The sequence below is a fragment of the Wohlfahrtiimonas populi genome (assembly GCF_002006795.1).
Classification (GTDB): Bacteria; Pseudomonadota; Gammaproteobacteria; order Cardiobacteriales; family Wohlfahrtiimonadaceae; genus Wohlfahrtiimonas; species Wohlfahrtiimonas populi.
In genome coordinates this window covers 115,343-160,480 of record NZ_MVDN01000006.1, presented here as the reverse complement: position 1 = coordinate 160,480, position 45,138 = coordinate 115,343, and the positions used below count along the sequence as shown (strand labels likewise).

Here is a 45,138-nt window from a genome sequence, read left to right as displayed (position 1 = left end):
GCTTTTTGTTGTTTCAATTATTTAGTTAATATTTTAGTTGACATTATTTGATATTAATAGTAATTTACAGTTCTTATTGTTTTTTAATAAAATATGTATTGAATAGAAAATAAGTGGTTTTATTTGTATATAATGAAAAGCATATTTTATATGCAGTAATTATTATTTATGAATATAATATATTAAGTATTATATAATACTTTAGAGTCAACGAAAATGTGAATGGGTAGTTTATGAAAATTGATTATAAGAAATATTCTTTATCTCAACTAGAAGTTTTAATGATTGAAATTAGTCATGAAATCGAAGAGAGAAAGAAAGTAGAAGCAGAGAGCATCCGCCAAAAGATTGAAAACTTATTGCAAGCATCAGGCTTGAGTTTAGATGATATTTACACTGAGAAAGATATTGGTGTGAGGACTAACAAAGTTCCTATGAAATATCGTCATCCATCTGATGAAACCATCGAATGGAGTGGTCGTGGCAAGATGCCAATCTGGATGAAGGAATTAATTGAACAGGGTGCACAGAAAGAAGATTTTCTTATTCACCATGACTAATTAGTTTTTTATATCTTTGTAGGGGTAATGGCTACAACATTCAATTTCTAGCCATTCCCTGACGGATAACTCTAATTTTTGTCCATTGAACGTATATAAATTAGGTTTGCTATTTTTATTCGGCAAGTAGCACACAAAACTTTCATCGCGTGAAGTTTTATCAATATATAAAGAGCCTTGTTGTAGTGTTCCATGTGCTATATGCTGATTCATATTTAATTCTAATGATGAAAGACCAGATAGTCCTGTGCCAGTTGCTTTTAAATAGGCTTCTTTAGATGACCATAATGTGAAGAATGCTTCTAGATAATTGGGTTGTTGTTTTAGCCAATTTTGCTCTTCTGCATATAATACTCTTTCTTCTAATCCCTGAAAATTCTTTCTAGTCTTAATTGTTTCTATATCAATACCTACAGGTGCAGCATTAGCAACGATAATCGCCATAGTTGTGTCTGTATGTGTAATATTGAAAGCAATCTCAGGATGATGAATGAAATTTGGCTTGCCATGTTCTAAATAAGCAATATCTGGCAATTTTGGAATATCAAAATATTGTTGCAAAATATATTCCAATAATGATCTGCTCAATAAGAGATAATTATTTCTTTTATAAGAATATTCTGTCTGGATTAAATGTGGGGATGCACAACGAGCCCATTTTAAAGTTGTTGTATGAATGGGCATTTGTACGATGATGTGATTGAAGCCCATCAGTTGAGATCTTTATTCCATAAAATTTCTTGACCTTGTGTTGCACGTGCAATAGTACGAGAAATCACAAAGAAATAGTCTGATAAACGATTAATATATTGCAAAAGTACTGAATTTAATGCTTCTTCTTGGTGTAATGTAATTGCTTCGCGCTCTAATCTTCTTGTGATGGTACGACAAATGTGCGCGTGACAAGTTGGAATTGAACCACTTGGCAGGATGAATTCTTTAAGATATGGTAATGTTTCATTGTAATGAACAATGCGATCTTCTAAAAATTCTACCATCGCTTCTGTCATAAAAGGATGTTCTGGCATCACAAGTTCACCACCTAAATTAAATAGATGGTGTTGAATTTTAAAAAATTCTTCTTTAATAGAATCTAACTCAGTTGGCATATGAGCCATTAATAAGCCAAGATTGGAGTTTAACTCATCTGCTGTACCTACAGCTTGAATTCTAGGATGATTTTTAGGGACACGAGTTTGGCCGGCTAATCCTGTTTCGCCATGATCGCCTGTTTTTGTCACAATTTTAGATAAACGGTTGCCCATAAAATGGCTCCTTAAAAAGAATATTCAATTACAAGTCCAATGAAGATCGCAGCACCGACCCAATTATTATGTAGGAATGCTTTGAAACATTTTAAACGATCATGATCTTTAATGAGCTGAACATGATAGATAAATAATGCAATCACAATCAAGAGCGTTATGCCCCAAATAATGGAAGAATAATGAGCATAAATGCCTAGTGTGATTAAACAAGTCACCACGATTGTTTGTAAACCAATAATGATCCAATAATCTTTAGCACCCAACAAGCTTTCAAATAATAAAGCACTAGATTTAATATTAATGAATTTATCATCTTCGCGATCACTCATTGCATATTCTGTGTCATACACTAATGTCCAGCATATATTCGTCACAAAAATCAAATAGGCTTCTAAAGGCAATTCACCTGTAATTTCCATGAATGCCATAGGAATGCCAAATGAGAAAGCAATGCCCAAATGTGCTTGTGGCAAAGAGTGAAAGCGTTTAGCAAATGGATATGAAAGTGCAATGACTAACGCAGGAATGGATAATAAAACTGTTTTCCAACTAAGAAACAGTGCCAGAATAAATGCTATGCCAATAAACAACAAGAGTACGCCATAAGCTTCTCTTAATGTAATACTTTTCGCTGCTAATGGTCGATCTTTGGTACGTTCAACATGTGGGTCAAAGTCTTTATCTGCAATATCATTCATTACACAGCCTGCAGAACGCATAATGAATACACCTAATGTGAATATGATGATCAAACTAATCTTTGGCATACCAGAGCTTGCGATCCATAGTGCCCACAGCGTTGGCCACAATAATAAAAGTGTGCCAATCGGTTTATCAAAACGGATTAATTTTAAGTAATCTGGGATGTGTTTGATGGTTAGCATGACTATATCGATAAATGGAAATTGCTCTATTATAAATGAATTCAACAAATAATGACTGATTGGAAAATAGTTAATATATATCATATATTTCCATTGAGTTGTAAAGATTTACCAAACCGCTTAGAATGGCAGTCCTATTTTTTGGTAGATTTTTTAGGAGAATATTATAATGACAATGCCAAATTGCCCGAAATGTAACTCAGAATACACTTACGTTGATGGTGAAATGTTTGTTTGTCCAGAATGTGCCAATGAATGGTCAGCAAATGATGTTGATTCCGCAGAAGATGTATTAACGGCTAAAGATGCACATGGTAATACGTTGGTGGATGGTGATTCAGTGACTGTGATTAAGGATTTAAAAGTGCGTGGTTCATCTATGGTGGTGAAGCAAGGCACAATGATCAAAGGTATTCGTATCGTTGAAGGCGATCACAATTTAGATTGTAAAGTGAATGGCACAAGCTTACAGTTGAAATCAGAGTTTATGAAGAAAGCGTAATTGATTTTATGTTTTAATATCTCGCCCTTTGGGCAAGGTATAATTTAAACTAGATACTAGTACAATTACATATCAGCATAGGAGAGATGTTATGAAAGGTTTATTTTTTGGTGAGGTCGATACAGCACATCTCTCTATGCCATATTCAGATAAAGAATTTACAATTTCTTCAGCACACTTAGTGCGCCTTGTGGAGCAATGTCATTATCGTTTAACAGGTGATATTGTACTATTTGGTATTCGTGCAGGTAAATCTCTATCTGAGAAAGGTAAATGGCTAACAGAGATTAGGATTGCTGAAAATGAATTGGATTATTTACATCTCAATTGTTTATTAGGCATTTGGGATCGTAAAAATCATAAAATTGCAGTTTTCCAAGGTTCAACTGTGCCACTTGCTGCCAACTTGATCAAGCAGCGTGAAAACCCTGATAAGCGAATCAGTAACCAATTGGCACAAGGTTTATATCAATATTATGTGGGGGCGCATGAGCCGGATAATCGTCCAAAAGAAGAAGGTGCTTTTCGTTTAACTCGACATATTTCAACACCAGTTTGGCGTGATTATGGTAATGATCATCTAGCTTTGGATGCTTGTGCTCCGAATGATCATATTCATGCCGCAGGTACTATTGATACCGATTATAAATCTGCAGGTTGCCAAGTAATCTCAGGATTTCATGATGAATTGATGCCAAGCGGGGAATATCAACAGTTCCGCGTATTGGCGGGCCAACCAGCGTTGCCTTCAGAATTAGATCTACATTTACCCTATCAATATCTATTAACACACACGCGCTATTTATACGCAATACAGCAAGGTTTTTCAGCTGAGCGTTTAATGCAAGGTTCGGAAGGGTATTTAGTAAGAGAGTTACAAGAGAAACTAATCTCAGAAAATTTCTTATTTGAGCCAAAAATTGATAAAGGCTTGATGGATGGAGAAACTGTGAAAGCAGTTTACGAATGGCAGAAGGCTAGCAATTACAATGCTGATGGCATTTATCGTATTGAATAATTTAAATTATAAAATATTCTCATAAATAAACTACTTGCAAATAGTAATAATTATCACTATGATCTTGTTGAGTTCGAAGTAAGAGGTTGTGTATGTATATTTGTATTTGTAATGGCATTACTGATAAAGAGATCAAGGAAGCAGTTGCGAATGGAGCAACACAGCTGTCTGATCTTCAAATGAATTTAGGTGTTGCGACTTGCTGTGGCAAGTGTGCTGACGCAGCTTGTTCTTTTTTACCAAATCCTGAACCTATTCCTTTGGTTGCCAATAACCAAGTTCAGATTTTAAAGAGCAAATAAAAAAGGAATTTCATAAAAATGCCGCTTTGATTAGCGGCATTTTTATTCGGATATTATGTATTGAAACTATCTAAGAAAGATAAATATTCTTCTTTGCTCATAATTGGCTGATAGTTATCTAATAACTCTGTGGCTGCTGATGCATCATCATAAAGTAGATCAATGATTGTCATTGCCATCATTTGTGCAGGATGAATGTATGCCATATCATCAGCGAAGACAAAATAATCATTACCATGCAATGAGCCTCTGATTGAACCAATCCAAGGATGGCTCACAGGCATAATGTGAGAAAGATCACCTGTATCTGTACTGCCTGTCATGTGAGGTGCTTCCCAAACATTTTCTGAGCCAATCAATGTGCCAGCATTGCTTTCTAATAAATCATTGAGTGTTTGATTATTATAAAGTGGTAAGTAACCTGGTAAATCCTGAACTTCCACTTTAGCACCAACTGCCATTGCACCAGCTCTTAAAGCTTGAGTAATGCGCTCATTGGCATCAACCATTGCGGGAACATTGGATGCGCGAACATAGCTTTCCATTTTTACATCACTTGGGACAACATTTACTAAATCACCACCTTGAGTAATGATAGGATGGAAACGAACGTAATCTTTTTCTCTGAAAGTATCGCGAATCGCATTGACTCCCATTAATCCCATCATAGCAGCATTCAATGCATTTACACCTAAATGTGGCGCAGCTGCAGCATGTGCAGGTTTGCCTTTATAATTGATCAGTTTACCGATGAATCCATTGGTTGTTGTGGAGATTTCGATGAAGCCATTAGGTCGATCTTGTTTAACGCCTGTTAAATGGATTTGTAGTGCCATATCGATATCATCAAATTCGCCACGAGAGATCAACTCAGGCTTACCACCAATGTATTTGATTTTGCCATCTTTGATGAGTTTATTACGATATGTAATCTCCACATATTCTTCAGCAGGCACGGCAAATGGTACAACATCACCTGCTAAGTATTCCATAGCACCTGAATCAACTAAGCCCATTGTAACGGCCATCATGTTAGCGATCTGAGCATTATGCCCACAGCAATGTGCTGCACCAGAAATAGGATCAGCATCGGGATGATCTGCACAAATGATGGCATCTAATTCACCAATCACGCAAATACTATGTTTACTGCCTTTTCCACCTTTTAAACGTGCTTTCACACCTGTTAATGCTAATTGGTTTTTATAAGGCACGTTTAAGGCTGTAAAAGCTGCTTCAACTTTAGCGGCAGTTTTTACTTCTTTATAGCCTAATTCAGGCTCGCGCCAAATATCAACAGCTAATGCTTTGATATCTTCTTTACGGTTAGCAATTGCTTCACAAACACGTTTTTTGAGCTCTTCTTTTGTCATCATAATTCATTCCTATATGAACGTTTGATTATGGAATAACGCCTTCCCATCTTAAAGTGACTTGTGCGATGAGTGCAGCGAAAACGAATGTTCCTGTGAAAACAGCGAGAGAAACAGGAATAATTCTCCAAGAAATTGTTTTAAATTGAGCAAGATCTTTGCCTAATGCCAAACCTGCAAATGCTAAAACTGGCGTGCAAATCACTAATAGAGAGACTTTATTGGTAACTTGTACTAATACTTCACTGTAAGGAAAATACGGTGATGATAGGTAAGCTGCAACAATTGAAGCCCATAGAATGACAGGTAATTTGTTAAACTTTGGTAATAGGCCAATTAAGTAACCTACTAAAGAAATACCAGCTAAAATAGACATAGCAGCTAAGCTATCTGTTAGTAATGTCATGAAAGAGGCAGAGCCTGCACCATAAATGGATAAGCTTACTGCATTACCAAGAGCTGTGAAAATACTTAATAGAATTAAGACAGAGATAGTTTCAAAAATTTTGTGTGTCATAAATTATCCCTTGACGCCTTTAATTTTATTGTATAAGAAAGATGCGAATGGTAATGAGAAGAATATATAAATATAAATACCAACAACGCTGGACATTAAGTTAGCAGATGCAGCATAAGCTTGAATATTATCAGCTTGTTCGGGATAGAGCTCTACAATAGGGGCAACCGATGCTGCCATCATGCTGCCACTACCAACACCAGCGCCCATTGCAAGTGCAAGTGGATGAAGAATATCCATACGAGCAACAAGGCCAGATAAAATAGACATCCAGATTGCACCAAAAAGTGTGCCACAGATGTAAATTGCCATAACACCACGGCCTTCTGGTGAATCTAAACCATATTTAGATTCAATGATGGCTATATTCGGCTCGCGACCGACAGAATATGTAGCACCAACAGCTTCACGTCCCATACCTAAAGCAATGGCTAATGGCAAGCCTAATAAAATTGTACCTGCAAAGTGACCAATTTCTTGGAAGATTAGAGCACCTTTTGCAGCCATAATTTTAGGTATATTGGGTCCTACAGACATGCCTAACTTTACTACCAAAATCACTAATGCAACACCCATCACTGTCGATGCATGCTTCATATTTTTTTCATTGAGAATTTTAAATTTAGGCACACTAATAATGCCGCCCACAATCATTGCATATAGCATAGGGAAAACAAGAACTATCCCTATTTCTCTTTTACCAATAGCTTCGCAGAGTGCAATAATTGCAATCCCTAGCGATTGTAGTTTCCAATCTTTTAATATATCCATACTTATTTCTTTAACTTAAATAAAGTTAATTAAAATAGCGGATTTATTGTGAAGATGAAAGATGCTTTTGTCAGAATTTAGTTATCACAATGATTTATGATAAAAAAGCCCCAGATATTTGGTCTGGGGTATTTTATTAACGTAAGTTATTTAAGAATTTATTGAGATCATCAGGCAATGGTGCGCTGAATGCATAATCATACGGTGGCATATCTATCATTAAGCTACTCGCATGTAAGAAAATTCTGCCTAAACCTTTTGATTTAAATGCTTTGTTTACTTCAGGATCACCATAACGTTCATCACCCAATAATGGGAACCCCATACTCGCAGCATGTACACGAATTTGATGAGTACGGCCAGTGAATAATTTTGCTTCTAATAGTGACGCTTTAGGGTAATGTTCGATGATATCAAAGCGGGTATGTGCTTCTTTACCATTCGGAGAAACCACAACATGACGTTCACCATGTTCACGGTTTTCTATGTCTAATTTAGCATGTTGATCAAAGCGACCTTTATCCCAATAGCCTTTTACTAAACATAAATAACGTTTGTTCATGGATGCTTTTTGTAAATCACGCAAAATTTTGCCTGATTTTGCTAGAACTAAGCAGCCACTTGTATCTTTATCTAAGCGATGTACTAATTCTAAGAATTCTAATTCTGGGCGAGCTGCACGCAATATTTCAATTACACCATAAGGTAAACCACTGCCTTTATGCACAGCGATGCCCGCTGGCTTATTGATTACTAATAAGCGTTCATCTTCATGTACGATATTTTTGATTAAACGTTCTTTCCAGAAAATAGGAATTTCATTTTCAGCGCCAGGTGTTAATGAAACTGGTGGAATTCGAACAATATCACCTTCATCTATACGAGTTTCAGGCTTTACTCGGCCTTTATTAACACGAACTTCACCCTTACGAATCATTTGATAGATACGGCTTTTCGGTAATGTGCGGAATTGTGCCATGAGAAAGTTATCAACACGTTGTCCTGATTGATGCTCATTAACAGTGACGAAACGGACTTCTGTACGGGTTTCTGTAGGATTTGACATAAAATTTGAATATAGAAATAAAAAAGCCACCATGGCGGTGGCTCAATTATAGATGAGATTTAGTTTTCAGTCTCATCTAGTTGAAAATCTTCATCATCAGGCGCGCCTAATAAGATGTTTTCAACAGGTTGAGAAAGGAAGTATTCACGAACTTGTTGTTCGATCTCTTCAGCCAATTCAGGATTATCCTTCAAGAATTGCTTAACATTTTCTTTACCTTGGCCAATACGTTTATCACCATGGCTGTACCAAGAACCAGATTTCTCAATGATGTTTGCTTTAACTGCAAGATCAATGATTTCACCTGTACGAGAAATACCTTCACCATACATGATGTCAAATTCAGTTTGTTTGAATGGAGGAGAAACTTTGTTTTTTACAACTTTAACGCGTGTTTCTGCACCGATAACTTCATCACCTTTTTTGATAGCGCCAATGCGGCGAATATCCAAGCGAACAGATGCATAGAATTTTAATGCATTACCACCCGTTGTTGTTTCAGGGTTGCCAAACATTACACCAATCTTCATACGAATTTGGTTAATGAAAATAACCAAAGTATTAGATTTTTTAATGTTCGCAGTTAATTTACGTAATGCTTGGCTCATTAAACGAGCTTGTAAGCCCATATGTGAATCACCCATATCGCCTTCAATTTCAGCTTTAGGTGTTAATGCAGCAACTGAGTCGATAACAACAATATCAACAGCACCAGAGCGAACTAAAGTATCTGCAATTTCTAATGCTTGTTCGCCATTATCTGGCTGTGAGATATAAAGATTAGGGACATCTACACCTAATTTTGCTGCATAAACTGGATCCAAAGCATGTTCAGCATCGATAAAAGCGGCTGTACCGCCAGCTTTTTGTGCTTCAGCAATAGCATGTAAAGTTAAAGTTGTTTTACCTGATGATTCAGGACCATAAATTTCAATGATACGACCACGAGGTAAGCCACCAATGCCTAAAGCAATATCTAAGCCTAAAGAGCCAGTTGATACAGGGATAATATCTGTGTCTTCATTTTTATCACCAAAGCGCATAACAGAACCTTTACCGAACTGTTTATCAATTTGGCCAAGCGCAGCTTGGAGTGCTTTGCGTTTATTCTCATCCATTGAAATTCACCTTAGTCTAAATAAATATTTAACAGAACTATAACATAATTATAACAATAAGTAATATTTTTTATTACTTATTGTTATGTGAAATTTTTTCAATCGCTTTAGTTGTGGAATAACCATCAACAAAACTTAGTAATTTGACAGCACCGCCATTATCTAATACAGCTTGTGCACCTGCAATTTGTTCAAGAGTATAATCACTGCCTTTGACTAAAATATCGGGCAATAGCTCTGTAATGACAGATTCTGGCGTATCATCATCAAACATAATAACCCAATCAACCGCGCTTAAAGATGCTAAAACTGTTGCACGGCTAGATTCATCCATAATTGGGCGATTTTCACCTTTTAAACGCTTCACTGACGCATCTGAATTAAGCGCGACAATTAAGCGATCTCCTAGTTTTCTTGCTTCATTAAGATAAGTGACATGGCCTTTATGCAATAAATCAAAACAGCCATTTGTCATCACAACAGTTTCATTATTGGCACGAGCATTTTTGAGTTCATCTTTAAGCTCATCTAAAGTTAAAACTAAGTGGTGCGCGCGTTCTTGTATGCTAATGGCACGATTTAATTCTTGGATAGAAACTTGCGATGCACCAAGTTTACCAACAACAATGGATGCTGCAATATTAGCAATTGTTGTAGCTTCGGTCAGTGGTTTACCTTCTGCCATCATTGCAACCAAAGTTGCAATAACCGTATCACCAGCACCGGTCACATCATATACATCTTGGGCTTTTGCAGGAATCGTAAATGGAGGCTCATTTTTTTGAATGAGTGTCATTCCTTCTTCACTGCGAGTGATTAGTAATGCATCTAAATTCAGATCATGGCGCAATTGTTCTGCTTTGATTAGTAAATCATCTTCTGATGAAGTTACACCAACGATTGCTTCAAATTCAGAGCGATTAGGTGTCAATAACGTTGCACCACGATATTTTGTAAAGTCATTGCCCTTAGGATCAACCACAACAGGGATATTATGTGCTCGAGCATGTGTGATGAATTGTTGGGGATTAGCTAAAAAACCTTTTTGATAGTCAGATAAAATTACAATGCTAGATTTTTCAATCAATTCTAGTAATTGCTGAATATATTGAGCATCTAAATCTATGGATGTATGCGATTGTTCAAAGTCGCAACGCAACATATGTTGTTGGCGACTGATGATTCTGAGCTTTGTGATCGTTTGGAAGCTATCTTGAATTAATACGTTGCTCTGAATATTATTCTGTTGGCAAAGTTCTGTGAAACGTTTACCTTCCAAATCATTGCCGATCAAACCTGCTAAAACGACTTCTTTCTCAAGTGAGCGAAGGTTTAATGCAACGTTAGCTGCACCTCCTAAGCGATCTTCGTTATTTTGTACATTGATGACAGGAATGGGAGCTTCAGGAGATATTCTCTTTGCAGAGCCAAACCAATAGCGATCCAACATAAGATCGCCTAATACTGTAATCAGAGCCTTGGACATGATTATGAATCCAGATTAACTTTAAAAAGGGTTTTAAAATTTTGGGTAGTGATCTCAGCCATTTTATCAAAGCTGATTTCTTTCAAGTCTGCCAATTTCTCCGCAACATGTTGAACACGTGCAGGATAATTTAATTTACCACGATAAGGTACAGGCGTTAAATAAGGCGAATCAGTTTCCACTAATAAACGATCTAACGGCACTTGTTTGGCAACATCACGTAAGCTTTGTGCATTATTGAATGTCACAATGCCAGAAAACGAGATGTAAAAGCCTAAATCTAAAGCAGCTTTTGCCATTTCCCAATTTTCAGTGAAGCAATGCATCATGCCGCCACATTTTTCAGCTTCATGTTCTTTGAGAATCGCAATAGTATCTTCACGAGCATCTCGCGTGTGAATGATTAAAGGCTTTTGATAGAGTTTTGCCACTTCAATTTGGCGAGCAAAAATTTCCTTTTGAAGATTATGATCTTCGCCATAATGATAGTCTAAACCTGTTTCACCAATTGCAATGACACGAGGATCTTGCATATAGGGATCAAAATGACGAATCGTGAAATCAATATCTTTAGCTTTAATGTCGCCAGGATGAATCCCAAAAGATAAGAAAACGTTAGAATAGGGCGCTGTTATATCTGCCATATTTTGCCAATCATCAGGATGCACAGAAACACAAAGCATATGTGAAATATGTGCTTTGTGGTTTTCTTGCATAAGATTGTCAAAATTATGGTCAAACGAGGTAAGATCGATGCGATCTAAATGGCAATGTGAATCTATTAACATATCACTACATGGTTAGGGCAAAAGTTGATTTTTTCTGTGCAGAGCCAACGCAACGCTTTAAACGTTCGTTTAATGGTCCTGCATTCATACCCGTTAATTGTACACCAATTCCTGGTTTTCCTTTCAGTGAGTTTTCAGGATTAATCCATACAACTTTAGTTGCCGCAGGATGACGTTTACCTGGTTCATCTGGCAAAATTAAAGCAATGAATATTTCATCGCCTAAACTAAAATCTACTTTAGCCATTGGGATGAAAAAGCCACCACCAACAATAAAATCCATATAGACATTAGCAACTTGATCAAAGTCTTTAAACTCCAGTTGCATTTGTTTACCGACACTCATACAAGCTCCTTATCTTGTTGCAATTAATCTTCTTTGTGCAAAAGCTTTTTAATTGTCTGTAAAATTTGTTCTTCCTGATATGGCTTACCACAATACTCATTGGCGCCAATTTCAAAGGCACGATTACGATGTTTCTCACCTGATCGCGATGTTACCATCATCACAGGTGTTTGCATAAATCTTTCTGTGCTACGAAGATACGTTAGAACTTCAAAGCCATCCATGCGTGGCATTTCAATGTCTAGCATGATCAAATCAGGTTGTAATGATTCTAAAGTTTCAATCGCATCTAAACCATCTTTTGCTGTTGTAACTTTATAACCTGCACGTTCTAACATGCGTTGGCTGACACGGCGCATAGTAATAGAGTCATCTACAACTAATATTGTTGGGCTATCAGCCGCTGTATCTGTTGTTGGTTTAACTTTCTTCACAACCTCTACTTCAGGTTTCTGAGAAGCAGTCATCATGCTTTGTGAGAATGCTGCGATATCAACAGTGAAAATTGTTTCACCATCTGGGGTGACTGCACTACCTGTTAAGCCTGGAATATGTGCAATTTGAGGATTCAGTGGATACATCAGTACTTCAAGCTGTGACATGATAGATTCAGCGCCCACAGCAATTGATTTACCATTCACTTCGAATAATAGATAAATGTAGCTCTGTTCTTGTAAATCAACATCCACACCAGAGTAAATTTTAGCTAAGTCATAAGCTTCATAAATGTGATTATGGTATGAGAATTGCGTGCGTTTGCCATCAAAGATGACATCTTTTTCTTGTGTTACGCCAATGATATTATCAATTGGGATTGCATAGTTTTGGCCACCAGCATTCACAATTAGAGATTGAACAATCATCAAGGTTGCAGGGATCGAGATTTTAAATGTTACACCTGCATTTGGCACAAAGGATAAACCTGCTGTACCTTTCAAGATTGCCATTGCTTTGGCTAATACATCGAGGCCAACTCCACGGCCAGCATCTTGTGATAATTGAGCTGCGGTGGAGAATCCTGGTAACATGATTAAGTTAACCAATTCATTATCATCAATGACTGTATCTTGATCAACCAAGCCTTTTTCAACTGCTTTAGTGCGAATCTGTTCAATGTTAAAGCCTTTACCATCATCGGCTAATTCAATCACCAAATCAGAACCACGTTTAGATACTTTCAAGGTAATCGTGCCATTCTCTGGTTTACCAGCTTTGATTCGATCTTCAGGCGCTTCAATACCATGGACAATAGAGTTACGAATCATGTGATCAAATGCTGCGGTCATTTGTTCTAAAACAACTCTTTCCACTTGTGTATCAACACCAATGGCAACTAATTCTACCTGTTTATTATTGGCTTTACTGACTTGGCGAACAATGCGGCGAAGTCTTGGTAAAATATGATTGAAACTGACTGTACCAATGTCTGTCAGTGTGTCAGAAATTAAGTTCTGATTGCCTGAGAATTTAGATAAAGAGGCATTCATATTTTCCATATAATCACTGATGTGCTTATGGAAAGTATTGAGATCTTCAATGGACTCAGAAACGGAACGTGCCAAATGTTGTAATTCAGAGAATTGATCGAGCTCTAAAGGATCAAATTCTTCCTTGTTTTGCGATGCTTTAGCATGACGCGAAACCATTTGTGCTTCTGTTTCAATTTCAATATTACGAGCAGTCATATTGATGTGCTGAGTTGTGCGTGCAATTTCAGCCAATATACTCGCGATGCTAGACATTGAATTATTATACTGAGTTGTGAGGATATTGTTTTCTGATACTTTTTCACTAATTCTATTGAGCTGAACAGGAGAGATTTTCAATGAGCTCAGTTCTGACTGAGCAGCTGTTGCTGTTTTATCTGTCACTTCTGTGGTTGTAGATTGACCAGAAACAGTACCTTCTTTTGTTAATTCAGGTGGATTCTCATTGCCCAATAATAGATGCAATGCAGATAATAAGTTAAAGCCTTCATGATCTAACTGCTTATTTGAGCTTTCTAACAATACTTGTAAATGGTCGAGTGCACGCTGTAATACTTCAAAACGCTTAGGATCTGAGTCAAATAACGTAATATAGTTAGGATCCAATAGTGATTCCAAAGCATGGCTCAACTGTCCCAAGCCTTCTTTGCCCACCATTCGCGCGCCACCTTTTAATGTGTGCATTTGGCGGCGTAATTCTGAAATTTTATCAGATTTTGGGTTGTAGTTTTCTTCTTGCCATTGTTGAATGAGTTCATCAGCTTGTTCTAAAACTTCGTGAGCTTCTTCAACGAATGCCTGCATTAATTCAGGATCAATCTCTTCTTGTGCTTCAGCAGTTGCTGTGGTTTTAACTTCTTTATGCTCAACTTCTAAAATAGGCTTTTGAAGTTCTTCAATGTATTCGTAAGCCACAGATTCATTGATCTGATTAGTTTTGATGATTGCTAAAACAGCTGTTAACACTTTACCCCATAAGATTAAACGGACATCTTGTGGTGTTAAGCCATGCGCACGGAATAATAATAGATGCTTATGATAAGCACTGATTAAAAGGTGGTGCAATGGATGTTCAGCAGAGAAGTTAGGGTGCAATAAGCACAGCCCAATATCTTGACTATAACGTTTCAGAGCAGAATAAGTTCTACTTTCACATTTTGTAAAACCAGTAATTAATCTTTGGCTTAATTCTTCATCTGTAAGATCTAGTGTTTCNTTCAGAGCAGAATAAGTTCTACTTTCACATTTTGTAAAACCAGTAATTAATCTTTGGCTTAATTCTTCATCTGTAAGATCTAGTGTTTCATCAGAGAGTTTTTGATCAAGTGTACTTAATTCACTTTGCTCGATAACATTCTGGATGTTCTCAAACATTGCCTGACGACGTTCAGATAGAATATCTTCAACACTAGGTTGTGCAGGTGCTACAGGCACAGGTTCTGCAATGACAGCTTGAGGCATTGTTGCGGTAGTTAATAAAGCAGAAACATCGCCTTTATGCTCTTTGAGCATATTGCCTTGATACAATAAACGGCTACGCTCTTCTTCAGAAACTGGGATTTGATTGAGATATTTTTTTAAACTAAGATAAACATCAGCAATGTGCGATGTGATCGCAGGAGAAAGCTTGTATCGTCCAGCTAAGATAGCATCTAAAATCGTTTCAATTGTACCTGCAATTTCACCTAATGCATTTAAGCCAATCATTAAGGCGTTGCCTTTTAATGTATGGAATACACGGCGAGCACGTTCTAAATCAGAATGTGATGCAGAATCACTCAATAAATTGGATGAAATTTGATTGAGCTCTGGCAATAATTCACGCTTAGCTTCATCAAACATACTGTTTCTTAATTCAGCAACCAAGTCTTCATCCAAAGAGGCAATTTCAGATTCAACAGGTGCTGCAGAACCTTGCAATTGATAACGTGATGAATAACCATCCGTCATTTCTTCAAATGATTGATAGCTTACTGTATTTTCTATAGCAATTTCTTGAACAGGCTCTGATGTGCTTTGTGTTGCCTCTACAGTCGCATCTTCCGGCTCAATAATACCCTTGTGATCAATTAGGTATTGTGCTTGATATGTTAAGCGTTGCAACTCATTGTCTTGAAGATCAGGATTGCTTAAACCGGCTTTAGCTGCATCGTAACCATCTAATGCATGATATAAAATAGCATCACTGAAAGGATAATGATTGTCTCTCACGCCATTGATAACGCGTTCAACTTGCCAGCCAATTTCACCAATAACTGGCATAGATGCAGTGTATCCACTACCTTTTAATGTGTGATAAGCACGACGCAAATCTAATATATCAGATTCTTGATAAGGTTTATTTTTCAGAATTGCAGATGCAGATTCGATCAATGGGAAAATTTCATCTTCTGCTTCTTCTCGGAAGCTTTCTTTGAGCTCTTGAATCAGATCGTCATCATATTGTGGTGATTCTTTCATGGTAGGCTCTAAACTGCCTTCCAAATAATATGGATGTTTCTTGTTGCTCGCAATGGCTGTTGGTGCGACTGAAATCTCTGGAGCAACAACAGTAATTTCTTTTGTTTCTGCAATTGCATTGGGTTCAATCACAACTTCAGAGCGAACTTGAATGATATCTAATGCTGTGAGCTCTGTATGAATCTGATTGAGGATAACAATGGCATTATCCATTGTTTGTTGTTCAGTAAATGTTGCTAGTTGTGCTTTGAGTGTTTCGCTTGGCACAAATAAAAGCTGTGATTTCGCTGCATTGGCAATATCATTGACATCTTTTAAATATTTAGCATCATTTTTCGGTGAATTTTTTAGGCGTTCAACAGCATCATGGAAATTTTTCTGCGTTAATAGCATGTAGCGTGTTTTAAGCGCAGATTCAAAGCTATCAGAAATTGCAAAATTATTTGTTTGGCTAGAAATCACAAAGAAGTCAGTGATTTTAATTAAAGCAATAATTTTGTCATTATCAGATATTGCTTGAGTAAAATTAGGCGCATCTTGATAGAGCGATTGTAATGCTGCTGCAAACGGCTGAATGATTTTCCCAGCATCGGCTGGCAATGTACTGTTCGCATTAATATCTAAAACTAATTTCTGTAGAACATCCGTTGGTAGAACAGTGTAATCAATGTTGCTCAGCTGAATGTGCTCTTCAGCAATCGATTCAGCAGTTTCAGTTATTTCCGCAACTTCTTCAATGATTGGTGTATGTGCTACAATTAATTGTTGTAGATCCGAATCAGAGATAGCTTGTAGTTTTAATTCTTTAAATGCTTCTGTGATTAAATCTAATTGGATAGATTGACCATCTTCCACATCTTTCAAATGGCGAATCAATGCATAGATGCTTTTTTGTTCATTGTGATTGAAATATCTTTGCTCTTTTTGTAGATAAAAAGATGCAAAATGTTTCCAGATCTCAACATTTTCAGAGTCATCTTGAATTAGTTTTAGTAAAAAGCTCGCATCGAAAGCATCGGCCACTTGAGCATTCTTTTCTACTGATGCGGTACTCCAAATCTTACGAATTAGGAAAGCACGTAAACTTTGAACTGCAATTATTAACTCATCATGCAATGCTGCCATTGATTCGTTCCTATATCTATTTTAGTCAATAGCGCATAGAAACTATGCGCCTAATCTATATTTGATTGTATTATTTGATTTTGAAACCACTGATGGATTCACGTAATTCATTCGCTAATTCGTTAATTTTCTCAACAGAGCGATTTGTAATTTGTGTACTTGTTACGTTTTGTTCAGTTAATTTCTTGATAGAGTCGATACTATCTTTCATCTTATTACCCAACGTTGATACTTCACGTGATGATTTCGAAACGTTTTGAATCATGGATGCCAATTGTGTAGAAACTGATTCAATTTCATTCAATGATTCACCCGCACGTTCAGCCAAGTTCGCACCATTCACCACTTCACTTGTACTTTTTTCCATCGCGAAGATTGCTTCGTTTGTATCTGTTTGGATAGCTTTAACGATGTTTTCAACACGGCGTGTTGCGTTACCTGTTCTTTCCGCCAAACGCTGGATTTCGTCAGCAACTACGGCGAAGCCTCGGCCTGCATCACCTGCGGCAGCAGCCTGAATTGATGCGTTCAATGCCAAGATGTGTGTCTGATCGGCGATGTCGTTGATCAATTCTACGATGTCACCGATTTCTTGTGAGGATTCACCCAAGCGTTTAATACGTTTTGATGTTTCTTGAATGTGATCTCGGATCTGATCCATGCCTGAAATTGTTGAACGTACACGTTCAGAACCAGAGCGGGCAGCTTCAGTTGAACTCATCGCGATATCAACAGCGGATGATGTTTGATCAGATACGTCAATCATTGCTTCCGTTACGTGAATAACTGTATTCGATGCTTCAGAAATTCTGCGAGCCTGTTCTGTAGATGCTTTTAACAATACTTCTGCAACTGTGGATGAATCACCAACAGCTTCTGATAATTTCTTAGTGGATTGGTTAACCATAGAAACAAGGTTTCTCAATTCCTCAACTGAGAAGTTGAATGAGTCAGCCAATGTTCCTGTGATGTCATCAGATACTTGAGCTTGTACAGTTAAATCACCTTCAGACAATGCTTGAATCACTTCTAAGAACTCCAACAATGCTTGTTGCGTATGTTGTTGTGATTGTAAAGATTGAGAATCTTCAACAGATAATGTCGTGCTTGATTTATACATGAAGATAATCAACAACAATAAACTTAATGCTGCTAAACCCCAGAAAACATATAGAACAATGCTTGGTACAACGATACCAAAAATTGAATAAGCACCTGATTGTGTTTCTAAGTTAGAAGATGTCACTGCAAGGTTTTGGTTTTGTGCGCTTAAGCTTTTTTGTAGCGATGTTAATAGTTTTTCAGCTTCATCAGTGTTATTGGCTTTAAATGCATTTGCTAATTTTGTTGCATTGATAGAGTTGATGCTACTAGAAGACATCTGATTGTTGAGCAAGTTCGTTTGATCTTGCGATGTCGCATTATGTGCATTATAAACCATAGTCATTGCTAGCGTTGTAAACACAACAAGCGCAATAGTGCAGAGTATATGGGGAATATGCGTGGATACGAATTTCTTAAGTTTAGGTAGCATGGTTCTTTGCCTCTATAAAATAAATATTATCTCTATAATTCTGGATGCATAAATGCATTATTCTGGATGAGTTTTGATAGGTTTATATTATATAAATAGCCTTCATCAATCTCATACATGCCTTTTACTAATTCAGGTAATCCTTCAAATTCAGGCGGGAAGTGAGTTGCTGCTTTTTCTTCTGCTTGAATTACACGAATCCCCATTAACTTATTAACCTTTATACCATATTGCCAATCAGCATCTTGAATGATTAGTATATTATTTTTATGTTGTTCTAGAGAGCGATTGGTAATTGAAGGGTTGGAAAGTTTCAATATATCGGTAACAGGCACAATGCTTCCACGTAACTGAATCGTGCCCACCAACCAATCTTTTGTTAAAGGAATTGGTGTTGGTGTAATGCCTTGCACAACTTCAGAGATCGTATCGATCTGTGTAATGCACAGTATGTTATCGATTGTATAAACAATTCCTCTGATACTCATAATGTTAAAGCCTTTATTGAATTAATTTTAGAGAGGTTAACATGTTCGTGAGCAGATCTACCTTACAAGGTTTATTTAAAAATCCTGCTGCCCCAAGTGTTTCTGCTCGAATTTTATCACAGATTCCTTCTTTCCCTGAAAGAATAATCACAGGAATATTTTTGGTGGCATCATGCTGTTTTAATATAGATAAAATCTCTGTGCCATCTAATACAGGCATGGATAAATCCAATAATATGACATCAGGTTTTACAGCTAAAACGCGATCTAATGCGTCTAATCCATTATTTGCAGTATGTGCTGCATAGCCAAGGTTTTGTAACATATTTTTAATACCTATTCTGGCTGTTGCACTGTCATCTATAATTAATGCTATTTTATTCATTATTTACTCGCAACTCATAAGATCAATGGGATATTATACTTAATTTTAATGTGATTGCTAAAGACCACCTTTAGGTGAATCTCAATCTCTATTATAGAATATTAACTGTTTATATTATACTGAGCAATCACTAGAAAAAGCGATGATTAAAATGTTGGATCCTTGTATTACTGTTCAAAATGTCACGATGAGCTATCAACGCCATCCCGTGGTGCACCACGTTAGCGTGGACTTTCCATGTGGTTTTACAAATGCAATTATTGGACCCAATGGCGCAGGAAAAAGTACACTTTTGAAGATCATGATGGGGATGTTATCGCCAGATGAAGGTAGTGTCTGTTTTAATCATAAAGAAACAGTGAGTTACTTGCCTCAACAATCTGATATCGATCGTTCCTTGCCAATTACGGTGGAGGATCTCGTAGCAACCGGATTCTTAGCAACTGGATCAATTTTTAGCAAAATACCTGAAGATACTATGACGAAAGTCAAGGAAGCACTCGCTACCGTTGGTTTGACTGGCTTTGAAAATCGAACAATTGATAATTTATCCAATGGACAATTTCAGCGCGCACTGTTTGCACGAATCATAGTACAAGATGCTGATGTGATTCTATTGGATGAGCCTTTCAATGCTGTGGATGCTAAAACAAATTTAGATCTATGCAGAGTGATTACCAATTGGCGAGAGCAAGGTAAAACAGTGATTGCTGTGATTCATGATTTTCACGTGGCGAAAGAACACTTTGATTATACTTTAATGATGGCATGTGAAACGGTTGCATTTGGTAAAACAAAAGATGTATTAACCGAACAAAATTTTGAGAAAGCCTATTCAGCCTCATTATATTGGGATGATAGTGCTGAAATCTGTTCAGTACCTGAATAAGGAAAAATAAGTCAATTATGTGGGATTTTTTTGTTACACCATTTATAACATTTCCTTTTATGCAAAGGGCATTGTTGGCATCTTTTATGGTGGCGGTTTCTTCTGGCGTTGTGGGCAGTTTTTTGGTGATGCGCCGTATGAGCTTGGTGGGTGATGCATTGAGCCATGGTATTTTGCCTGGCATTGCTTTGGGCTTTATGTTTTATGGTTTTAATCTCATTGCAATGGGCATTGGTGGCATTATTGCAGGAATTGCCATCGCGCTTTTGGCATTTTTAGTATCCCGTTATACCAAGCTCAATGAAGATGCGAGCTTTGCAGCATTTTATTTGATTTCACTATCCATCGGTGTGATCATTATTTCTAAAATTGGCTCACAGGTGGATTTGTTACACATCTTATTTGGCTCAGTGTTAACTATAGATAACAACATGTTGATTTTTTTATGGGCGATTATGTGTTTTACATTGATCACTATTGCGATCATCTATCGACCATTGGTTTTGTTTGTGATTGATCCCATCTTTTTACAATCCATGAAAATTAAAGGTGTGAATTACTACGGAATTTTCTTATTGGTTGTTGTGGTGAACCTTATTGCAGGATTCCAAGCGTTAGGTTCATTGATGGCAGTAGGTTTATTGATGTTGCCTGTGATTATTGGGCAGTTGTGGGTTCGTTCCATTGAAGGTTTATTTGTTGTCATTGTTCTATTGGGATTCTTAATTGCATATTTTGGATTGTTAACATCTTTTTATTTGGATGTGCCAAGTGGGCCAGCAATCATTGGTGTTGCCGGGATAATCTACTTTTTCTCTCTGCTCTTTGGTAGATCAGGGGGGATATTGATTCGCTTTTTTAGATTGAAACATAAAGCGGCATAGGAGATGTGATGATTACCATTCAATATTTTGGTGTGTTGAAAGATCGTGTTGGGATTGCGCAAGAAGAAATGGCTTGGGAATCAGGTAATACTGAAACCTTATTGGCAGAATTAAAAGCACGCAATGAAACTTGGGCGGATGCATTGGCACCAGAAAGAGTGTTTCGTGTCGTGATCAATGATGAAATTATGTATGAAATTGCACCGATTCAAAAAGGCGATCGTGTTGCTATTTTGCCACCAGTGACAGGAGGTTAAATGTTCTCTGTTGTTGTGCAGACTGATATTTTTAAACATGATGATGAAGTCAATCAACTTTTAGAAAATAGCCACAATGTTGGTGCATCTAGTAGTTTTGTGGGTTATGTTCGTGGGCATGATCATACTAAAAATCTAAAAGCACTGTTTTTAGAGCATTATGGGGGATTAACTGAGCGTGAAATTATGCGTATCATTGATATTGCAAAAGAGCGTTGGGCGATTACAGGTTGTAGGGTTGTGCATCGTGTTGGTGAAATTCTTGTTGGTGAACCGATTGTATTGGTTGCGACAACTTCATCGCATCGTGAAGCTGCATTTCATGCAACAGAATTCATTATGGATTATTTGAAAGCTGATGCACCTTTTTGGAAAAAAGAAGTGTTTGTGGATTCAACAGATCATTGGGTAGAAGCAAAATCGAGTGATCAAGATCGAAAGCAGCGCTGGCATGAGTAAGATTATCGGTTTGATTCTATCAGGTGGTGCAGGCAGTCGCTTGGGTGGAATTAACAAAGGCTTGGTAGTGATTGAAGGTAAGCCATTAGCTCAGTGGGTTTATGATGCTTTATTGCCACAAGTGGATCAGATTTATATTTCTGCGAATGAAGATCTTGCGGAATATCAGAAAATTTCATCACATATTTTGAAGGATGATGAGCGATTTTATCGTGATGGTCCGCTTGCAGGGATTTATTCAATTAAGAGTTTTGTAGAGCCAGAAGATATTATTCAAGTTGTCACTTGTGATTTACCTTTGTTGCCTAAAGATTTAGTGATAAAACAGCTATCTAAATTACAAAAAGAAAACTTAGATGCTGTTTATCCAAAAGATCATGAAAGAGAGCATTATGGTCTATTGATATTTAAGGCTAAATATTTGGATGAAATCGAATCATTGCTTTTGCAAGGTCAGCGCAGAATACGAGATTTCTTAGTGAAAATGAAAAATGATTCATTGTTATTTGAAGATTCAACGGCATTTATCAATGGTAATGATTGGGATGCTGTGAATCAAATTACTGAAATATTGAAGGAAAGAGCATGTTAGATTTTCATGTTGCATTAGAGCAATTAAGCGAAGCAGTTCAACTACCTCAAAAAGTTTGCAAGGTTTCTTTGATTGAAAGCTTGGGTAAGCATTTAAGTGAGGATCTATTCGCTGTTTATGATACGCCAATGTTCGATAACAGCGCGATGGATGGTTATGCGGTTTGTGATCCTGATGAGAATCTAACTGAATTTAAAGTTGTGGGTCGAATTGCAGCAGGCGATTTGGCAGAAGTTGTATTGAATAAAGGTGAAGCGGTTCGTATTTTTACAGGTGCAGCCACACCAAAAGGCTCAACTTCCGTAGTGATGCAAGAGCATGTTGAGCGTAGTGAAGATGTGATTCGCTTACAGCGTGAACCTAAAAATGGCATGAATATTCGTTATTTGGGTGAAGAAGCTAAGAAGGGTGATTTGTTATTAGCTAAAAATAGAGAAATGACAGCAGCAACAATCGCTTTGTGTGCATCGCAAGGTTACAGCGAAGTTTCTGTATTTGATGGATTGTCCATTGCTGTAGTTTCAACAGGTAGTGAATTGATTCCTCAATCAGAGCCATTGGCACCAGGTAAAATTTATGATGCGAATCGTTTCATGTTACAAGCTTGGTTGAAAAAAAATCATCATGTGCATGATGCTGGCATTGTGAAAGATAACTATGAAGCAACAAAAACACAGTTATTAGCATTGGCAGAAACTCAGGATGTTATTTTGCTGAGCGGCGGCGCTTCTGTGGGTGAAGAAGATCATGTGGGTAAAGCCATTGAAGAAGTTGGTCAGTTAAATGGCTGGAAGATTGCCATTAAACCAGGCAAACCATTTGGTTGGGGTAAAATTGGCAATGCACATGTGTTTATGTTGCCGGGCAACCCTGTTTCTGCGTATGTTACGTTCTATCTCTTTGTTTATCCATTTTTGCAAAAAAGCATTGGTGCAATGAATGCGACTTTTATGAAAGGTGCAGCAAGATTTACGAGTGAAAAGTTAGAGCCAAGAAGAGAGTTTTTGCGTGGCATGTATGTAAAGAATCCAGAAGGTGGATTTGATTTGACAATTGCAAAAGGGCAGGGCTCAGCGATGTTGTCAGGATTGGCTATTGCAAATTGCTTGATTGAAATTGTACCCAATACAGCGGTAAAAGAAGGCATGGCTTTAAACTTTTACCCAATTCAGTAATTAAGAAACAAAGAGATATATGATGGAATTTGATTTTATAAAGCATTGGTTAGTTGCTGAAGGTTTTGATTTTTCAGATGAACAGATCAAACAATGGACGCACTATTTGAAAGGTATTCAGCTATGGAATAAAGCGTATAACTTAACGTCCATTGTTGGGCCTGAAGAGATGTTAGTGAAGCATCTATTTGACTCAATTGTATTGATTCCACATTTAGAAAAAATGAAACATGATCGTATGATTGATGTGGGAACAGGTGCAGGATTGCCAGGTTTTATCTTAGCAATCGCAATGCCTGATACACATTTTGTATTGTTGGATACTAATAGCAAGCGCACACGCTTTATGACTCAAATGAAGATAGAGTTAGGTATTAAAAATATTGAAATCGTGCATTCGCGAGTGCAAGATTATCAGCCAACAGAATTGTTTGATGTCATTTTATCACGTGCATTTGCAAATGCTGAAGATATGGTGACTTGGTCAAAACATTTATTGGCAGATGCTGGTTGTTTTGCAGCAATGAAAGGCCATGTAACACCAGATGAATGGCAGTTTGCAGAAGAAGGTTATCATAGCGAGATTATTAAATTATCTGTGCCTAAATTAAATGATGCACGACATTTGGTTATTTTGTCTTGCTAAGGATTTGATATACTTCTTTCGTTCAAGTTAATAATAATTATAGGAAGGGCTTTGTGGCAATCATAGCGGTTACGAATCAGAAAGGCGGCGTTGGTAAAACAACCACAGCTGTGAATTTGGCAGCGTGTTTGGCGGGAATGAAGGCTCGTCCTAATGTTTTATTGATCGATTTAGATCCTCAAGGCAATGCCACAACTGGCATGGGCGTAGATAAGCATTCCATTGAGCTAGGCACTGTGGATTTGTTGTTGGATGATGTTTCCATCAATGAAGTGATCATTGAATTGGAGGAAAATGCTATTCGATTGATTGGCGCAAATGGCGATTTAACAGGTGCAGAAGTTCTTTTGACGCAAAGAGAGCAGGGTGCTTTTGTATTGAAAGAAGCACTAGCGCCAGTGCAGAGCAATTTTAACTTTATCATCATTGATTGTCCGCCATCATTGAATATGTTGACGCTCAACGCATTGACAGCTGCGGATCATGTGCTTGTGCCTGTGCAGTGTGAATACTATGCGTTAGAGGGCTTGTCCGCTTTGATGCAAACCATTGAAGAAGTGAAAAGTACAACAAACCCTGAGTTGGATATTTTAGGTATCTTAAGAACAATGTACGATGGCCGAAATGCTTTAGCACTACAAGTATCTGAAAATTTACAAGAGCATTTTGGCGATAAATTATTAGAGACAATGATTCCAAGAAATGTTCGATTGGCTGAAGCACCAGGTTTTGGTGAATCTATTGTGAAGTATGATTCTTCTTCTAAAGGGGCGATTGCGTATAATGAACTCGCTAAAGAAATCAGCCGTCGAAGTAAGCGTAAATAAGAAATGAGGGAAGTGATTTGAAAAAACGCGGATTAGGTCGTGGTTTGGATGTTTTATTGAATAAAACAAAATTGCCAACCCAAGACTCAACAAAAAATAACGAAGTATATACGAATAAAGAAGCTGGTTATGGTTCGATTAAAGAGATGCCAATCGAGTTTTTGTTGCCAGGTATGTACCAACCTCGTAAGTTGTTTGATGCAGACGCATTAGATGCTTTGGCAGAATCTATAAGGTCTCAAGGCATTATTCAACCATTGGTTGTGCGTGAAGTAACAAAAGATGGTCAGAAAAAATATGAGATTTTAGCAGGTGAGCGTCGTTGGCGCGCATCACAAATTGCTGAGTTAGAAAAAGTACCTGTGATCATTCAATCAATGACTGATCAAGAAGCTTTGGCTGTTGCTTTGATTGAAAATATTCAACGTGAAGATCTGAATCCCATTGAAGAAGCAGAAGCAATCGCAAGATTTATTACTGAATTTGAGTTAACGCACCAAGAAGTGGGCGAATTGATTGGTCGTTCACGCTCAGCTGTGAGTAATGTGATTCGTTTATTGGAGTTGGCACCAAAAGTGCAGGAATGGTTGTTGGCTCGAAAAATTGACATGGGACATGCGCGTGCGATTTTGCCTTTGAAACATTTAGAGCAAATTCAAATGGCGGAGTTGATCATTGAGAAATCATTAACAGTTCGAGAAGTTGAGCGATTAATGAAAGAAGGTGTGCAACCGATGGAAAAAGTGAAGCCTGCAAAAAGAGATCCAGATGTTGTAAAATTAGAAAATGATTTGAGCCAATTATTTGGTGCAAAAGTTGGTTTTCAATCAGATAAAAAAGGCAAAGGCAAAATGACAATTCATTATGATTCGTTGGATCAATTGGACGGGATTTTGCAAAAAATTGGGGTGCAATAAATTTAACTAGTTCGCCTTTTTTATCAAATTTCCTTGTGAAAAAGATTGACTTTGGAGGCTAACTGCTTATAATCGAGCTACTTTTGCCGAAGGTGTTTTGAAGTGATGAAGCAAGTAATAACGATCCAATTGATCATTACGCTAAGTGCCTCAATTTTGCTTTGGGCAATTGTAGGGGAAAGTGTTGGAAGATCCTACTTTTGGGCGGGGCTTTCTATCATCTTACCAAACTTATTTGTTATCTTTTTATCATTTTGGATTCAGAGTAAGCAAGTAATTTTTTGGTTGGGTGCGTTTGTAAATAAATTTATCAGTGCAATATTGCTCGCGAGCAGTATTAAATATTTAAAAGATCCTAGCTGGATTGCATTTTTAATAGGGGTCATCATTACGGTGTATCTCCCTGTTGTTGTGATGGGCTTTGGTCATAAATATTTGAAGCAGGATATCAAGCATTAAAATTTAGATTGGGACAAGATATGTCAGCAGAAGAGATTACCGCTAGTAGTTATATCGAGCATCACCTCGTTAATATGACTCAGACAGATTTGCCACAAGAAAACTTTGTGGATTTTAGTTTGATCAACGTAGATACGGTCCTTTGGTCGATTGTATCGGGTATTATTGTTCTATTCTTTTTATTTAGAGCATCACGTAAAGCTTCATCAGGAGTGCCAACACGCTTTCAAGCTGCGGTAGAAATTCTTGTTGAATTTGCTGAAACCCAATCCAAAACATTAGTAAGCGGTCCAAATGGTTATATTGCACCATTGGGCTTAACAATTTTCTTATGGGTTATTGTAATGAACTGTATGGACTTAGTGCCAGTAGATCTACCAATGACTTTAATTAATGTGTTCGGTTTAGACATCGCACACCAAAGAATTCTTCCTACAGCTGACGTAAATGGCCCATTGGGTATGTCTATGGCTGTATTGGCATTGATTCTTTTCTACTCGTTTAAAGTTAAAAAGGTTGGTGGCTTCTTGAAAGAGCTTTGCACTGCACCTTTCGGTATTTATTTATTACCATTTAATATTATCTTAAATATTGTTGAATATATTTCTAAAGCGTTCTCATTGGGTATGCGACTTTTNGCATTGATTCTTTTCTACTCGTTTAAAGTTAAAAAGGTTGGTGGCTTCTTGAAAGAGCTTTGCACTGCACCTTTCGGTATTTATTTATTACCATTTAATATTATCTTAAATATTGTTGAATATATTTCTAAAGCGTTCTCATTGGGTATGCGACTTTTTGGTAATATGTTCGCAGGCGAACTGATCTTTGCTTTGATTGCTCTTTTAGGTGCAACAGGGACATGGTGGGGTTTCGGATTGCNTTCTTTTTATTTAGAGCATCACGTAAAGCTTCATCAGGAGTGCCAACACGCTTTCAAGCTGCGGTAGAAATTCTTGTTGAATTTGCTGAAACCCAATCCAAAACATTAGTAAGCGGTCCAAATGGTTATATTGCACCATTGGGCTTAACAATTTTCTTATGGGTTATTGTAATGAACTGTATGGACTTAGTGCCAGTAGATCTACCAATGACTTTAATTAATGTGTTCGGTTTAGACATCGCACACCAAAGAATTCTTCCTACAGCTGACGTAAATGGCCCATTGGGTATGTCTATGGCTGTATTGGCATTGATTCTTTTCTACTCGTTTAAAGTTAAAAAGGTTGGTGGCTTCTTGAAAGAGCTTTGCACTGCACCTTTCGGTATTTATTTATTACCATTTAATATTATCTTAAATATTGTTGAATATATTTCTAAAGCGTTCTCATTGGGTATGCGACTTTTTGGTAATATGTTCGCAGGCGAACTGATCTTTGCTTTGATTGCTCTTTTAGGTGCAACAGGGACATGGTGGGGTTTCGGATTGCATTGGTTAGCAGGATCAGCATGGGCTATTTTCCATATCTTGATCATTGTTCTTCAAGGCTATATCTTTATGACTTTGACTTTGGTTTATCTTGGTCAGGCTCATGAGGCTCATTAAGAATTCAATCGATTTGGTTGGTGTTTTGTTAGTTTAGTTAGTTATTTTATATTTTTAGGAGAAAAAAATGGACATGGGCATGATTGCTTTAGCGTGTGGAATTATCGTTGGTTTAGGTGCTATCGGTGCGGCAATTGGTATTGCATTGTTAGGTTCAAAGTATGTTGAATCTTCAGCACGTCAACCAGAAATGATGGACAAATTGTTACCTAAAGTATTTATTCTTGTTGGTCTTGTAGATGCGGCATTCTTGATCGGTGTTGGTATCGCTATCTTCTTTGCAATGGTTGTATTCAAGTAATAACTCCATTTCGTGGCGTTTGGCGCAGTTCACCAAACGCCTTTTATGCATAGATTAGAATAGACAGGCAGATACATCATGAATTTAAATGCTACTTTATTTGCACAGTTTGTTGTCTTCTTTACATTGGTATGGTTCGTAATGAAATTCATTTGGCCACCAATGATTAAAGCACTCGACGAACGTCGTGCCAAAATCGCAGATGGCTTAAAAGCTGCTGAAGATAGCGTTGCGGAGAAATTAGAAGCTGATTCGCAAGTTAAGTTGCTTTTAAAAGATGCAAAACAAGAAGCATCTTCTATTGTTACGCTTGCAAATAAGCGCGCAGAAGAAGCTGTTGAAGCGTCAAGAGCACAAGCTAAAGAAGTGGCTGATAAGCAACTTCAGAATGCGCAAGATCAGATTTTAGTTGAAACTAATCAAGCTAAAGAAAAACTAAGACAAGAAGTGGTTGCACTAGCACTAGAAGGTGCAGGTAAGATCGTAGGTAAAGAAGTAGATCGCGCAACGCACGAGTCAATGTTGAAAGATTTAGCATCACGTTTATAAGGCAATAGTTAGTCATGACAGATTATATTACAGTTGCTCGTCCCTATGCCAAAGCAGTGTTTTTGATTGCTAAGGAAGAGAATACTATTTCTGGCTGGAGTAATCTTTTGGCTGTACTCGATGAGATTAGTGCCGATGTAGAGGCGAGTGATTTTATCTCTCGCCCTGATTTTTCTCTGCAAGAAAAAACTCAGTTTTTGCAAACAGCAGTGGCTACGTTATTGAAACGTAAGCTAACGAATCAAGAAGCTAATTTTTTATCAGTAATTTTAAGCGCTAAGCGTTACGACGTATTTCCATCCATTCGCCAAGCGTATGATGAAATGGTTCTTTCAGACGAATCTATCGTAGAAGTTGATTTAGTGTCAGCTTTTGAAGTGAAAGAAGCAGAAAATGAAATGTTCGTAAAAGCATTAGAAAAGCATTTCCAAAAAAGCATTAAATTGAATGTTTCAGTTGATCCGAATTTAATCGGTGGCGCAGTTATTAAAGCTGGCGACTGGGTAATGGATGGATCAGTAAGAGGACGTTTAGAGCAAATGACTTCTTTTTTGGTGCAGTCAGCTTAGTGGATTTACGATAAAAGAATTTATTATGTTTAAAGGATGATTTGAATTATGCAATTGAATCCATCAGAAATTAGTGATCTTATCAAATCTAAGATTGAAGAATTTGATGTAAAGCCAGAAGCAAGTACTGAAGGTACAGTTATTAGCTTGACTGACGGTATTGCTACTGTATACGGCTTAGGTGCTGTAATGCAGGGCGAAATGGTTGAATTACCTCACGGTGTACGCGGTTTGGCGTTGAACTTAGAGCGTGATTCAGTAGGCGTTGTACTTTTAGGTGATTATGCAAAAGTATCTGAAGGCGACGTAGTTAAATGTACTGGTAAAGTAATGGAAGTTCCAATTGGTCCAGAATTATTGGGTCGTGTTGTGAACACATTGGGTCAACCAATCGATGGTAAAGGTCCAATCAATACTACTTTGTCAGCACCAATTGAGAAGTTAGCACCAGGTGTAATTGAGCGTCAATCAGTTGATGAGCCTTTACAAACAGGTTATATCGCTATCGACTCAATGGTACCAGTTGGTCGTGGTCAGCGTGAGTTAATCATCGGTGACAGACAAACAGGTAAAACTGCGATTGCAATTGATACAATCATCAACCAAAAAGGTACAGGCGTTAAATGTATCTATGTTGCGATTGGTCAGAAAAACTCAACAATTGCGAACATCGTTCGTAAATTGGAAGAAAATGATGCAATGGCGCACACAATCGTTGTAGCATCAAGTGCTGCTGATCCTGCTGCAATGCAGTATTTATCAGCATACGCTGGTTGCACAATGGGTGAATATTTCCGTGATCGTGGTGAAGATGCGTTGATCATTTATGATGACTTATCTAAACAAGCGGTTGCGTATCGTCAGATTTCATTGTTATTACGTCGTCCACCAGGCCGTGAAGCTTACCCAGGTGACGTATTCTATTTACACTCACGTTTACTTGAACGTGCTGCACGTGTAAATGCTGATTATGTTGAAGCGTTCACAAATGGTGAAGTGAAAGGTAAAACTGGTTCTTTAACAGCATTACCAATCATTGAAACTCAAGCAGGTGACGTATCTGCGTTCGTTCCAACAAACGTAATCTCTATTACAGATGGTCAGATCTTCTTAGAATCAGACTTATTCAATGCTGGTATTCGCCCTGCGATCAATGCTGGTATTTCTGTATCACGTGTTGGTGGTGCTGCACAGACTAAAATCATCAAGAAATTGGGTGGTGGTGTTCGTTTGGCATTGGCTCAATACCGTGAATTGGAAGCGTTCTCTCAGTTCGCATCTGATCTAGATGAAGCAACACGTAAGCAGTTAGAACGTGGTGAGCGTGTTATGGAGTTGATGAAACAAGCACAATACCGTCCATATTCAGTATCTGAAATGGCTGTAATTTTGTTCACAGTTGAAAAAGGTCATTTAGACGATATCAATGTGAAAGAAATTGGTGCGTTTGCAGTAGGCTTAATAACTACGATGAATATTGAAAAAGCTGATCTCATGAAGCAAATCAATGAGACTGGTAATTACAATGATGAAATTGAAAACCAATTTACACAAGCTATTAAGTCGTATAAATCGACAGAAGCTTGGGTTAAGTAATTTTTCTCTTTCTTTATTTTAAATATTAGGATCTTTTCATGGCCGTTGGTAAAGAGATACGTACAAAGATTAAGAGTGTTAAAAACACTCAGAAAATCACAGGCGCTATGCAAATGGTTGCTGCTAGTAAGATGCGTAAAACGCAAAATCAAATGCTAGCAACAAGCCCTTATGCGAAGCAAATTGTGAAATTAGTTTCTCATCTTTCACAGGCTGATGTTGAATTTGATCATGTCTATTTAACCAAACGTGAAGTAAAGAAAGTTGGCATTATTGTTGTAAGTAGTGACCGTGGTTTATGCGGTGGCTTGAATAATAACTTATTCAAGCTCCTCAGTGCGGACATTGCTAGATGGTCAAACGAAGGTAAAACTATCGAGTTTGCAACTATCGGTAATAAAGCTAATACATTCTTTAATCGTTATGGTGGAAAAATCTTAGCAACTGCGAGTCATTTAGGTGATCAACCTACAATGGCTCAGCTATTGGGCGTAATGAACGTAATGTTGACAGCTTACCGTAATGGTGAGATTGATGAATTACGCATTTATGGCAATATTTTTGTCAATACAATGGTTCAAAAACCCGTTGGCATGCAGTTGTTACCAATAGACTTATCTACATTCGAATCGCTGAAAGCTGAGGTTGGCAAACAGGATGATGATGCGATTGATTTAGAACAAACAATGAAATGGGACTATATCTACGATATGGATCCTAAAAAATTGATTAATGTTGTTCTCAATCGTTATGTTGAATCAACAATTTATCAAGCAGTTGTTGCAAATATTGCATGCGAAATGGCAGCACGAATGATCGCGATGCAAGCTGCAACAGACAATGCTCAAGAGATTGTTGAGAACTTACAACTTGTTTATAACAAAGCACGTCAAGCTGCAATCACTCAGGAAATTTCTGAAATTGTTGGCGGAGCCGCAGCCCTATAAATCTGGGCAGATTGAATGAGAATAGTAATTTTTAGAGGTTAAATATGTCAGGAAAAATTATTCAGATTATAGGGGCGGTCGTAGACGTAGAATTTCCACGCGATTCAGTTCCTGGTATCTATAATGCATTAAAAGTTGAAGGTCAGGATTTAGTTCTTGAAGTTCAACAACAATTAGGTGATGGCGTAGTGCGTACAATCGCAATGGGTTCATCAGATGGTTTACAACGTGATTTAGTTGTGACTGATACAAAAGGTCCTATCTCTGTACCGGTAGGTGCAGCGACATTGGGTCGTATCATGAACGTATTGGGTCAACCTGTGGATCACGCTGGTGATGTTGCTGCGCAAGATCATTGGGGTATTCACCGTAAACCACCTAGTTATGAAGAACAATCAGGTTCTACAGAGTTATTGGAAACTGGTATCAAAGTAATCGACTTATTATGCCCATTCGCTAAAGGTGGTAAAGTAGGTTTGTTCGGTGGTGCTGGTGTTGGTAAAACTGTAAATATGATGGAATTGATCAACAATATCGCTAAAGCTCACTCAGGTTTATCTGTGTTTGCTGGTGTTGGTGAGCGTACTCGTGAAGGTAATGACTTTTATCACGAAATGAAAGATTCTAACGTACTTGATAAAGTTGCGATGGTATATGGTCAGATGAATGAACCACCTGGTAACCGTTTACGTGTTGCTTTGACTGGTTTGACAATGGCTGAATATTTCCGTGATGAAGGTAAAGACGTTCTATTGTTTATCGATAACATCTATCGTTATACATTGGCTGGTACAGAAGTATCTGCATTGTTAGGCCGTATGCCATCAGCGGTAGGTTATCAACCTACATTGTCTGAAGAGATGGGTGTTCTTCAAGAGCGTATTACATCTACGAAGAAAGGTTCTATCACATCAGTTCAAGCTGTTTACGTTCCTGCGGATGACTTAACAGATCCATCGCCAGCAACAACGTTTGCTCACTTGGATGCGACAATCGTATTGTCACGTGATATCGCTTCTTTAGGTATTTACCCAGCGGTAGATCCTTTGGATTCAACTTCACGTCAGTTAGATCCACAAGTAATCGGTCAAGAGCATTATGATGTTGCTCGTGGTGTTCAGACAACTCTTCAGCGTTACAAAGAGTTGAAGGATATCATTGCAATCTTGGGTATGGATGAGTTGTCAGAAGATGATAAACAAATCGTACAACGTGCTCGTAAGATTCAACGTTTCTTGTCTCAACCTTTCCATGTTGCTGAAGTATTTACAGGTGCGCCTGGTAAATATGTAAGCTTGAAAGATACTATTGCTAGCTTTAAAGCAATTTTGGCAGGTGAGTGTGACTCAATGCCAGAACAAGCTTTCTACATGGTTGGTGATATTGAAGAAGCAAGAGCACGTGCTGCTAAGCTTTAATCTAACGGAATAGGGAGTCTCAATGAATACAATGCATGTTGCCATCGTAAGCGCAGAAAAAGAATTGTTTTCTGGAGATGTCACTTTTTTTGCAGGTACAAGTATCTCTGGTGAGCTAGGTATTTTTCCTGGTCACTTACCATTGTTAACTCAGCTTGTGCCTGGTCAAGTTCGATTAAAGACAACTAACGGTTCTGAAGATGTGTTCTGGATTTCAGGTGGTATTCTTGAAATTCAACCTAATCAGATTATCGTTTTGGCTGAATCTGCGGAAAGAGCAGATGATCTTGATGAAGCTGAAGCTAAAGCTGCGAGAGAGCGTGTTGAATCAATGTTGCAAAAGCAAAATGATGATTTCAACTTTGCTAAAGCTCAAACAGAATTACGTGAGATCAATGCGAAGATTGATGCGATTGAACGTTACCGTAAAATTGGTAAAATTTAATCACTGTAATCAGTTCAATAAAAAACCTGCGAAAGCAGGTTTTTTTATATCTATATATTTTATATTTATAAATAGTAAGTACTGTTTAAATGGAGTTTCTCTAACATACTTCCTAAAGAGAAGAATGTTAGAGGGATATAGGATTATGAGGTTTTCTCTTCATCAGATAGGCGAGGAATTGGATCTAAAGTTCTCTTTAAAGCGCGATCTGCTGCTACTGTAAACAATACATCTGTTGAGGAGTTGATGGCTGTTTCGACAGAATCTTGTATAACGCCCACGATAAAGCCAATCGCAACTAATTGCATTGCAATAGTATTATCAATGCCAAATAAACTACATGCTAGCGGGATCAATAATAATGAACCACCCGCAACACCTGATGCGCCACATGCACCAATTGTCGCGACAACGCTGAGTAATATTGTGGATAAAAAATCAACTTTAATGCCTAATGTGTGAACTGCTGCTAATGTGAAGATTGTGATTGTCACAGCCGCTCCTGCCATGTTGATAGCGGCACCTAATGGCATTGAAATACTATAAGTTTCTTCATCCACATCTAATTTGCGACATAATGCTAAGTTAATGGGTAGATTTGCAGCTGAACTACGTGTGAAGAATGCAGTTAAACCACTTTCTTTGAGGCATGTTAATACTAATGGATAAGGGTTTGAGCGGATTTTCCAATATACAATTGCAGGGTTGATGACAAAAGCAACTATTGCCATTGCTAATAGCAATACTAATACTAATTGTATGTAGCCAACTAATGCTTCAGCACCAGTTTCTGAAATCGTTGAAGCAACTAAGCCTAAAATACCTAACGGTGCGAATTTAATCACAAAACGTACAGCTTTCGTTACCACTTCTGCTACATCTTCAATGAATTTACGGGTTGTATGACTTGCTTGTCTCAATGCAAAGCCAAAAACGATGCCCCAAAATAGTAAGCCAATATAGTTCGCTGAAACAATCGCATTAACAGGGTTATCAACCATTTTAATGACTAAGTCATGCAATACATCAATGATATTACTTGGTGATGCTTGAACTGCAGCAGCAGGCAATGATGTAAGAGTGATTGGGAAAATATAACTCACAACAACGGCAACAACAGCGGCTGCAAATGTACCAATCATATATAGGATTAAGATGGGGCGAATTGCAGATTGATTTTTTGTATTCGTTCTATATTTTGCAATGGCAGCCATAATTAGGAAAAATACTAATACAGGCGCAATAGCTTTTAAGCCATTCACAAAGATTTCACCAAAAATTGCAACCGTTGCAGAAGCTGTTTTGGATGTGAAGCCAATAATAATACCTAATACTAGCCCAACGATAATTTGCTGTATTAAGCTATAATTATTGATGAAATTAAAAATACGCCTCATATATTCTCCTTGTAGTAATAATGTAAATAATTTTGATATTTTTCTGAATATAGCAAGTAATTTATACTTTGCAAACTGAATAAACTCGCCAGAACAGACATGTTTTTATACAATAGTAAAATTAATATTAATAAAGGAATGTAAAATGAAGAAAATTCAGGTCTGGGATCTTCCAATTAGGTTGTTTCACTGGGCATTGGCTGTGATGATTGTTGTATGTATTTATACAATTAATAAAGAAAATATTACAGCGCATCAATATGCAGGTGTATTTGTTCTAATTTTATTATTATTTCGTGTGATTTGGGGGGTAATTGGTAGTTCGACGGCGAAGTTTTGGGATTTTTTAAAAGGTCCAGTAAGTATTTATAACTATTTGCGTTATGGTGTGAGCAAAACAGAAGGGCACAACCCAATGGGTGCCTATATGGTTTTATTCATGTTGGCTGTCTTACTTGTACAAACGATCACAGGCTTATTCTTAACGGATAATACTTATCTACACCAAGATTCTCCATTGTATAAATTGATTTCAGGTAATACACGTAGTTATTTTAAAACGATTCATCAATACAATTTATATGTGATTTACGTGATGGTTGGTTTGCACATTACAGCAATTTTAGGATATTTCTTCTTTAAAGGGCAAAACCTAGTGAAAACTATGGTGGTTGGCTCGCGTAAAGAGGGTGAATGGCATTCACCAATGGCAAAAGAAATGAGCGGTAATAAGCCATGGTTAGCATTGATCATCATCATTGTGCTAGGAATTGTTGTGCCATATATGTTGTATGGCTATATGAAAAATGTAGAATTCTTTGTTTGGATTAAAAATACAACGTTGTGGTTGAAAGGATTGTTGTTTTGAGTCGTAGTTTATTGAAAGCATCAGCGTGGGAGCGTATAGGAATTTCATTGTTAGTGATCATTCCTATGACGATCCTATTATGTTTGATTGTCTATATTAAATAATGCTGGCGGATAGCATGAATATCCGCTTGTAGTATCTCTGAAAGGTAGCGTTCGCTACCTTTGTAGTTTTCTTGGATGGATTGTATAGCAGTATCTAGATATTCTGCCTGTACGCCAAACAGTCGTTGTATTGTTTCTTTGGGTAATTGATCTGTTGGTAGATTTGAGCGCTCGTTCTTTCGTGATTCATACAGTGCCAATGCAGCATCATTAGAACGTAAGTAATCCTTCATGATATCGTCTTGATGAACGCCTAATGCACTTAAAATTAAATAAGCTGCAAATCCTGTTCGATCTTTGCCTGCACTACAGTGAAATAGGAAAGTTTGTCCTTCATTGAGAGCATTGGCTAAAATCTGATATTGAGCGTGAAAGTGTGTGGGCAATACACGATAAATATTTTTATAGTACACATCAATGTTGTCATTATTAAGCCCAATGCGTTTAATTTCTTCATGATCGAAGAAGTTTGCAACATTCATTGCTGCAGATTGGCGATGAAATTGCTCATTAAACTTTTCTTGAAGCAAAATTTTCTTCTCATGCTCATCTCTAAAGTCGATAATTGTATTTAATTGGAAATTTTTGAGCTGAATGAAGTCATCTTCTGTACCATATTCTGGTGCAGCACTTCTGAAAAGTTTATTCTCTTGAATCCTCGAATTTTCCTTGGTTCTTAGGTCATTGAAGGTGCGAAAGTTCATAATTGATTTCATTAATTTCTCCGAAAATTGATCTATTTTTAGTCAGTTACTTGCCAAGGTTATTATAAATGGATATTATACGCACCTCAACGCAATCCATGCCTGGGTGGCGAAATTGGTAGACGCAGCAGACTTAAAATCTGCCGACCCTTAACGGTCGTGCCGGTTCGATTCCGGCCCTAGGCACCATATCATGAAAACCTGACTATATGTCAGGTTTTTTTTTGATTCGTGTTTGTGTCCATGCAATAATGACTCAAACAACAAATAAATTAATGTATAATTAACCGAAATTTGCAGCAACAGGCTCTGTGAGGATAATAATGAGATTGGACCCATCAACTAAAAAATTACTAATCGTTTTTGGTGCATTGCTATTGGTTTATGCAGGCATACAAGTTTATAACGTCATGGAAGGTAAAAAAGAAGAAGAACGTTATCAAGTGATGATGGATCAAATCTATGATGCGAATCCTGGTTTAAAAGAGGAAATGGAACAGCAAGCAGAATTGGTTCGTTTGTATGGCCCTCGTGCTTTAGATCCAAACTTTAATGCAGAAACTGGAAACACAACATCTAATAGCGCAATTCGTAAAAATGAAAAGCTAGACGATGACACGGAGAAAGTTGTTGTTTTCTATGAGGAAGGCAAACCTCGTGAAGAATACATGATGAAAGACGGTAAATTAGAAGGCTTATTTAAAGCTTGGGATACTAATGGACGTTTAGTAGAAGAGTCTGAATATAGAGATAATCTTTTGGATGGTGTTCAGAAGAACTTTTATAACAACGGTAATGTTAAAACAGAAATTTCTTATGTTGCTGGAAAGAAACATGGTGCAACAAAAAATTGGTACCAAGATGGCAAACAATCTTCTGAAACAGAATATAAAGATAATAAAGTAGTGGGTTCTACCTCCTTTTACCCAGATGGCTCACTTCGTATGAAAGAGACATTAGATGAAAAGACAGGCATTTTAACAACACAGGCATTTTATACTAATGGCATATTGAGCCATGTATTTGGTGCAATTGGCAACAAGAGAGAAGGTAGCTTAATTAAAAATGCACCTACAGGTTTCAAAGTTGCTGAAGCGTCATATAAAAATGGTGTGAATGATGGCTGGTGCCGTGTATGGAATGAAAAAGGTGAATTGGATACAGAGTTATTCTACAAAGATGGTCAGATAGATCGTAGCCAGAATATGATTGGCAATTCTTGTACGATTGATATTTGGCGTTTTGGTTTTAGATAATAGAGTGAAGATGGATGAATGATATAAAATAAGCAGACTATGTTCTGCTTATTTTTATTTGGGATTCATAAAACTGTCATAAAATTGAAGCATAATTGTCATATTTCAATTTGAGAAAATATATTGATGAAGAAAACAGTATTATTGATTGAAGATGATGAAGCGCTGAGAAGCATGTTGAAGTTGTTATTAACGAATAATAACTTTGATGTGTTGGAAGCTCCTGATTATCACACAGCAGTATCGTTAATTGCTGATAAAGAGTTTCACATTGTATTATCCGACTGGATGATTCCTGGTGGTTCAGGTGTTCAAGTAGTTAAGCGACTACGCAAAGATGAAAAACTGAAAGAGATTCCTATCATCATGCTGACGGCAAAAGCAGCTGAAGATGATCAAGTGGAAGGGTTTGATGCTGGTGCGGATGATTACATCACGAAACCTTTCTCTAATAAAGAGCTGTTGGTACGTATGAAAGCACTATTGCGCCGTATTTACCCGGAAGATAAGCCTAAATTACAAGTGAATAACTTATCTGTGGATTTGGAATCACATCGTGTGTTTGTGGATGGTGAGGAAATCGAATTAGGTCCAACAGAGTACAAGTTATTGTGCTTTTTGATGCAGCGTGTTGAGCGTGTATTTAGCCGAGATCAATTGATTGATCACATTTGGGGCAATGATGTTTATATCGATGATCGTACGATAGATGTTCATATTGGTCGTTTACGTAAACAATTAGAGAGTAAAGATGCGCATCGTATGATTCAAACGGTTCGCGGCGCAGGTTATCGCTTATCTTCACAATCTAAGGATTAAGGTGAATTGTGTTAAAAGAGACTTTTCTTAGGCGGTTTTTAATAGAAGTGCTCATCACATTAGTGGTTTCAGTTGTGATTGGGTTGCTGATTCAGCATGTGATTCTCTGTTTGTTAATCGGTATGGTCATTTTGGTCGGTTGGCATTTATATAATTTATTCAAATTATCCCGTTGGATTTGGCAGCAAAATGTTCTCTATCCCCCCAATAGCTTTGGTAGTTGGGAAATTATCTATTATGGATTGCATAAGCATCAACAGCGTTTACGTCAGCGTCAGAATGAATTAGCGGCGATTATACGCTTATTTAGGCATGGCGTTGAATCATCGCCAGATGCCTTAGTTATTGTGGATGATATTGGTAATATTCAATGGTGCAATCAGCAGGTTAAGCAACAGTTAGGCATTCGCTGGCCAGATGATAAAGGGCAGAACATTGTTAACTTGGTACGAAATCCTGAATTTGCAAAATACCTTCAGCAAGAAAATTTTAAAGAACCTTTAACGGTTAAAATTCATCAGCGTTATTACATTGAGTTTCGTGTTTTACCTTATGAACAGAACCGCCATATTGTGGTTGCGCGTAATGTGGATCAAGTTTATTTAGCAGAACAGCAGCGCAAAGACTTTTTCACGCATGCAAGCCATGAATTACGTACGCCATTAAGTGTTGTCAAAGGCTATGTGGAAATGTTTCAAGATGAATTGATTCCCATGGACAATTGCCAAGATGCTTTGAGCAAAGTTGAATCCCAAATTACTCGCATGGAATCTTTGATTAGCCAGATATTATTACTCAGTAAAATTGAAAATATGTCATCCCATTTGCCAATGGTGAAGATTGATATCGCCAGTTTATTACAAATGCTGATTCATAGCCTGCAAGAAACTCATGCCAATTATACGATTGAAGCGAATATTGAAGAGGGTTTGAATATTCGTGGTTATCAGGATCAAATTTATAGTGTGATGTGTAACTTAATTGATAATGCAATTAAGCATAATCCTAAAGGTACAACCATAACTGTGACATGGAAATCTATGGTGAAAGGCCCATATTTCAGTGTTGAGGATAATGGTGTTGGCATTGCAAGGCATCATTTGAATCGGTTAACAGAGCGTTTTTATCAAGTGGATTCATCACATACTCATCACAAGAATAGTTCTGGATTGGGTTTAGCCATTGTAAAACATGCTTTACGTAATCATGGCAATGCTCAGTTACGCATTGAAAGCGTTTTAGATCAAGGCTCTACATTCTCTTTCGTGATCCCTCGTGAATTTATTTCAAAATAAATGAAATAATTTTTTCTTTGTCATCTTAGTGTCACATTCATTTTTTAGAATGCACACAGTCAATTAAGAAAGATCACTCAATAAGGAGTTTTTATGAAAAAGTTAGGTTGGACTGTTGCTTTAACTGCTGTAGCTTCATTTGGTGTTGCAAATGCTGATGTAAACATCACAGGTGCAGGTGCTTCTTTCCCAGCGCCAGTTTATGCAAAATGGGCAGATACATACAATAAAGCTACTGGCGTGAAAATTAACTATCAAGCAATTGGTTCATCTGGCGGTATTAAGCAAATCAATGCTAAAACTGTTGATTTCGGTGCGAGCGATGCGCCTTTAGCAGATGATCAATTAGCAACAGATGGTTTGATGCAGTTCCCAACAGTGATCGGCGGTGTAGTTGTTGCTGTGAATGTCAAAGGTATTGAATCAAACCAATTAGTTTTAGATGGCCAAACATTAGGTGACATCTACTTAGGCAAAATCAAAAACTGGAATGATGCAGCAATCTCTAAATTGAATCCAAATGTGACATTGCCAAATCAACAAATCAATGTTGTTCGTCGTGCGGATGGTTCAGGTACAACATTCGTATTCACAAGCTACTTAAGCAAAGTGAACTCTTCTTGGGATAAAGAAGTTGGTAAGAGCACAACAGTTAAATGGCCTGTAGGTGTTGGTGGTAAAGGTAACGATGGCGTTGCAGCTTTCGTACAACGTTTACCAGGTTCAATTGGTTATGTTGAATATGCATATGCTAAGCAAAATAACTTGGCTTACACAAAACTTTATACAGCAGATGGTAAAGTAGTTTCTCCTTCAGCTGATAACTTCAGTGCAGCAGCAAAAGATGCTAAGTGGAGCGAATCATTTGCGCAAGACTTAACAAACCAAACGGGTGACAATGCATGGCCGATCACTTCTACAACATTCATCTTGTTGCAAAAGACACAAGCAGATGCAGCAAAAGCTAAAGAAGTATTGAAATTCTTCGATTGGGCTTATGCAAATGGAACAAAAGAAGCAGTTGTTCTAGATTACGCAGTATTACCAAGTAATGTAGTAGAAGAAATCAAGAAAGCATGGGCTGCAGAATTAAAAGATTCAAGTGGTAACGCTCTATAATTGAAATAGGAAATAGTCGGAATTTATGGCTAAAATGAAAACTAATATGAGATCCCCTTCGAAGGTTGGGGATCTAATTTTTGATAATGTCGTTCGATTCTCAGGGGTTTTTGTCCTTGTGTTGTTGAGCGGCATTATTATTTCGTTAATTATTGCTTCTTGGCCAAGCATTAAAGAATTTGGATTGCCATTCTTATGGGATAAGAACTGGGATCCGCCAATGGATGAATATGGTGCTCTAGTACCTATTTACGGTACGATCATCACATCTGTCATTGCATTGGTGATTGCTGTCCCTGTGAGTTTTGGTATCGCATTCTTCCTGACAGAATTATCGCCAGTATGGCTAAGGCGCCCTTTAGGTATCGCAATTGAATTACTCGCGGCAATTCCTAGTATCGTTTATGGTATGTGGGGATTGTTTGTTTTTGCGCCAATCTTTGCTGAATATTTCCAAATGCCATTGAATGATGTGTTTGCAAGTATTCCGATTGTGAATATCTTCTTCACAGGCCCTGCATTTGGTATTGGTTTATTGGCAGCAGGTTTCATCTTGGCAATCATGATCATTCCATACATCACTTCTGTGATGCGTGATGTGTTTGAGCAAACGCCAACATTAATGAAAGAAGCGGCTTACGGCATTGGCTGTACAACGTGGGAATGTATTCGCCACATTGTTTTACCTTACACAAAAAATGGTGTGATTGGTGGCGTGATGTTGGGCTTGGGTCGAGCGCTAGGTGAAACGATGGCTGTAACATTCGTGATTGGTAATACTTACCAATTGGATAGCTTCTCATTATTCATGCCAGGTAACAGTATCACATCATCATTGGCGAATGAGTTTGCTGAAGCAGAGCAAGGCTTGCATTCAGCAGCGTTGATGGAGTTAGGTTTAATTTTATTTGTGATTACATTCATCGTACTCGCATTGTCTAAGATTATGTTGTTGCGCTTGAGCCAGAAAGAGGGGAATCGCTAATGAGAGATGAAGCAATGGCGACTCGTCTACAAGCGAGACGACGTTTTAAAAATAGAATTGCGATTGTGATTTCAATGATCGCAGTGATCTTCGGTTTGGTTTGGTTGGCTTGGATTTTATATTCAACCTTCACAAAAGGTGTGGGCGGATTATCTTGGGATGTATTCACTGAAATGACACCGCCACCCAATACTGAAGGCGGTGGTTTAGCCAATGCGATGATGGGGAGCTTCTTGTTAATCACCATCGCAACATTCATTGGTACACCATTAGGCATTTTGTCAGGCATTTATTTAGCTGAATATGGCCGTAAAAACTGGTTGGCAAGCGTGATTCGATTCATCAATGATGTTCTATTATCAGCACCTTCCATTATCATTGGTTTATTCGTATATATGGTGATGATTGTGCCAATGGGACATTTCTCAGGTTGGGCAGGGATTGTGGCATTGGCATTGATTCAGTTGCCAATCATCGTGAGAACAACTGAAAACATGTTGCTATTAGTGCCAAATAATTTGCGTGAAGCTGCTTATGCACTCGGAACACCAAGATGGCGAATGATATTAAAGATTACGTTGAAAGCATCAGTATCAGGCATTGTGACAGGTGTTTTATTAGCAATCGCTCGTATCGCAGGTGAAACAGCACCTTTGTTATTCACAGCGTTATCCAACCAATTCTGGAGTACAGATTTAAATGCGCCAATCGCAAACTTACCTGTGACCATTTTTAAATTCGCGATGAGCCCATTCCAAGAATGGCAGGAATTAGCTTGGGCAGGTGTACTCTTAATTACGCTATTTGTTCTTTTCTTAAATATTTTGGCTCGTGTATTGTTCAGCCAGAAAAAAGGGTAAACCATGATGGAAACTAGCATCAAAAACAAAGTTGAAGTTAAAAATTTAAACTTTTATTACCAAAAATTTCATGCATTGAGAGATATCTCTATCGATATTAAAGAGAACTCAGTGACAGCATTTATCGGGCCATCAGGTTGTGGTAAATCAACATTATTGCGTACATTTAACAAAATGTATGAGTTGTATCCAGAGCAACGTGCAGAAGGCGAGATCTTGTTGAATGGTCAAAATATTTTGACAGATAAGCGTGATGTTTCATTGCTCCGAGCACAAGTTGGTATGGTTTTCCAAAAGCCAACACCATTCCCAATGTCGATTTATGACAACATTGCATTTGGTATTAAGCAATTTGAAAAATTATCTCGCGTTGAAATGGATGAGCGCGTTGAATGGGCTTTGACAAAAGCGGCTTTATGGAATGAAGTGAAAGATAAGATTCATCAAAGTGGTAACAGCTTATCGGGTGGTCAGCAGCAGCGTTTATGTATTGCACGCGGGATTGCAATTAAGCCTGAAGTGTTATTGCTGGATGAACCATGTTCTGCGTTGGATCCAATTTCAACAGGCCGCATTGAAGAGCTCATAACAGAGCTTAAAGATAGCTATACAGTTGTGATCGTAACGCATAACATGCAACAAGCAGCACGTTGTTCTGATTACACTGCATTCATGTATTTGGGTGAATTGGTTGAATATGGTAAAACAGATGATATTTTCACATCACCAGTGAAAAAACAAACAGAAGATTACATCACTGGTCGTTACGGTTAAGGGGATTTTGAATGGATTATTTAGGTAAGCACATTTCTGGGCAGTATGATGCAGATCTCGCACATATCCGTAAAGAAGTGATGACAATGGGCGGATTGGTTGAAAAACAATTCAGCGATGCGATCAGCACTGTATTGGTGCATGATGTAGATTTAGCAGAATCTGTGATTGCCAATGATAAAAAAGTGAATCAATTGGAAGTGGAGATTGATGAAGCATGTGTGAAAATCATTGCAAAACGTCAGCCGACAGCAAGCGATTTGCGTTTAATCATGTCTATCATCAAAGTGATTTCAGAGTTGGAAAGAATTGGCGATTCAGCGCGTGCAATTTGCCAGATTGTTAAACAAGATTTCACAGAAGAGCAGCAAAGCCTCTTACGCTCATTAGATTCTATGGGCAATAATGTTGTGAGAATGCTCAAAGAAGTGTTAGATGCATTCACACGCATGGATATGGATATGGCGCTCAAGATTTATCAGGAAGAGAAGCGCATTGGACAAAACTATGAAATGTTGATTCGTCAGATGATGACATTCATGATGGAAGATCCAAGATCTATTCCAAATATTTTGATTGCTTTGAATTGTGCAAGAGCGATTATGCGAGTAAGTTCTCGCTGTCAAAATATTAGTGAATTGATTTTCTACTTTGTTAAAGGTCAAGATTATCGCCACGTGGGTGATGATGTGATTGATACTTTATTAGAAGAAAGAAATAAGAAATCTTGATAGAAAAATTAAAATATTTATAAAAAATAATTATGGTAAAACATTAATATAGTTGATTATTATCAATGATGCTTTTCAACACTGGGCTATACTGAGCCCAGTGGTTCCTGCAATAAAGTCTATTAACAAGGGGGAAAAGATGGGTTGGTTTACAATGCCAGTGTTATTCAGTTTCTTAGGTGTTGCTTTCATTATTGGAATGGCATCTTGGTTTACTTGGTTTTTCATGAGTAAAATGAAAGAACAAGAACAACAGGAAGCTAAAAAATAATACT

Annotated in this window: 49 protein-coding genes, 1 tRNA gene and 1 pseudogene; 34 read left to right on the top strand and 17 right to left on the bottom strand. The window is 37.6% G+C overall.

Translation table 11 applies throughout. The features are described 5' to 3' along the window. Window positions 1-233: 233 nt before the first annotated feature. Window positions 234-560 carry an H-NS histone family protein gene (locus tag BZK16_RS08740; RefSeq protein ID WP_077928510.1) on the top strand — a complete coding sequence of 109 codons (327 nt, stop codon included), beginning with the start codon at window positions 234-236 and terminating at the stop codon, window positions 558-560. On the opposite strand, the gene BZK16_RS08735 is transcribed toward BZK16_RS08740, so the two are convergent. The 3 genes from BZK16_RS08735 to ubiA are packed head-to-tail and all read right to left on the bottom strand — an operon-like array spanning window position 561 to window position 2,712. Next, window positions 561-1,271, bottom strand: a complete 711-nt coding sequence (locus BZK16_RS08735; protein WP_077928509.1) for a 4'-phosphopantetheinyl transferase family protein — start codon at window positions 1,269-1,271, stop codon at window positions 561-563. It lies immediately after the preceding gene. After that, a complete protein-coding gene (locus tag BZK16_RS08730) occupies window positions 1,271-1,825 on the bottom strand; it encodes a cob(I)yrinic acid a,c-diamide adenosyltransferase (RefSeq protein WP_077928508.1) in 555 nt (184 codons plus the stop codon). The genes BZK16_RS08735 and BZK16_RS08730 overlap by 1 nt, the downstream gene beginning before the upstream one ends. A gap of 11 nt (window positions 1,826-1,836) precedes the next feature. Continuing rightward, window positions 1,837-2,712, bottom strand: coding sequence for a 4-hydroxybenzoate octaprenyltransferase (gene ubiA, locus BZK16_RS08725; RefSeq protein ID WP_077928507.1), 876 nt, complete (start codon window positions 2,710-2,712; stop codon window positions 1,837-1,839). Window positions 2,713-2,881: 169 nt separating this feature from the next. On the opposite strand from ubiA, the gene BZK16_RS08720 reads away from it, so the two are divergent. From BZK16_RS08720 to BZK16_RS08710, 3 genes are all read left to right on the top strand, one after another. Then, window positions 2,882-3,214: a zinc ribbon domain-containing protein YjdM gene (locus BZK16_RS08720; protein ID WP_077928506.1), complete on the top strand. Its 333-nt coding sequence runs from the start codon at window positions 2,882-2,884 to the stop codon at window positions 3,212-3,214. Between the two features lie 91 nt (window positions 3,215-3,305). After that, window positions 3,306-4,232: a peptidoglycan-binding domain-containing protein gene (locus BZK16_RS08715; protein ID WP_077928505.1), complete on the top strand. Its 927-nt coding sequence runs from the start codon at window positions 3,306-3,308 to the stop codon at window positions 4,230-4,232. A gap of 92 nt (window positions 4,233-4,324) precedes the next feature. Beyond that, on the top strand, window positions 4,325-4,534 hold the full coding sequence (locus tag BZK16_RS08710) for a bacterioferritin-associated ferredoxin (protein ID WP_077926102.1): 210 nt from the start codon (window positions 4,325-4,327) through the stop codon (window positions 4,532-4,534). A 53-nt stretch (window positions 4,535-4,587) separates the two neighbouring features. On the opposite strand, the gene BZK16_RS08705 is transcribed toward BZK16_RS08710, so the two are convergent. From BZK16_RS08705 to BZK16_RS08650, 12 genes are all read right to left on the bottom strand, one after another. Continuing rightward, window positions 4,588-5,907, bottom strand: a complete 1,320-nt coding sequence (locus tag BZK16_RS08705; protein ID WP_198932446.1) for an amidohydrolase — start codon at window positions 5,905-5,907, stop codon at window positions 4,588-4,590. A gap of 28 nt (window positions 5,908-5,935) precedes the next feature. Continuing rightward, window positions 5,936-6,424: a hypothetical protein gene (locus BZK16_RS08700; protein ID WP_077928503.1), complete on the bottom strand. Its 489-nt coding sequence runs from the start codon at window positions 6,422-6,424 to the stop codon at window positions 5,936-5,938. Window positions 6,425-6,427: 3 nt separating this feature from the next. Next, window positions 6,428-7,195, bottom strand: a complete 768-nt coding sequence (locus BZK16_RS08695) for a DUF3100 domain-containing protein (RefSeq protein WP_077928502.1) — start codon at window positions 7,193-7,195, stop codon at window positions 6,428-6,430. A gap of 136 nt (window positions 7,196-7,331) precedes the next feature. Further along, window positions 7,332-8,261 (bottom strand): RluA family pseudouridine synthase, encoded by a 930-nt coding sequence (locus tag BZK16_RS08690; RefSeq protein ID WP_077928516.1) that lies wholly within the window; start codon window positions 8,259-8,261, stop codon window positions 7,332-7,334. Window positions 8,262-8,320: 59 nt separating this feature from the next. Further along, a complete protein-coding gene (gene recA, locus BZK16_RS08685; RefSeq protein ID WP_077928501.1) occupies window positions 8,321-9,379 on the bottom strand; it encodes a recombinase RecA in 1,059 nt (352 codons plus the stop codon). A 73-nt stretch (window positions 9,380-9,452) separates the two neighbouring features. Continuing rightward, window positions 9,453-10,865, bottom strand: coding sequence for a bifunctional D-glycero-beta-D-manno-heptose-7-phosphate kinase/D-glycero-beta-D-manno-heptose 1-phosphate adenylyltransferase HldE (gene hldE / locus BZK16_RS08680; protein ID WP_077928500.1), 1,413 nt, complete (start codon window positions 10,863-10,865; stop codon window positions 9,453-9,455). Between the two features lie 2 nt (window positions 10,866-10,867). Then, the gene (locus BZK16_RS08675) at window positions 10,868-11,653 is read right to left on the bottom strand and encodes a TatD family hydrolase (protein ID WP_077928499.1); all 786 of its coding nucleotides are present in this window, start codon (window positions 11,651-11,653) and stop codon (window positions 10,868-10,870) included. 4 nt (window positions 11,654-11,657) lie between these two features. Beyond that, window positions 11,658-11,999 (bottom strand): PilZ domain-containing protein, encoded by a 342-nt coding sequence (locus BZK16_RS08670; protein WP_077928498.1) that lies wholly within the window; start codon window positions 11,997-11,999, stop codon window positions 11,658-11,660. Window positions 12,000-12,022: 23 nt separating this feature from the next. Further along, window positions 12,023-15,328, bottom strand: coding sequence for a response regulator (locus BZK16_RS08665; protein WP_456300694.1), 3,306 nt, complete (start codon window positions 15,326-15,328; stop codon window positions 12,023-12,025). A gap of 1,813 nt (window positions 15,329-17,141) precedes the next feature. Then, window positions 17,142-18,536, bottom strand: coding sequence for a methyl-accepting chemotaxis protein (locus tag BZK16_RS08660; protein WP_233145249.1), 1,395 nt, complete (start codon window positions 18,534-18,536; stop codon window positions 17,142-17,144). Window positions 18,537-18,637: 101 nt separating this feature from the next. After that, complete coding sequence (locus BZK16_RS08655; RefSeq protein ID WP_077928495.1) at window positions 18,638-19,093, bottom strand: chemotaxis protein CheW; 456 nt, start codon at window positions 19,091-19,093, stop codon at window positions 18,638-18,640. 13 nt (window positions 19,094-19,106) lie between these two features. Further along, on the bottom strand, window positions 19,107-19,478 hold the full coding sequence (locus BZK16_RS08650; protein ID WP_077928494.1) for a response regulator: 372 nt from the start codon (window positions 19,476-19,478) through the stop codon (window positions 19,107-19,109). A gap of 142 nt (window positions 19,479-19,620) precedes the next feature. Here BZK16_RS08650 and BZK16_RS08645 point away from each other — a divergent pair, with 142 nt between their 5' ends. The 19 genes and pseudogenes from BZK16_RS08645 to BZK16_RS08555 all read left to right on the top strand — a co-directional run bounded on the left by BZK16_RS08645 (window position 19,621) and on the right by BZK16_RS08555 (window position 33,951). Continuing rightward, on the top strand, window positions 19,621-20,367 hold the full coding sequence (locus BZK16_RS08645; protein WP_233145248.1) for a metal ABC transporter ATP-binding protein: 747 nt from the start codon (window positions 19,621-19,623) through the stop codon (window positions 20,365-20,367). A 17-nt stretch (window positions 20,368-20,384) separates the two neighbouring features. Further along, window positions 20,385-21,251 carry a metal ABC transporter permease gene (locus BZK16_RS08640; protein ID WP_077928492.1) on the top strand — a complete coding sequence of 289 codons (867 nt, stop codon included), beginning with the start codon at window positions 20,385-20,387 and terminating at the stop codon, window positions 21,249-21,251. An 8-nt stretch (window positions 21,252-21,259) separates the two neighbouring features. Further along, entirely contained in the window at window positions 21,260-21,508 is a 249-nt protein-coding gene (locus BZK16_RS08635; RefSeq protein ID WP_077928491.1) for a MoaD/ThiS family protein, read from the top strand. Further along, window positions 21,509-21,967 carry a molybdenum cofactor biosynthesis protein MoaE gene (locus tag BZK16_RS08630; RefSeq protein ID WP_077928490.1) on the top strand — a complete coding sequence of 153 codons (459 nt, stop codon included), beginning with the start codon at window positions 21,509-21,511 and terminating at the stop codon, window positions 21,965-21,967. Then, a complete protein-coding gene (gene mobA, locus BZK16_RS08625) occupies window positions 21,960-22,559 on the top strand; it encodes a molybdenum cofactor guanylyltransferase (RefSeq protein ID WP_077928489.1) in 600 nt (199 codons plus the stop codon). Before BZK16_RS08630 ends, mobA begins: the two co-directional genes overlap by 8 nt. Beyond that, window positions 22,553-23,734, top strand: coding sequence for a molybdopterin molybdotransferase MoeA (locus tag BZK16_RS08620; protein ID WP_077928488.1), 1,182 nt, complete (start codon window positions 22,553-22,555; stop codon window positions 23,732-23,734). Before mobA ends, BZK16_RS08620 begins: the two co-directional genes overlap by 7 nt. Window positions 23,735-23,753: 19 nt before the next feature. Beyond that, window positions 23,754-24,380, top strand: a complete 627-nt coding sequence (gene rsmG, locus BZK16_RS08615) for a 16S rRNA (guanine(527)-N(7))-methyltransferase RsmG (protein WP_077928487.1) — start codon at window positions 23,754-23,756, stop codon at window positions 24,378-24,380. 53 nt (window positions 24,381-24,433) lie between these two features. Further along, window positions 24,434-25,207, top strand: coding sequence for a ParA family protein (locus tag BZK16_RS08610; protein WP_077928486.1), 774 nt, complete (start codon window positions 24,434-24,436; stop codon window positions 25,205-25,207). Between the two features lie 17 nt (window positions 25,208-25,224). Beyond that, window positions 25,225-26,124 (top strand): ParB/RepB/Spo0J family partition protein, encoded by a 900-nt coding sequence (locus BZK16_RS08605; RefSeq protein WP_077928485.1) that lies wholly within the window; start codon window positions 25,225-25,227, stop codon window positions 26,122-26,124. A gap of 105 nt (window positions 26,125-26,229) precedes the next feature. Further along, window positions 26,230-26,583, top strand: coding sequence for a hypothetical protein (locus tag BZK16_RS08600; RefSeq protein ID WP_077928484.1), 354 nt, complete (start codon window positions 26,230-26,232; stop codon window positions 26,581-26,583). Between the two features lie 20 nt (window positions 26,584-26,603). Next, window positions 26,604-27,455, top strand: a pseudogene (locus BZK16_RS08595) (F0F1 ATP synthase subunit A); the annotation flags it as partial. Further along, window positions 27,443-28,126, top strand: coding sequence for a F0F1 ATP synthase subunit A (atpB, locus tag BZK16_RS08590; protein WP_077928482.1), 684 nt, complete (start codon window positions 27,443-27,445; stop codon window positions 28,124-28,126). The pseudogene BZK16_RS08595 and the gene atpB, both read left to right, overlap by 13 nt. A 67-nt stretch (window positions 28,127-28,193) precedes the next feature. Then, window positions 28,194-28,427, top strand: coding sequence for a F0F1 ATP synthase subunit C (atpE, locus tag BZK16_RS08585; RefSeq protein WP_008316830.1), 234 nt, complete (start codon window positions 28,194-28,196; stop codon window positions 28,425-28,427). Window positions 28,428-28,505: 78 nt separating this feature from the next. Then, window positions 28,506-28,976 (top strand): F0F1 ATP synthase subunit B, encoded by a 471-nt coding sequence (locus BZK16_RS08580; protein WP_077928481.1) that lies wholly within the window; start codon window positions 28,506-28,508, stop codon window positions 28,974-28,976. A 14-nt stretch (window positions 28,977-28,990) separates the two neighbouring features. After that, entirely contained in the window at window positions 28,991-29,545 is a 555-nt protein-coding gene (locus BZK16_RS08575) for a F0F1 ATP synthase subunit delta (protein WP_077928480.1), read from the top strand. A 48-nt stretch (window positions 29,546-29,593) separates the two neighbouring features. Beyond that, window positions 29,594-31,141, top strand: coding sequence for a F0F1 ATP synthase subunit alpha (atpA, locus tag BZK16_RS08570; protein ID WP_077928479.1), 1,548 nt, complete (start codon window positions 29,594-29,596; stop codon window positions 31,139-31,141). 38 nt (window positions 31,142-31,179) lie between these two features. Further along, the gene (gene atpG, locus BZK16_RS08565; protein WP_077928478.1) at window positions 31,180-32,088 is read left to right on the top strand and encodes a F0F1 ATP synthase subunit gamma; all 909 of its coding nucleotides are present in this window, start codon (window positions 31,180-31,182) and stop codon (window positions 32,086-32,088) included. Window positions 32,089-32,132: 44 nt separating this feature from the next. Then, on the top strand, window positions 32,133-33,506 hold the full coding sequence (gene atpD, locus BZK16_RS08560; protein ID WP_077928477.1) for a F0F1 ATP synthase subunit beta: 1,374 nt from the start codon (window positions 32,133-32,135) through the stop codon (window positions 33,504-33,506). 22 nt (window positions 33,507-33,528) lie between these two features. After that, window positions 33,529-33,951, top strand: coding sequence for a F0F1 ATP synthase subunit epsilon (locus BZK16_RS08555; RefSeq protein ID WP_077928476.1), 423 nt, complete (start codon window positions 33,529-33,531; stop codon window positions 33,949-33,951). 143 nt (window positions 33,952-34,094) lie between these two features. On the opposite strand, the gene sstT is transcribed toward BZK16_RS08555, so the two are convergent. After that, window positions 34,095-35,348: a serine/threonine transporter SstT gene (gene sstT, locus BZK16_RS08550; RefSeq protein WP_077928475.1), complete on the bottom strand. Its 1,254-nt coding sequence runs from the start codon at window positions 35,346-35,348 to the stop codon at window positions 34,095-34,097. A gap of 145 nt (window positions 35,349-35,493) precedes the next feature. Between sstT and BZK16_RS08545 the strand changes: the two genes are divergently transcribed. Continuing rightward, a complete protein-coding gene (locus BZK16_RS08545; RefSeq protein WP_077928474.1) occupies window positions 35,494-36,216 on the top strand; it encodes a cytochrome b/b6 domain-containing protein in 723 nt (240 codons plus the stop codon). 91 nt (window positions 36,217-36,307) lie between these two features. Here the strand turns inward: BZK16_RS08545 and BZK16_RS08540 are convergent, their stop codons facing one another. Then, complete coding sequence (locus BZK16_RS08540) at window positions 36,308-37,024, bottom strand: tyrosine-protein phosphatase (protein WP_233145246.1); 717 nt, start codon at window positions 37,022-37,024, stop codon at window positions 36,308-36,310. A gap of 100 nt (window positions 37,025-37,124) precedes the next feature. On the opposite strand from BZK16_RS08540, the gene BZK16_RS08535 reads away from it, so the two are divergent. The 10 genes from BZK16_RS08535 to BZK16_RS08490 all read left to right on the top strand — a co-directional run bounded on the left by BZK16_RS08535 (window position 37,125) and on the right by BZK16_RS08490 (window position 45,134). Next, window positions 37,125-37,213, top strand: a tRNA-Leu gene (locus tag BZK16_RS08535). Window positions 37,214-37,347: 134 nt separating this feature from the next. Then, window positions 37,348-38,280: a toxin-antitoxin system YwqK family antitoxin gene (locus BZK16_RS14600; RefSeq protein WP_233145245.1), complete on the top strand. Its 933-nt coding sequence runs from the start codon at window positions 37,348-37,350 to the stop codon at window positions 38,278-38,280. A gap of 126 nt (window positions 38,281-38,406) precedes the next feature. Further along, entirely contained in the window at window positions 38,407-39,099 is a 693-nt protein-coding gene (gene phoB / locus BZK16_RS08525) for a phosphate regulon transcriptional regulator PhoB (RefSeq protein ID WP_077928472.1), read from the top strand. 8 nt (window positions 39,100-39,107) lie between these two features. Beyond that, window positions 39,108-40,394, top strand: coding sequence for a phosphate regulon sensor histidine kinase PhoR (gene phoR, locus BZK16_RS08520; RefSeq protein WP_233145244.1), 1,287 nt, complete (start codon window positions 39,108-39,110; stop codon window positions 40,392-40,394). 93 nt (window positions 40,395-40,487) lie between these two features. Then, on the top strand, window positions 40,488-41,513 hold the full coding sequence (gene pstS / locus BZK16_RS08515) for a phosphate ABC transporter substrate-binding protein PstS (RefSeq protein WP_077928470.1): 1,026 nt from the start codon (window positions 40,488-40,490) through the stop codon (window positions 41,511-41,513). Window positions 41,514-41,538: 25 nt separating this feature from the next. Continuing rightward, window positions 41,539-42,498 carry a phosphate ABC transporter permease PstC gene (gene pstC, locus BZK16_RS08510; protein WP_077928469.1) on the top strand — a complete coding sequence of 320 codons (960 nt, stop codon included), beginning with the start codon at window positions 41,539-41,541 and terminating at the stop codon, window positions 42,496-42,498. Next, on the top strand, window positions 42,498-43,358 hold the full coding sequence (gene pstA, locus BZK16_RS08505) for a phosphate ABC transporter permease PstA (protein WP_077928468.1): 861 nt from the start codon (window positions 42,498-42,500) through the stop codon (window positions 43,356-43,358). The genes pstC and pstA overlap by 1 nt, the downstream gene beginning before the upstream one ends. Window positions 43,359-43,361: 3 nt before the next feature. Beyond that, window positions 43,362-44,132: a phosphate ABC transporter ATP-binding protein PstB gene (gene pstB / locus BZK16_RS08500; RefSeq protein WP_077928467.1), complete on the top strand. Its 771-nt coding sequence runs from the start codon at window positions 43,362-43,364 to the stop codon at window positions 44,130-44,132. A gap of 11 nt (window positions 44,133-44,143) precedes the next feature. Continuing rightward, window positions 44,144-44,863, top strand: a complete 720-nt coding sequence (gene phoU, locus BZK16_RS08495) for a phosphate signaling complex protein PhoU (protein WP_077928466.1) — start codon at window positions 44,144-44,146, stop codon at window positions 44,861-44,863. Window positions 44,864-45,002: 139 nt separating this feature from the next. Continuing rightward, entirely contained in the window at window positions 45,003-45,134 is a 132-nt protein-coding gene (locus tag BZK16_RS08490) for a DUF3149 domain-containing protein (protein ID WP_077928465.1), read from the top strand. The last annotated feature ends 4 nt before the right edge of the window (window positions 45,135-45,138 follow it).

What these genes read in the sequence shown, in the direction of transcription:
- BZK16_RS08740 (WP_077928510.1), top strand. Translation starts at nt 234, where the DNA reads ATGAAAATTGATTATAAGAAATATTCTTTATCTCAACTAGAAGTTTTA.
- BZK16_RS08735 (WP_077928509.1), bottom strand. Translation starts at nt 1,271, where the DNA reads ATGGGCTTCAATCACATCATCGTACAAATGCCCATTCATACAACAACT.
- BZK16_RS08730 (WP_077928508.1), bottom strand. Translation starts at nt 1,825, where the DNA reads ATGGGCAACCGTTTATCTAAAATTGTGACAAAAACAGGCGATCATGGC.
- ubiA (WP_077928507.1), bottom strand. Translation starts at nt 2,712, where the DNA reads ATGCTAACCATCAAACACATCCCAGATTACTTAAAATTAATCCGTTTT.
- BZK16_RS08720 (WP_077928506.1), top strand. Translation starts at nt 2,882, where the DNA reads ATGACAATGCCAAATTGCCCGAAATGTAACTCAGAATACACTTACGTT.
- BZK16_RS08715 (WP_077928505.1), top strand. Translation starts at nt 3,306, where the DNA reads ATGAAAGGTTTATTTTTTGGTGAGGTCGATACAGCACATCTCTCTATG.
- BZK16_RS08710 (WP_077926102.1), top strand. Translation starts at nt 4,325, where the DNA reads ATGTATATTTGTATTTGTAATGGCATTACTGATAAAGAGATCAAGGAA.
- BZK16_RS08705 (WP_198932446.1), bottom strand. Translation starts at nt 5,907, where the DNA reads ATGACAAAAGAAGAGCTCAAAAAACGTGTTTGTGAAGCAATTGCTAAC.
- BZK16_RS08700 (WP_077928503.1), bottom strand. Translation starts at nt 6,424, where the DNA reads ATGACACACAAAATTTTTGAAACTATCTCTGTCTTAATTCTATTAAGT.
- BZK16_RS08695 (WP_077928502.1), bottom strand. Translation starts at nt 7,195, where the DNA reads ATGGATATATTAAAAGATTGGAAACTACAATCGCTAGGGATTGCAATT.
- BZK16_RS08690 (WP_077928516.1), bottom strand. Translation starts at nt 8,261, where the DNA reads ATGTCAAATCCTACAGAAACCCGTACAGAAGTCCGTTTCGTCACTGTT.
- recA (WP_077928501.1), bottom strand. Translation starts at nt 9,379, where the DNA reads ATGGATGAGAATAAACGCAAAGCACTCCAAGCTGCGCTTGGCCAAATT.
- hldE (WP_077928500.1), bottom strand. Translation starts at nt 10,865, where the DNA reads ATGTCCAAGGCTCTGATTACAGTATTAGGCGATCTTATGTTGGATCGC.
- BZK16_RS08675 (WP_077928499.1), bottom strand. Translation starts at nt 11,653, where the DNA reads ATGTTAATAGATTCACATTGCCATTTAGATCGCATCGATCTTACCTCG.
- BZK16_RS08670 (WP_077928498.1), bottom strand. Translation starts at nt 11,999, where the DNA reads ATGAGTGTCGGTAAACAAATGCAACTGGAGTTTAAAGACTTTGATCAA.
- BZK16_RS08655 (WP_077928495.1), bottom strand. Translation starts at nt 19,093, where the DNA reads ATGAGTATCAGAGGAATTGTTTATACAATCGATAACATACTGTGCATT.
- BZK16_RS08650 (WP_077928494.1), bottom strand. Translation starts at nt 19,478, where the DNA reads ATGAATAAAATAGCATTAATTATAGATGACAGTGCAACAGCCAGAATA.
- BZK16_RS08645 (WP_233145248.1), top strand. Translation starts at nt 19,621, where the DNA reads ATGATTAAAATGTTGGATCCTTGTATTACTGTTCAAAATGTCACGATG.
- BZK16_RS08640 (WP_077928492.1), top strand. Translation starts at nt 20,385, where the DNA reads ATGTGGGATTTTTTTGTTACACCATTTATAACATTTCCTTTTATGCAA.
- BZK16_RS08635 (WP_077928491.1), top strand. Translation starts at nt 21,260, where the DNA reads ATGATTACCATTCAATATTTTGGTGTGTTGAAAGATCGTGTTGGGATT.
- BZK16_RS08630 (WP_077928490.1), top strand. Translation starts at nt 21,509, where the DNA reads ATGTTCTCTGTTGTTGTGCAGACTGATATTTTTAAACATGATGATGAA.
- mobA (WP_077928489.1), top strand. Translation starts at nt 21,960, where the DNA reads ATGAGTAAGATTATCGGTTTGATTCTATCAGGTGGTGCAGGCAGTCGC.
- BZK16_RS08620 (WP_077928488.1), top strand. Translation starts at nt 22,553, where the DNA reads ATGTTAGATTTTCATGTTGCATTAGAGCAATTAAGCGAAGCAGTTCAA.
- rsmG (WP_077928487.1), top strand. Translation starts at nt 23,754, where the DNA reads ATGATGGAATTTGATTTTATAAAGCATTGGTTAGTTGCTGAAGGTTTT.
- BZK16_RS08600 (WP_077928484.1), top strand. Translation starts at nt 26,230, where the DNA reads ATGAAGCAAGTAATAACGATCCAATTGATCATTACGCTAAGTGCCTCA.
- atpE (WP_008316830.1), top strand. Translation starts at nt 28,194, where the DNA reads ATGGACATGGGCATGATTGCTTTAGCGTGTGGAATTATCGTTGGTTTA.
- BZK16_RS08580 (WP_077928481.1), top strand. Translation starts at nt 28,506, where the DNA reads ATGAATTTAAATGCTACTTTATTTGCACAGTTTGTTGTCTTCTTTACA.
- BZK16_RS08575 (WP_077928480.1), top strand. Translation starts at nt 28,991, where the DNA reads ATGACAGATTATATTACAGTTGCTCGTCCCTATGCCAAAGCAGTGTTT.
- atpA (WP_077928479.1), top strand. Translation starts at nt 29,594, where the DNA reads ATGCAATTGAATCCATCAGAAATTAGTGATCTTATCAAATCTAAGATT.
- atpG (WP_077928478.1), top strand. Translation starts at nt 31,180, where the DNA reads ATGGCCGTTGGTAAAGAGATACGTACAAAGATTAAGAGTGTTAAAAAC.
- atpD (WP_077928477.1), top strand. Translation starts at nt 32,133, where the DNA reads ATGTCAGGAAAAATTATTCAGATTATAGGGGCGGTCGTAGACGTAGAA.
- BZK16_RS08555 (WP_077928476.1), top strand. Translation starts at nt 33,529, where the DNA reads ATGAATACAATGCATGTTGCCATCGTAAGCGCAGAAAAAGAATTGTTT.
- sstT (WP_077928475.1), bottom strand. Translation starts at nt 35,348, where the DNA reads ATGAGGCGTATTTTTAATTTCATCAATAATTATAGCTTAATACAGCAA.
- BZK16_RS08545 (WP_077928474.1), top strand. Translation starts at nt 35,494, where the DNA reads ATGAAGAAAATTCAGGTCTGGGATCTTCCAATTAGGTTGTTTCACTGG.
- BZK16_RS08540 (WP_233145246.1), bottom strand. Translation starts at nt 37,024, where the DNA reads ATGAACTTTCGCACCTTCAATGACCTAAGAACCAAGGAAAATTCGAGG.
- BZK16_RS14600 (WP_233145245.1), top strand. Translation starts at nt 37,348, where the DNA reads ATGAGATTGGACCCATCAACTAAAAAATTACTAATCGTTTTTGGTGCA.
- phoB (WP_077928472.1), top strand. Translation starts at nt 38,407, where the DNA reads ATGAAGAAAACAGTATTATTGATTGAAGATGATGAAGCGCTGAGAAGC.
- pstS (WP_077928470.1), top strand. Translation starts at nt 40,488, where the DNA reads ATGAAAAAGTTAGGTTGGACTGTTGCTTTAACTGCTGTAGCTTCATTT.
- pstC (WP_077928469.1), top strand. Translation starts at nt 41,539, where the DNA reads ATGGCTAAAATGAAAACTAATATGAGATCCCCTTCGAAGGTTGGGGAT.
- pstA (WP_077928468.1), top strand. Translation starts at nt 42,498, where the DNA reads ATGAGAGATGAAGCAATGGCGACTCGTCTACAAGCGAGACGACGTTTT.
- pstB (WP_077928467.1), top strand. Translation starts at nt 43,362, where the DNA reads ATGATGGAAACTAGCATCAAAAACAAAGTTGAAGTTAAAAATTTAAAC.
- phoU (WP_077928466.1), top strand. Translation starts at nt 44,144, where the DNA reads ATGGATTATTTAGGTAAGCACATTTCTGGGCAGTATGATGCAGATCTC.
- BZK16_RS08490 (WP_077928465.1), top strand. Translation starts at nt 45,003, where the DNA reads ATGGGTTGGTTTACAATGCCAGTGTTATTCAGTTTCTTAGGTGTTGCT.